Below are 57,671 nucleotides of genomic sequence, written 5' to 3' on the forward strand. Positions count from 1 at the left end.
ATCGCGCCGGAACCGGAGTTCGGGGCAGCCCGGGCCGAATCCATCGTGGCCGCGCATCTGCAGACCCGTGGCCAAGGACCGGGTGATGCCTGGTTGCGCAAGGTGGCCGGGTGGACCTGGCGGGTCAAGCTTTCGCTGTCGATGATGGTCGAACTGATGGCCGAACTGCGCAGTCGGGCACAGGACGAGGCAATTCAGGTCTTTTCACGCAACCTTAAGGACTTGCTGTATGCTGCTCCGGCGGGTGCCAAGGCCACTTTGGGCCTCGATCCCGGCATCCGCACCGGCGTAAAAGCGGCGGTGGTTGACGCAACGGGCAAGGTCGTGGCCACTGACACGCTGTATCCCTTCCAACCCAAAAACGATTTGCGCGGAGCGCAGGCTACCATCCTAAACCTGATCTCGGCCCACCAGATTGAACTCATCGCCATTGGAAACGGAACAGCGAGCCGAGAAACCGAACGGTTGGTTGCAGATTCTTTGGCTCTGCTCCCCAAGGCGGTAAAAGCACCGACCAAGGTAGTTGTGTCCGAAGCGGGGGCTTCGGTCTATTCCGCGTCGGAACTGGCAGCACGAGAGTTTCCCGATCTAGACGTTTCGCTGCGTGGGGCGGTGTCCATCGCCCGGCGATTGCAGGACCCTTTGGCAGAACTGGTCAAAATCGAACCGAAATCCATCGGCGTGGGGCAATATCAGCATGACGTTGACCAGCACCGCCTGTCGCAATCCCTGGATTCCGCGATCGAGGATGTCGTGAACGCGGTCGGGGTTGACCTGAACACGGCCTCTGCACCTTTGCTTGCGCGTGTGTCGGGGCTGGGCCCCGCGCAAGCCGAAGCCGTCGTCGCCCATCGCGATCTGAACGGGCCGTTCCAATCGCGCAAGGACCTGTTGTCCGTTGCCGGGCTGGGTCCGCGTGCCTTTGAGCAATGCGCCGGATTTCTTCGCATAAGGGACGGCGCCGAACCGCTTGATGCGTCGTCGGTGCATCCCGAAGCCTATGACGTCGCCCGCCGCGTCGTATCGGCCTGCGGGCGGGATATCAGGCACATCATGGGCCATGAGGGGGCCTTGAAAGGGTTGCGGGCACAACAATTCGTAACCGAAGATTTCGGCCTGCCCACGGTTCTGGATATCTTTGCCGAGCTTGAGAAACCCGGACGAGACCCCCGGCCCAGCTTTGTCACGGCCACTTTCGCGGATGGCATCGAAGAGATAACCGATCTGAAGCCCGGAATGGTTCTTGAGGGCACCGTGACAAACGTGGCAGCCTTTGGGGCATTCGTGGATGTGGGCGTTCATCAGGACGGTCTGGTTCACGTCAGCCAGTTGGCCGACCGCTTCGTCAAGGACCCGCATGAGGTCGTCAAGGCCGGGCAAGTCGTGAAAGTGCGCGTTGTCGAGGTGGATGTACCCAGAAAACGGATCGGGCTTTCGATGCGCAAACAGGGCGGCGGTGGAAATCGGCGCGCCTGATCTGCAATCCGCACATTATCCGGGCTTAACGACATAAAGGCGTTACCCGCCGGAAATAGCGTGCAGACCGATACGGGCAGCCGGCATGCGTTGTTTTCATTGCGCGCTGAACTGGGTATCAGCAAGAGAGCTCTCAGTGTCGCCAAACGGATCGAAATGGAAACGACAGTTCATGCAGTACCACAACACGCCTTACGACAAGCTTCAGGTCGGTGATACTGCCGAGTTGGCCCGCACGTGCTCGGTTGATGATTTCTATGTGTTCGCCAACAATTCCGGCAATCACAATCCGCTTCATCTATCCAGCGAAGACGGCGACGGCGACCACATCAACGAAGCGGTTGCCCCTGCCATGTTCGTGGGGGCCCTGATCTCGGCCGTTTTAGGGAACGTTCTGCCGGGGGCAGGGACGCTCTATAAATCGCAGCGATTTGATTTTGTGGAAAGGGCGCATGCCGGTGATGAGCTGGTATCCAAAGTCACCCTTCTGGAAAAGCGACCACACCGGGAAGTTGTCTTTGAAACGGTCGTTACGCGCCCATCGGACGGTGCCGTGATCGTCAGCGGGCAGGCCGTCGTGATCGCGCCGGAGAAAGAGATGGTGTTCGCCGAGTTGGATCTGCCCGGGCTGGTGGTGAAACGTCATCGTCACTTTGATGCCATGCTGGAAAAGGTGCGCCCGTTGCCGCCCATGCCGACCGCCGTTGTAGCCCCGGAAGAGCCCAACGCCTTGGGTGGGGCGCTGCTGGCCGCGCATGAGACGATCATCACACCCATTCTGATCGGTAACCCGGACAAAATCTCTCACGCGGCCGCCGAAATCGGAGCGTCGTTGGCTGGGATTGAAATCATTGCGCAGAGCGATCACGTCGGTGCGGCCCATGCGGCGGTCGATCTGGTTGCAGAAGGTCGTGCGAAAGCGCTGATGAAAGGGCATCTGCATACGGATGAATTGCTGAAGGCTGCGCTCAGGCGTGAAAACGGCCTGCGCACCGGCCGCCGCTTTACCCATGTCTTTGTCATGGACGTGCCCGGCCAACCCAGACCTTTGTTGGTGACGGATGCGGCGGTCAATATCGAGCCGGACCTGGAAACCAAGATTGATATTGTCCAGAACGCAATCGACCTGGCCCTGTCGCTGGGGATCGAAAACCCCAGGGCGGGAGTTCTGTCTGCCATCGAAACCGTCAATCCGGCGATCCGATCCTCGGTTGATGCGGCTTTGCTGTCGAAAATGGCGGAACGCGGTCAGATCACGGGCGGGCTTGTTGACGGCCCCCTTGCCATGGACAATGCCGTCAGCCTTGCGGCTGCGCGTTCCAAAGGGATTGTGTCGGATGTCGCGGGCAAAACCGATATTCTGGTGGTGCCAAATCTGGATGCCGGGAACATGATGGCCAAGCAGCTGACCTATATCGCCAATGCAGAAGGGGCCGGTCTGGTCATGGGGGCCAAAGCTCCGATCATTTTGACCAGCCGCGCCGATGACGACAAAGCCCGGCTGGCATCCTGTGCCGTGGCGGCACTGCACGAAGCCTTTTCCTTACCGCGCACCGGAGCACCCGCATGACACATGTCGTGACACTGAACGCTGGATCGTCTTCCATGAAATTTGGTCTGTTCGAGCTGACCGATGACGATCCGATCATGGTGTGCACCGGCGCGGTCGAGCGGATTGGAGAACCAGAGCCGTTTGTCAAGGCGAAGTCTTCCGACGGAAGTGTCCTTGCCAGCGGCACCGCCGGAGAAATACGCGATCACGCCGCAGCGCTGGACTGGGTTTTGAACCTGCTTGCGCGCTCATTTCCAAACAGCGACGTGACTGCGGTCGGGCATCGTGTTGTCCACGGTGGACCTGACATCGACGCTCCGGTGCCATTGACCAAGGCGTCCATTCAGGAGTTGGACAAGCTGTCGCCGTTCGCGCCTTTGCATCAGCCGCACAATCTGGCCGGAGCCCGGGCCGCGATGGAACGTTTTCCGAATGCGGTTCAGATCGCCTGTTTCGACACCGCCTTTCACCGCAATCATCCGTGGGAGAATGACGTTTTTGCCTTGCCGCGCGAGTATTACGACAAAGGTGTTCGGCGTTATGGCTTTCACGGGCTCAGCTATGAATTCATTTCGGATCACATGGCAAAGACAGCGCCGCTTTTGCACGAAGGGCGCGTGGTCGTGGCCCATCTTGGCAATGGTGCATCGATGTGTGCGATGATCGGAGGGCGTTCCGTCGGATCGACCATGGGCTTTTCGGCACTGGACGGGCTGCCGATGGGGTCACGCTGTGGTCAACTTGATCCTGGCGTGGTCCTGTATCTGATGGACCAGGAAGGGCTGAGCGCTGACGAAATCTCAGACCTGTTGTTCCGGAAATCTGGGCTGTTGGGCCTGTCCGGGCTGTCCAACGATATGCGTACCCTGGAAAAGGCGGACACACGCGAAAGCCGACAGGCGATCAGCTATTTCACCTTCCGTATCCGGCGCGAGCTTGGCGCGATGGCGGCCATTCTCGGCGGTATCGACGCCTTGGTGTTTACCGGTGGGATCGGAGAAAACTCACGCCTCGTGCGTGACCGGGTGTGCTCTGGGATGGGATGGCTGGGCATCGAGCTCAATCCTGATGCAAATGCGGACAATGACCGGATCATTTCAACCGATCTGTCCCGCGTCGTGGTCATGGCAATCCCGACCAATGAAGAACTGGTCATTGCCCGTGCGGCGGCTGACCTGTTGGCCAAACGCCCACGGCTCAGAACTGCCTAGCGATCTAAGTTTCGACATAGGTCCAGCGATAGGCAGGCGGGGTCGGTCCCTTGTTCCGGCCGCCTTGCTGCATCTGTTCCCACGCATGGGCCAGAATGCCAACCGATCTGGATAGGCAAAACAGACCGCGTGCCAGTGGGGGCGCAAAGCCCAACTCGGCATAGATCACCGCGGTGGCGCCATCTATGTTCATAGGAACAGGCTTTCCTTTGCGGTGCGCCAACTCTGCCTCGATCGCCTGTCCGATCTGTAGGAACTGACCATCACAAGCCCCGTCCGTCACAGCATCACGGACCAACGCCATCAGACGTGGTGCGCGCGGATCCGTCGGCGTGTGGAAACGATGGCCAAAACCCGGCAATATCTTTCCTTCACGCTCGATCCACTCGTCCAGCGTTTGATCCAACCGGCCAGGATGTTGCGCCACGAAATGGTACAGCATAACCGCTTGCTCACCAGCCCCGCCGTGAATATCCCCCAACATGTTCACAGCGCTCGCCATCGCGTTGTTCAGCGGCAGCCCGCAGGTCACGGCCATGCGCGCCGTTGCGATGGAAGGGGCCTGAGGTCCGTGGTCCACGGCGGCGACCAGCGCGGCCTCGAACAACCGGACCTGCGCCCCAGATGGTCGGTCGCCACGAACCATGAACCAGATCATCTCGCTGAAACTGAGATGTCCGATCAGATTCTGGATCGGCTCTCCGCGCAGGTCGATCCGGCCCGGTTCCATATCGATGATGGAAGTCGTCCACCAATTGGACACATCGCTCATATGATGCCTTCCTTGCTCAAAGCGTCCATTTCCGCGCCGGTCAACCCAACTTCAGACCAGATCGCTTTATTGTCTGCTCCAAGTTCAGGCGGCGCGGTTTGGGGCATTTGCCGTTCGCCGTCCATGACAATGGGGCTGCCTGCAAGTTTCATGTCTTCGCCCTGCACTCGAAAAGATCCGATCAGGCCACGACCGGCAAGCTGTTCGTCATCAAGCGCCTCGGGCACGGTCAATACCTGCCCGGCCGGCACTCCGATTGCGTTGAGTTCGCTGACCCAGTCCGATGCCGCTTTGGTCCGCAAGGTCTCCTCCAGCGCCGCGCGCAGGGCGTGGCGATTGCGCTTGCGGTCTTCGCGCGTTTCATAATCCGGGTGGGCCAGCAGGTCTTGCCGGCCCAGATGCCTGGCCAGTGCCTGCCACTGTTCGTCGCGGTTGGCGGCAATGTTGATGGGCGCGTCAGAGGCTGCAAATGTTCCCGACGGTGCTGACGTCGTGTTTTCGTTGCCATGGGCCCCGGGAATGGCACCGGCGATCAGATAGTTCGACACGACCCAACCCATTGTCGAGATCACGGCTTCGGACATCGCCACATCCAGATAGGCCCCGCGAGAATCCGCGTTCAGGGCGGCGGACACTGCAAAAGCAGCCGTCATCCCACCGATCGTGTCCGCCAAAGGATAGCCAACGCGATAGGGTGCGGTGTCTGGACCGCCGGTGACAGACATCACGCCACTGATACCCTGCACGATCTGGTCATAGGCGGGATCGCCTCGGCGTGGACCGTCCTGACCGAATCCGCTTATGGCACAGTAAATCAGGCTGGGGTTCACATCGCGCAAGACGCCATACCCAAGTCCAAGCCGATCCATCACACCGGGGCGAAAGTTCTCTACCAACACGTCGGCTGTCTGGACAAGGCGTTTCAGGAGCGCCTTGCCCCGTTCTGATTTCATGTTGAGCGTGATGGACTTTTTTTCAGCATTCTGCGCCAGAAAGCTGACGCCCATACCGGCCTTGTTTCTGGCGGGATCAGCACCCAGGACGCGGGCAAGGTCGCCACCGTCAGGGCGTTCGACCTTGATCACTTCGGCACCCATGAGCGCCAGTTGATAGCAGCAATACGGACCCGCGAGGACATTCGTCAGATCGAGAACCCGTATTCCTGCCAGTGGCTCAGTCACCGTCGGCAACCCCTGCGGCCCGGGCACGCGCGCGGCGTGCGCGATAGCTGGGCAACAGCACCAGCAGCACCGCGACAACAAGCAGACCCAGCGTCATCGGACGTTCCCAGATGAAAGCAATACCGTCATAGAGCTGCATCGAGCGGGCAAAGTTGTCCTCCATCATCCCCCCGAGGATGAAACCGATCAGCAGCGGCGCAAGCGGGTAGTCGGCAAATTTCAACGCCGTGGCGCAAACACCGAAGCCAACAAGTATCAAAAGCTCGGTCGCATTGTTCTGCCCGATATAGGCCCCCATCAGAGTGAAGAACAAAATGAAGGGGATCAGGTAATTGCGCGGTACCGAGAGAACCTTTGCGATATATGGGATCAGCGGCAGGTTCAGGATTAGCAGAACGAGGTTGCCAATGAACATTGACATGATGACGGCCCAGAATATCTGCGGCTCGTCCAGCATCAGCCGTGGGCCGGGTGTCACGTTCAGGGCAATTAGTGCGCCAAGCAGGATCGCGGTTGTGCCGGACCCGGGAATGCCCAGTGTCAGCAGCGGCACGAAAGAACCGGTGCATGCCGCGTTGTTCGCCGTTTCGGGCGCGGCCAGACCTTTTATTGACCCTTTGCCGAATTCGTCCTGCTCCTCTTTCGGGGCAATGTTGCGCTCGACCGCGTAGCCGAGGAAGCTGGCAATCGTTGCCCCCGCACCGGGCAGAACCCCGATGAAGAAGCCCTGTACAGATTGGCGGCCGATCACCGGCGCGATGGCCTTGGCTTCACTGCCTGTGATGCGCAGGTCCTTGATCTCGCCGTCATCCCCCTGAAGGTTCTTTGGTTTGAGCACCAGAAACAGCGCTTCGGGCAGGGCAAACATGGCCATGGCAAGCGTGATGAAGCCAAAGCCCGATTGCAGATCCATGATACCCATTGTGAAACGCGGCAGGTTGAACAATGCACCTTCACCGACCGTTGCCATGATCAACCCAAGTAGCGTCATGATGACGGCTTTGGCCACTTGACCGGTGCCTGCGAAGGCTGCGATTGCCGACAGGCCCACGACCATAAGCGCGAAATACTCGGCTGAGTGGAACAGCAGTGCCACCGAAGACAGAGCAGGGGCAAAGACCATCAACAAAATGGCCCCGATCGTACCGCCGGCAAAACTTGCAATAGCTGCAACAGTCAACGCTTTGCCTGCTTTGCCTTGGCGGGCCATCGGATAGCCGTCGAAACTGGACGCAACAGTGCCCGCGACCCCCGGCGCGTTGAGAAGGATTGAAGATGTCGAACCGCCAAAGATGGCGCCGTAATACACTCCGGCCAGCAGGATCAGCGCTGCGGACGGGTCGCCCATGGAAATCGCCACCGGGATCATGATGGCGATGATCGACATCGGCCCAAGACCCGGAAGCATGCCGATGAACGTGCCGATCAGGCACCCTGCGACCACCATCAGCAGGTTTTGAATTGAGAATGCCGTTTGCAGACCGATCAGAAGTCCTTCGAGCATGTCAGCCTCCGAAAATGCCCGGCAATGGGCGCATGTAGATGCCAAGAACTTCCTGAACCAGATACCAGACCGCGCCTGTGGCGATCAGCGCGACGGGTAGCATGACGTGCCATTTGCGCTCACCCAGAATGAAAGACCCGAGGATCAGAAAGGCCGAGGTCGAGATCAGAAACCCAACAGGGCGCAGGCAAAGCGCGTAAATCACCATCAAGGCCAGCAACATAAGCGCTTGATCAAGATGGTATTCCCCCAGTCGCCGGTAATCGATATCGGCTTCCTTTGGTTCCGCCTTTTCAAAGCCCAGCAAAATAATCGTGGTGGTGACGACACCCAGAACCGACAGCACTTTGGGGAAGGTGCTGGGCCAGATCGGATTTCGCTGCATGAAAGGGGGCAGGCTGCCGTCCATCGTGAACCAAGCGGCGTAGCCATATGTCAAACACACACCCAGAAGAATGAGCGCGATCCAGCGATCCAGCGCCATGAGAGCCCCTCCCTGTTCCTTTTCGTGGGAAGGCAGAGCGGCGGATCCGCTCTGCCGAAAATGGACTTAGAGGAAGCCCAGCTTTTTCATAAGATCGCCGATCTGCTGTTCCTGCTGCTCCAGGAACGTCTGGAAATCTGCGCCCGAGTTGTGGATGTTGACCCAACCATTGCGTGCACGAACCTCTTCCCATTCCGGGGTGTCGTACATCTTGGCAATCGCTTCCTGGTAGGCGGCCAGCTTTTCTTCGGGCAGGCCGGGGGCCGCGAAGAAGCCGCGCCAGTTCACGAAGGTGGTATCAATGCCCTGTTCCTTCATCGTCATCGCGTCAGGAGCCGCATCAACGCGCTCTTCGGATGTCACGCCGATAATCTTGACTTCACCCGCATTCGCCAGATCGACCGCTTCCGAAAAACCGGTGGACAAGGCGGCGATTTCACCCGACAGCAGGGCCGCCATGGCTTTGCCGCCCGCGTCATAGGGGATGTATTTCACGCCAAGCGCATCCTTGCCCGCTGCTTCCATCACCATCGCGGCGACCAGATGGTCCATGCCGCCGGGAACCGAGCCGCCACCGATCGCTGTGCCGCCTGGGTCCGCATCAAACGCGGCAAGCAGATCCGCCATCGAGTTGATCGGGCTGTCTTTGCCAACAACGATCGCGGCATAGTCGCCGATAGTACCCGAAACCAGCGTCAGATCGCGGAAGTTGTGAGGAAATACACCGGTCAATGAGCGGATCACGATCGGCGTCGAATTCACCATCAGAGTGCCATGATTGCTGTCGGCATTTTCAATCAGATATCCGATGGCTTTGCCACCACCGCCGCCCGACATGTTTTCGTATGACGCCGTGCCGACAAGGCCAGCTTTTGTCAGCGCTTCGCCCGTGCCGCGCGCGGTTCCGTCCCAGCCGCCACCGGCGCCACCGGGGATCAGAAAGTGAATGCTGTCCACGACCTGATCTTCAGCCATGGACGGCCCGGCCAGACCAAAGGCAGCCACAGCTGCAATCAGGGCGCGACGGCCCAGTGTGAATGTCGTCATGATGTCCTCCCATTTGACAACCAGCCGCATGGCGGCTCAGATTGGGTGGAACAAAAACACATCAACCTGACATCAACCTGTCACGCAGAAAAAATAGCAAAAATCCCATGAAATTCCTCCTTGTGGAAGACAATCTTGATCTGGCGAACGCCATCTGTTCGCGCATGAGGTTAGACGGCCATGTGGTTGATCATGCGTCTAAATTGGACGAGGCGACTGCCTTTACCGAAACTCAGGAATACGACCTTATTCTGTTGGATATCATGTTGCCGGATGGGGACGGGCGCGACTTTCTCAAACGGCATCGCGCAGGTCATCTGGACACCCCCGTGATCGTTTTGACCGCACGCAGCCAGGTTTCGGATCGAATCGGTTCGCTGGATCTGGGGGCCGACGACTATGTTACCAAACCGTTCGACCACGCCGAACTCGAGGCCCGCTGCCGGGCCGTTCTGCGTCGCAAATCCGGGAATTCACGGACAACGATTGAAGTGGGCGGAATAGTCTTTGATCCATTGGCAGGCCATCTGACCGTAGGGGATGAGACTGTTTCGTTGCGCAACCGGGAGCTGCGCCTTCTGGAACTGTTCATCAGCGCGCCTGGTCAGGTTTTTTCGAAACAGAAACTGACCGACCGGCTTTTTTCATATGATGACGATGTCTCGGACAATGCAATCGAGGTTTACGTTGGCCGCCTTCGTAAACATCTTGAAGCGTCGGACCTGAAGATCACCACGCTTCGCGGTCTTGGATACAGGCTGGATCATGCCTCCTGATCCTTATGTGTCAGGATCGCTTCGGAACAGGCTGGTCCTGACTTTGATCGGCGGTGCCGCTATATTGGCGTTTCTTCTGTTTATCGCGGTTCGCAACTATGCCGCACAGGTCGCGCAACAAGGGCAAGACAACATCCTGGGGGCGTCGGTCACCTCAATTCTGGACGCAGCCGCCTTGCGCGACGGTCAGTTGGAGGTTGATATTCCCTATGCAGCTTTCGCCATGCTCAGCACACCGTCCGACGACCGGGTTTTTTACGCGATTTTTCAGGATGGCGCGTTTTTGTCAGGTTATGAAGATCTGCCGCCGGCCACAGGGCAATTCGACGGCAAGTGGAGCTTTCAAACCAGTCGGATACGGGGTGAAACCATACGTCAGGTCAGTGCTCGGCGAACGCTGGTGGGCCTGAACAAACAAACCGTCATCGAGGTCGCGTTGGGCCAAACGCAGGACGCGCTTGCGGAAACTCTGGACCAGATTTCACGCAACGCGGCGATTTTGGGCATCGGGTTCTTTGCTCTTGCCGCTGCGCTGTCATTCTGGGCCACCTCGTCCACGATTGGCCAATTGAACAGGCTTACGACCTCTGTCACCCGGCGCGGTCCGCAGGACCTGAGCCCATTCAAAAAGCCCGTACCCCGCGAAATGGCGCCTTTGGTGGCGTCGTTGAACTCTTTGATGGGGCGACTGGATCAGTCACTGAGCCAATCGGAAGATTTCATCGCCGAAGCGGCCCACCGGGTGCGCACCCCTTTGGCAACCGTTCGATCTTATGCCGATGCCACGTTGCAGAGGGTTGAAAAGGAAGAAAATCGCGAAGCATTGCGCTCGATGGTGCGGGCCATTGATGAAAGCTCGCGCGCGGCGGGGCAATTGCTGGATCATGCGATGATCACGTTCCGCGCCGATCATCTGGAACGCGAAGACATTGATCTCAATGCTTTGGTCCGTGATCTGGTGCAGCGTCTCACGCCAATCGCCGAGATGAAGGACTTGTCGCTTTCCCTGAGTGGCGATCCAAAGGTTTCCTACTCGGGTGATCCGATTCTTATTCAAAACGCTGTGCGCAACATGATCGACAACGCTCTGAAATATGCCCCTGCCGACAGTGTCGTACGCATCGAGGTCGTTTTGGAGCCACGCATTCAGATAATTGTCAAAGACCGTGGGCCGGGGTTTCCTCCTGACGAGATCGGCACTTTGACGCGCCGTTTCGAGCGCGGGAAGAACGCAAGCGGAACCATCGGATCCGGATTGGGCCTTACAATCGTTCAGGACGTTGCATCTGCACATGGTGGCACACTGGAATTGACCAATCGACAGGGGGGCGGCGCGTGCGTTATCTTATCGCTTTGATTATCTTCAGTCTTCCTGTCGTTGCTGCCGCCCAAACCTGGGAGGACAGGCAGGTTTTCAACGCCTCGGCGGATGAGGCGCATCTACGCGTGATCTCAAGCACGGACACCTTTCTGTTCGAACCCTTGATTGCGGGTTTCATCGAAGAAAACCCCGGTATCTCTGTCGAATACCTGGTGACCGGCACCGCAGATATTGACCGAATAGTCCGCGCCGCGCCGGAAGACTTCGATGTCGTCATATCCAGCGCGATGGACCTGCAACTGAAGCTGGCAAACGACGGTTTTGGGCGTATCATCGACGACATACCGCTGCCATCCTGGGCGCAATGGCATCAAAGTCTTTTCGCGTTTACATCGGAACCGGCGACAATCGTAATTAACCGCGCGGCCTTTGCTGGCGGCCCCATCCCCGAGACCCGGCAACAACTGATTGAAATCCTTCGTTTGCGTCCCGATGATTTCAGGGGCCGTGTGGGCACCTATGACATCCGTCAATCCGGTCTGGGATATTTGTTCGCAACGCAGGATGCCCGCGCGTCCGAGACGTATTGGCGGCTTATGGAGGTGATGGGTGGATTGGACGTGCGCCTTTACTGTTGTTCGGCGGATATGATCGATGACCTCGTCAAAGGTGAGATTGCAGTGGCTTACAACGTTCTGGGCAGCTATGCCGAAGCCCGTGCTGGAAGCAAGGACGCGGTGGAAATCATTCTGCCGTCGGATTTCCAGACGACCATGATGCGCACGGCCATGGTTCTAAATGGCACGCCGCAACCGGATGCGGCCACGTCTTTTCTCAAACACCTGATTTCCAACCAAACCAAACGGGTAGGCGACCCCGTTACCTTGCCGCCCTTAGCCCCACACGAAACTGGCACCGATCGGGAAACGATTGGGCTGGACCCAGGGCTCATGACATTTCTGGACAGGCTGAAACGCCGCCGTTTTTTGGCTGAATGGGAAAACGCGGTCATCCAGCGATAACCGCGTCCGCATCATTCGCGAAACGCGCGGTTGAAGTAGTCTGCCATCGGTTTCACAAGATAGGACAACGGCGTGCGTTCGTCGGTCTTGATCAATGTCTCAACCGGCATACCCGGCAAAAGTTCCTGGCCATTGAGCCGGTCTATCTCACCGTCATTCAGCACCACTTCGGCGCGGTAAAAGGTGAAACCGGACTGTTCATCCGTGAACGTGTCCGCCGAGACGTTGTTGACCTGTCCTTCAAGTTCGGGCGTTTCGCGTTGATTGAACGCAGGAAAGCGCAGGGCAACGGATTGCCCGACATGCAACTGATCCACATGGATCGCATCCACCCGCGCTGCGACCAACAGCGGCGTGTCCTGCGGAACCACATACATCATGGGTTCACCCGGCTGAATGACCGATTGCAGGGCGAAGACCTGACTGCCGTAAACCGTTCCGCTGACAGGTGCGCGAATTTCAAGCCTGGCCAGACGTTCCGCCAGGGACAAACGTCGTTCCCACAGCTCTGCCACCTGCGCCTGAACGTCCCGCAAAGTGGTGATCGCTTCTTCCCGCCGGGTCGCGGTCAGTTCGACAATCTTGATCTCGGTTGATGCAATCTGTCCTTTAAGGCGCGCAACGGAGGCTTCCAGTTTGCCGATTTCGCCTGTCAGACTGGCTTCTTCGCGTTGCAGCGCCAGCACGCGACTGTTTTGTGTCAGACCCCTGCTCAACAGGCTTTGCTGATCCTTCAACTCCGCCTCGATCAACTCTGTCTGGCGGCGCAACGAGACCAACTGAGCCTGCGTGCCTGCGATCTCGCTTTCTATCTGAACCAACTGTTTGCGCAGTTGTTCGTCCTGCTTGGACAGCGTTTCCAACCGGGCATCGAACAGGTTCTGTTGCCCTGCAATCAGGTCCGGATCGATATCGTATTCTTTTTGAACCTCAGCCAGGCGCGCCGCCAATTCTTCGGATGTCAGGCCATCCCGCTCGGCCTCCAGCCGGGCCCGGCGGGCCAAAAGATCAAAGAGTTGAGATTCTACAATCGTCTGTTCCGAAGACAGAAATGTGTCATCCAACCGCAAAAGCAAATCGCCCGAGGCAACCGTATCACCGTCGCGCACGAAAATCTCGCCAACCACGCCGCCGTCAGGATGTTCAACGACCTGACGGTTGCTTTGAACTTCGATGACACCCGAAGATACAATCGCCCCGGCCAGCCGCGTTTTCACGGCCCAAAGGCCCAACCCGCCGACCAGAATGCCAAGGGCAAGAAATCCCACCAACGCAGGTATTTTGATGCCCCAGACGGGGACGGGTATCTTGGTTGATTTTTTCGCCATTATTCACCTACGGGGCTAAGCTTGCGCTTAATCGCGCCCGCATTCTGGACCATTGCGTTCAAAACCTCATCGCGACTGCCAAACCTCACCACCTGGCCTTTTTCCACAACAGCAAGATCGTCACATTCCGAAATAGCCTGCGGGCGGTGCGTCATGATGATGGCAGCCTTTCCCGCTTCCTTGAGGCCGCGCACGGCAGCATTCAAAGCTTCGGTGCCATCTGCGTCGAGGGCCGAGTTCGGCTCGTCCAAAATGAGAAGGACCGGGTCGCCATACAGCGCTCGGGCCAACGCAATACGCTGTTTCTGGCCGCCCGACAACTGACTGTCATTGCCTTCAAGAAAGGTGCCGTAACCCTTTTCCAATGACAGAATCAGTTCGTGTGCCTTGGCCTTCTTGGCCGCCGCCACCACCGCTTCTGAATCCGGGTTTTCCGACATCCGTGCAATATTCTCAGCAACGGTTCCGTTGAACAGGGTCACCTGCTGCGGCAAGTATCCTATGTGGCTGCCCAGATCGTTGGGATCATATTGGTCCAACGTGGCGCCGCCCAACCGGATCTCGCCAGCTGCCGGTCTCCAAAGCCCAAGCAGAGCCTTGGCCAGGGTCGTTTTGCCCGACCCACTTTTGCCGATCACACCAAGCGCCTTTCCCGGCTCCAGTTTCAGGTTCACATTTCGCAAGGTTGGCGCAGAAGCACCCGGAGGGATTACCGTCAGGGATTTGGCTTCCAACTGGGATTTTGGGATCGGCAAACGAATCCGCTGTTCCTCTGGCGGTGTCTGGTCCAGAAACCGGTTCAGCGAATTCCAGGCCGTGCGGGCCCGTTCGACCAAACTCCATTGGCCGACAGCCTGTTCCACCGGGGCCAAAGCCCGTCCCAGGAGAATCGAGCCCGCAATCATCGCCCCGGGCGTCATTTCGTTTTGCAATACCAACCACGCGCCCAAAGCCAGCATGGCAGATTGCAGAAAAAGCCGAAGCGATTTCGTCAGCGACGTGAAGCTACCAGTCCAGTCACTAGCGGAAATGCTTTGACGTAAAGCTTCGGAACGCTGGTTCAACCACCGCCGGGTCACGTCCGCCTGCATTCCCTGAGAGCGCACAACCTCTGCTGCTTGCCTTGCGTGTTCGGAAAAGGCATTCGCCCGCGCCGCCGCGGATTGTGCTTCGGCCACCTTGCGACTGGTCAGGGCCTGGTTGAGCAATGCGATCAGCACAAGCAACACGCCACTTGCAACGGCCAACCAGCCAAGCAGAGGATGAAAAATGAAAATCGCCCCCAGGAAGACAGGCGTCCACGGGATATCCATAATTGCAAGCAGCACGGGCGAAGAGCACAAGGTGCGAATGGTCTCGAGATCCCGCAATGCAGTCGCCGGAGCCGATCGCACCTGGGGCACCAGAGACCGGCGCATCGTGGCTTCGAAAACGCGCTCATCCAGCTGCGACTGGAACCGTGCACCAAAGCGGGCAACGATGCGACCGCGCGCATAATCCAGCATGGCCATCAGCGCATAAAGCAAAGCGACAAGCAAAAACAGTGCGGTCAGAGTTTCAACTGCCCGAGAACCAAGAACCCGATCATATACTTGCAGCATGAACAGCGGACCTGTCAGCATGAGCAGGTTGACGAAGATGCTGAACAAAAACGCCAAGGCCAGAAAGGCAATGCCCTGATTGCGCACGTTGCGCAATTCATGGCGAGGGGCCGCTGATAGGCGGTGTTTAGGTTTCACAGTTTACATTCCACATCATTCGGACAGGCATCGCCGCATTTAGAAAGTTAGTTCAGCATTGCCAAGTTTGCACATGTTTTTTTGAGCAAGAAACCGCAGACAGCGGGATGGAAGAAGCACTTTTTGGCCAATGCCACAAAGAGTGTTTCAACCTTTGAACGCGGTGCTTCCGGCGCGCGGAAACTATGCGGTCGCGGCCCAAAACACCTGGCTAATTCCGAGGTCTGGAGCAGCGCAAGATCAGGTTAGCGGCGACGGGCGCGCCGATGATGACCAGCACGATCCGCGTTAGGTGATGGCTGATTACAAAGCCCAGATCAGCGCCCGAGACGATGGCCAGAACCGTCATTTCGGCCTGCCCCCCCGGTGCGAAAGCCAGAAAGGCTTCGACGGGCCGCCCCAAACCAAGAGACGTGACAATGGCAGTGAAACCTGCTGCCAGAACTGCAAGTACGAAAACATATGCAACGCCCGCAGCAACAACCCGGCGCAGCTCCCCCCAGGTTACGCCAACAAATTTTTCTCCAATCGCGCAACCGATGAAAAACTGCGCGACCAGCACGGCTTCGCGCGGCGGGCGCGAATGAATGAAATCCCCCAACGACAAAGCCGCCGTTAGGATCATCGGCCCAAGGATGGATGCGCCGAAAAGCCCTATTCTCTCTCCGCCTTTCCAGCCGATGAAAGCCGCCAGAACCATCAGCAGCAGTTCATGAACGGGAAGCTCACGCGCCGGCTGTCCTATGGGATTGGTGAGTTCCGCATCGTAGAAAAGCGTCAGGAACAACGGCGCCAAAGTGACGATGATCAACACGCGCGTACCGTGGATCAGGGAAAGGGTTCTTGGGTCGGCTCCGGCTTCGGCGCCGAAAATGATCATGTCCTGCAAACCGCCCGGCATCGCTGCGTAAAATGCGGTTTTTTCGTCAAATCCCCAGATTTTTCGAAAAAACGGCACACCAACAAAAGCAATCAGGATTATGAAGACGGGAACCAGCATGATCGATGTGGCCATCTTGGGCAGTTCGACGAAAAGTGCCGGCGTGATCGAGGCACCGACTGCTACGCCCAGAATCGTTCTGGCGGCAACGGAAATCTGCCCAAACCCTTGCATTGGCGCCTGGGCAAGCGCGGCGATCAGGCAAGCTGCCATGGGGCCGAACAAGAACGGCAGCGGCAGGTCCAACACCCAAAAGACCGCTGTGCCAAGCACTGCAATTCCAAACGTCACCCACCTTTTCACAAGGGGGGAGGGGTGGTTCTTCAAGATGAGCAAAACCTGAATTCCATTGCCATTGACCCGTAATGTGTTCAACTGTATTCTTTTGGATACAAACTGCAAGCAAGAACATGATGACCTTTCAGGACGACTCAATTCAGCCAGGCCCCCAAGGCAATTCCGTGTATCAACGGTTGCTGGACGAGATTCGCGAAGGGGCGCTTTTGCCCGGCGATCGCTTGAGAGAGATTGACCAGTCCAATCGGTTGGGCGTCAGCCGAACTCCTGTGCGCGAAGCGATCCGACAGCTCGAGACGGATGGGCTTGTCACGCATGTGCCAAGGCAGGGCGCAACGGTCCGAAGCCTGAGTTATGCCGAGGTAATGGAGCTTTATGAGATGCGTGCCGTGCTTGAAGGCACTGCGGCCCGTCTGGCGGCCCGAGCCGCGTCAGATATCGAATTGGACGAACTTGAGGTTCTGAACGACCAACTTGCCCAGGCAGGTACGGGGCCAGAGGCCGCCCGGATCAACAGGGTATTTCACGCCACCCTGTTGGATGTGGCCAAAAACCGGTTTCTGGCGAAATCCATGCTTTCATTGCAAAAAGCGCTGCTGATACTCGGACCGTCGCAACTGTTGGACAATGAACGGGCGGATGCCGCAGTCGCGGAACACAGGCGCATTATGGCAGCCCTCAAGTCGCGTGATAGTGCTGCCGCCGAGATGGAAATGCGAGCACATATTCAAGCCGGCCAGAGGATGCGCATTCGCGCCCTTCAGGAGCGCGACCGCACAGCCGATCAGGACCAATAGGACCAACGGATTATTCCTCCTAGAAACGTTGCCTAGAATATCACCGTGATCGATGGCGGCAGTTCGCGCGGCACCCTATGGGTTTTGGACGTTGCCAGACCCGCCTAGAAACTCCGGTGCTGCCTTGCTGGCGGCAGGGTGTGTTGCCGCGGCTCCGCTCTGGCAAAAGCCCGACCCAAATCCTGGCGATCCGTCCGCTTGGGCTGGCGTTTTTTGCTTTCGTCCAGCTGTTAGGTTCGACAGAGCTGACAACGCGGGCCCGGAAGCCCGGGGCACTGATCGAAATCGCAAGCCTAAGCAGCGAACTACGCCAGAAACTGCACCGTCAGTTTGACAGAACGGGCCGCCTCCAGCGCCAATGCACATCTATATCCAAAAGCTGTCTTCTTCCAAAAGGGGCATCAGTGCCGGGCTGATCTCGTCACCCTCGACGTCCACATTGCCACTCGGAACGGCGGCCAATGCGTCTTCGGAAACGGAAAGCGCTGTGTCCTGAGCCTGATGCAAGCTCACCAGCGTGTAGACGTCTTCTGCGTCTTCGGGCGCCTCAAGATCAGGGGCGAACTTCAGATAATCGACCGTTTCATCCCAATCGGTCTCTCCCAATACTTCTTTCTGATCGCCTTCCGAAAGCCGAGCGAGCTTGGGCAATTGGTACCCCACAGTTCCACTGCCATCGATATCAAAACCATAGAAGGATTCGACCGCCACCACGTCAGCGACGGTGTTGGAACTGACATATACACCATTGGAATCCGTGACCCATTCACCGTAGGACCCATCCGCATTCTTCCACAGCACCCGGTAGCCGCCACCTGAAGCCTCGGCGTGAATGGCCTGCCAGCCGGAGAAGCTGTTCGGTCCGACGGTGGCGTTGTTGAATGTCAACTTGGTGGTGCCGCCAATCAGATATTCACCTTGGGTTGTCGCCCCCAGCGTCGTCGCGCCGCTGGATTCAATGCTGATTGTTCCATGCCCCGTCAGCCCGTCATTGTTCAGGTCAACGCCATAAAAGACCTCTACATCCGCAACATTGCTGATTGTTGTGCTGCTCTGGAATTCACCGGCCGCATTCGTCGTCCATTCACCGTAGGACCCGTCCGAGTTCTTCCACAACACCCGATAGCCGCCACCGGATGCCTCGGCCTGAATGGCCTGCCAGCCCGCGAAGCTGCCAGGACCGGCATTAACCTGGTTGAGCGTCAAGTCGATGCTGCCGCCGATTACATATGCGCCATTGGTTGACGACCCCAGCGTCGTTGAACCGTTGGATTCGATGCTGGTCGTGATATGGCCGATTTGCCCATCATTGTTCAGATTTGCGCCATAGAAGACCTCGACATCCCTAACGTCGTCTATGATGCGGCTGCTGACAAAACGACCACTGGCATCCGTCACCCATTCCCCGTACGTCCCATCCACGTTTTTCCACAGCACTTTGTAACCGCCGCCCGAAGCCTCGGCGTGAATGGCCTGCCAGCCGGGAATACTGCCCGGGCCGGCTTTGGCACCGTTGAGGGTCAGTTCAATGGTGCCGTTAATCAAATACGAACCCAGGCTTGACGAAACGAGCGTCGTGGAGCCGTTGGTTTCAACCGTGACCGTACCATGCCCCGTCAGCCCGTCATTGTTCAAATCAGCGCCATAGAAGGTCTCAACATCAGCCACGTTGCTGATGCTGCTGCTGCTGAGGAACTGCCCATTGGCATTTACGGTCCATTCCCCGTACGTCCCATCCACGTTTTTCCACAGCACTTTGTAACCGCCGCCCGAAGCCTCGGCGTGAATGGCCTGCCAGCCGGCGATCGTGTTTTGACCAACAGCCTGACCATTAAATACCAGCGTCACGTTCGAGCTGCCTGCATCCAGAACGTAAATGCCCTGACTTGCATGTTTCAGTGTGGTGCCGGTCGTCTCGATATCCGAAAGCTGCATGGCAGCTTCGATATTCGAACGAGTATACGCCTGTGATCCATTCAGGAACTGAATGGCCTCGACGTCATCTTCCAGCGTGAAGGTGATACGTGAAACGGCATCGATAAATTCGTATTTCGTGCCGTTTTTAATGAACAGATAGCTGCTGATGGCGCTGACAAATCGGACTGTGTCAGTACCGCTTCCTCCGGAAAACGAGCCGGCATTGTTGGTCACAATGGCCCAATCGTCGCCCTGGCCGCCGAAAACCTGGTCTGCACCGGAACCGTTCGCCAGATAAATGGTGTCGTTCCCCAAACCGCCATAAACGGTGTTGTTGTTGGTTCCGTCGGACACTGAATAGATTTTGTCGTGACCATGGTTGCCATTCAGAACGTTCTGAGCGGTATTCCCGACGATCACGTCGTCACCGGTCCCACCGATCGCGTTTTCAATCACAACGCCATGCGCGATTGTAAAGCCGCCCTTTATACCCTCTGCGTAAGACACTACGCCGCCGCCGGTCTCGGAATAATCCAGTGTTGCGGCCCGCAAGTCGATCCGCGCCTTCGAACTGCCGACATGCTGGATGGTATCGTTTCCACCAGTATCCCAAATAGACTGATAGCCGGTACCCGCGACGTTTGCCCAAGGAAGCGTGTAGGTATTGTTGGCAGAGTTGTGGTTGGTATTGGCGCCATACATCGCCTGCAGCGCAGCAATGTCCAAAGCGCCAAGACCCGTTGAACCACCATAAGTCGCGTTAACAGAGAGAATTCCGTTCTTTTCGGTCCAGCCATCATTATACGACATCACCGTGTAGACACCCTGATTCAGGCTGCCGGCCCCGAAAGAGTCAAATGGCGATGTGACGCCATTCATCACGGTTGTACCCAAACCGGTGTCGTGGGGGTGACCCAACCCAAGCGCGTGACCCAACTCATGAAGCAACGTAGTAAAGAAAAACCCGCCCGGATCGCCGTTTCCATTTGTTCCGGCAGTCCAGTAAGCGGTGTTGAAAGCGCCTGCGGAGGGACCACTTGATGGCGTATAGTGGTAGCCAAGCGTTCTGGGATTTGAAAAAAAACTTGTGGGCGCAATAACTTCCACCAAGTCGGCGGAAGCGCTGCCGGATTCGACAAAAGTCACATTTGCGACGGCCTCGATGGCAGAAAGAGCCGCTCGGAATTCCGCCTTGTATTCCGCAGTCCACGCTTGTGTGCCCGCGTATTGTTCGAAGTGATAAGAAATTGTGGTGGTCGAAGGATTGCCGTCAACGTAGGCAACATAACCTTGTATTGGACTGAGCGGCGAAGAAGCGGAAGGTCTTGGTATTATAGTCGTAGTTGCCATTGCTCAGCCCTGTACCTCGGAAGATTAGATTGCACTCGGATGCACGCTCAAATTGTTCTTTTTATGACAAACTACTATGCACCGATCTTTTTGAAACAGCAGGTGCACCATGTTTCAAATGACACTTTCTTTCAACGGCAGAACCGTCTCATAAGTGCAACAGAAACCCGTGTTCCTTGGCTGAACCGGGCATCTGCGGCCGTTTAGGGTTTAGGCATTCTGCCAAATATTTTTTAATTTTTTTGGACCCGTTCTCGAAGCTTTTGATCCGGTGGCAAGCTTTCGCTTATTCCATGGACTCTGTAGTGGGGATTTGCCCAAGGCGGTGAACCGGTCAGAACCGCCGAGGGTAACATCCATGCCATTTTCGGCAGATTGCAGGCCCTATTTGCGCCAACGTCAGACAAAGCTCCAAGGGCCAGATACCGGACCGCATAGGCACCGAGCGAACTGAGCCTCGTGAATGATCTGTTACGTTAACCGTTCGCGACATACTCAGCAATGGCGGCCCGGCTGCCACGCTGCCATATCAGGGTCAGCCAGCGGGCAAAGGCGTTGGAAAACTGTGTACTGATCCCAAAGTCACCGCTGTAGAACCCCTGTTCCAGCCAAAGCTCAGGATCAGTTTTGGACGCTTTTGCGGTGCTGTTCAGGCCTTCCCACTGGGGATCATTGGGAGTGATCTCGGAGCCATCCTCACGAATACCCGCACACATCCGGCACCAGAACGCTTCGGCAAGGGCGAGCCCGTTTGCAGAAGACCCTGATGCAAGTGCATCGCGCAGCGACGGCAGCAAAAATCCGGGATGTCTCGCCGATCCGTCAAATGCAACCCTGCGTGTGGTGTCGTGAATCGCCGTGTTTGCAAATCGGCTCTCGATCAACTCAAGGTACTCATTTGCAGTGGTCTCGGGAACCGCTTCGACATGCGGAAGGATTTCTTCGACCTGCACTTTTCGAAAAAACGCCACGATGTCCGGGTCCTTCATGCAGTCGGCAATCGTCGAAACATTCATTATTTCTCCGACATTTGCCAACAGTTGATGACCTCCGTTCAAAATGCGCAACTTCATGGTCTCGTAACCATGGACGTTGTTGGTCAGTATTGCTCCGACGTTTTCGAGGGGCGGACGCCCGGCGCAGAAGGCATCCTCGATGACCCATTGGCGAAAGTTCTCATGCGAGACGGGCGCTCTGTCATCGACGCCAAGGGCGCGGCATTGCGATACCAATTGGTCGGTGGTCGCTGGTACGATGCAATCCACCATCGAGTTGGGAAACGCGCCATGCCTGTCGATCCAGTCGGCCAGTTCCGAGTCGGACATGCGCGCCAATCCCACAACACAGTTTCGCAAAATCGTTCCGTTGCCCTGAAGATTGTCGCAGCTGAGCGCCGTGAACGGGGTCGACCCCTTGGCGCGCCGTTGTCTGAGTGCCGCAACCATCGCGCCGAAGGCCGTACGGGGCTGATTGAGGTTTTCGGCGTCATGACGGATATCTGCGTGATCGAAATCGAATGCGCCGCTGTTGGCATCCAGAAAATACCCCCCCTCGGTAACAGTCAGCGAAACGATCCGGGTGGCCGGATCTGCCATCGCGTGGATGAGGGCAGCGTTGTTTTCTTCGATCGGCAGGTAGTCGATCATCGGGCCAACCACCTCGGCGGACATTCCGTTTGGCCCTAACTCGATCAGCGTTGTGAGGCAATCCTGCGCCAGCAATCGTTCTCGCATGACAGCGTCATAGCTTCGCACACCCGCTCCGACGATTGCCCAGTCATGGGCCAGCCCCTGCTGCATGAGCTTGTGAACATACCAGGCCTGATGCGCGCGATGGAAATTACCCAATCCAATATGAACGATGCCCGGCGTCAGATCCGAACGTTCGTACATCGGGGTCTTCACGGTGGTTGGCAGCTTGGACAGACTCTCTTGCCGCAGCCGTGCAGGGGTTTTTGCGTTCGCCACAGGGTCCATCAGCTCATCCAATTTCCGCCGTCGACGTTGTAAGTCTGCGCGACGATGTACCTGGCCTCATCAGAGGCCAGAAAAACCGCCATGCCTGTCAGGTCTTCCGCGCGCCCCATGCGGCCATATGGAACAGCTGCCGCCACTTCACGCTTCTTCTGGCCAAGGGGCTTGCCTTCGTGTTTTGCAAAAAAGGCGTCCACACCATCCCAGTGTTCGCCATCGACGACACCAGGGGCAATCGCATTTACGTTGATCCCATGAGAAATCAGGTCCAGCCCCGCCGATTGGGTCAGGGATATGATCGCCGCCTTGCTGGCGCAGTAGACAGCGACCAAAGGTTCACCCCTTCGCCCGGCCTGCGAGGCCATATTGATAATTTGGCCTTTGGTTCCGTGCTCGATCATATGTTTGGCGACGGCCTGCATCGTAAACAGCGCGCCCGCGACGTTGATGTCAAAAACGCGATTGTAGTCGGCGCGCTCGATCTCGACGATTGGTGCGGCGGTGAAGATGGCCGCGTTGTTGATCAGAATGTCGATTGGGCCGAATTGCGTCGCGGTTTTGGCTATGGCCCTATCGATGCTTTGCTGGTCGGTCACGTCCATTTCGACAGCGAAAGCCGCCGCGCCAATTTCAGCGACCGCGTCCTGTGCCCGCTGGATGTCGATGTCGGCAACTGCGACCCGCGCGCCCTCTGCCACATAGGCCTTGGCAAATGCCAATCCAATGCCCCGCGCAGCCCCTGTGATCAGGGCGGTTTTGCCCGTCAGACGTTTCATTCGATCCGCAGACCGTCTGCGTCAAATCTGTGGATCACATCGGCGCGTGGGGTCAGATGAATGCGATCCCCATGGCGGAAACCAACCTCGCCATCGGCACGAACAGTGATTGTCTCGGCCAATCCGGTGTCGTGGACGTGGAAAAATGTGTCCGAACCAAGATGTTCAGAGACGCTGACGCGCCCGGACCATTCTCCTTCGGAGTCCGACACCGCGATGTGTTCCGGTCGAATGCCGATCGTTTGTGCGCCATGCTTTGCCGCTTCGGGCCCTTCGATAAAATTCATCTTGGGCGAGCCAATGAACCCCGCAACAAACAGGTTGCGTGGCGTTCGGTACAGTTCCAGCGGGCTGCCAACCTGTTCGATCACGCCAGCCTGGAGCACAACGATCTTGTCCGCCATGGTCATGGCTTCGACCTGATCGTGGGTGACGTAGATCATCGTTGTCGCGAGGCGTTCATGCAGCTCGCTGATCTCCAACCGCATGCCCACCCGCAACGCTGCGTCGAGGTTTGAAAGGGGTTCATCGAACAGGAACGCGGCCGGCTCACGAACGATAGCCCTACCAATGGCGACGCGCTGGCGTTGACCACCGGACAACTGGCCCGGGCGGCGATCCAGGTAATCGGTCAGGTTCAGGACACTGGCCGCGCCCTCAACCCGCTTGTCGATTTCAGCCTGATCCAGTTTCGCCATGCGCAGCGGAAATGCGATGTTCTTGCGAACGGTCATATGCGGGTAAAGCGCATAGGACTGGAACACCATTGCCAGCCCCCGCTTGGCGGGTGGCACGTCTGTTGCGTCTGCTCCATCGATTTCTATGTGGCCACTGGTGATGTCTTCCAGCCCGGCGATCAGGCGCAGCAGCGTGGATTTGCCACAGCCCGAAGGGCCGACGAAAACGGTGAACTCGCCATCTTCGATGGTCAGGTCCAGCGGAGGGATGACCTGAACGTCGCCGAAGCTTTTGGTCACGGACTTGAGTTGTATGCGTCCCATGAGGAATGCTCCTTATTTCACAGCGCCGAAGGTCAGGCCGCGGACAAGTTGTTTCTGGCTGAACCAGCCAAGGATCAGGATGGGTGCAATTGCCATGGTCGAGGCCGCGCTGAGCTTCGCAAAGAACAGGCCCTCGGGGCTGGAATAGCTGGCGATGAAGGCCGTGAGCGGTGCCGCGTCAACAGCGGTCAGATTGAGGGTCCAGAATGCCTCGTTCCACGCAAGGATAAAGTTCAGCAGGACGGTCGAAGCGATGCCGGGAATGGCCATGGGGGTTAGGACATAGAGGATTTCCTCTTTCAGCGTCGCCCCATCCATCCGTGCGGCTTCCAGAATTTCACCCGGAATTTCGCGGAAATAGGTGTAAAGCATCCAGACGATGATCGGCAGGTTGATCAGCATCAGCACCACGACCAACCCTCCGCGCGTATCCAGAAGGCCCAGTTGGATGAACAGCAAATAGATCGGGTACAGCACACCTACGGCCGGCAACATCTTGGTGGACAGCATCCACAACAGGATGTCCTTGGTTCGTTTGGACGGAACAAACGCCATCGCCCAGGCGGCGGGCACGGCGATGATCACGCCCAGCATGGTCGACCCACCGGCGATGATCACCGAATTCCACAGAAACCGCATATAGTCCGAGCGTTCCTGCACGATGGCGTAGTTTTCCAGCGTCCAGTCAAAGTTTAGGAACAACGGAGGGCTGGCAATGGCCTGCGCTTCGGTTTTGAAGCTGGTCAGGATCGTCCAGAGGATCGGGAAGAAAATCAGCAGTCCCACGGCCCAGGCAAGGGCGGTGTTCAGCGATTTGCGTCGGGATGTGACAGCGCGGGCCATGGGTTTTCCTCCTCACGCGTCCAGGTTCTTGCCGACGATGCGCATCAGGAAGATCGCAACGATATTGGCGAGGATGATTGCGTAGACACCTCCGGCTGATCCGAGACCAACATTCTGGCTCTCCAGCACACGCTGGAAGATCAGGTAGGTGAGTGTACGGGTACCGAATGCGCCGCCGGTGGTCACGAAGATCTCGGCGAAGATCGACAACAGGAATATTGTCTGGATTAGGATTACGATGGTGATCGCGCGGCTCAGATGCGGCAGAATGATGTGGTAGAAGCGCTTCAGAACCGGTGCGCCATCCATTTCGGCTGCTTCCAGTTGCTCGCTGTCCAGCGACTGAATTGCGGTCAAAAGGATCAGCGTTGCAAAGGGCAGCCATTGCCACGAAACGATCATGATGATCGAGGTCATCGACGCCTCGGACAACCACGAGATCGGCTCGGCCCCGAAAAAACGCCACAGATGGGCCAGCAAACCATTGACCGGGTCCATGAACATATTCTTCCACACCAGCGCAGACACGGTGGGCATCACGAAGAACGGCGCGATGACAAGGATACGGACAATGCCTTGCCCCCACATCGGCTGATCCAGCAGCATGGCGAGCAGAATTCCGAGAATGACGGTTATGATCAGAACACCGCCAACAATGACCAGTGTTGCCTGCACCGCGGGCCAGAATGTACTGGACGAGACAAAGCGGACGTAGTTGTCGAACCCGACCCAGCCCAGATCACCCCCGCGCAGAGGCAGATATTTTTTGAAAGAAAAGTACAGCGTCATCGTCAATGGCACGAGCATCCAGCCAAGCAGCAGGACCACTGCGGGTGCCATCATCAGGCGAGCAACGGATCGGGAGTGTTGAGTAGCCATTACGCAAACCCTCTCTGTTCAGGCGTAACTCAGCCTGCGAGAAAAACGCGAGTTGTGGAAGTGGAGAGAGCAGGGGACAGATCACCTGTCCCCTACTGGGAGGGATGCCTCAGTACCCTGCGGCTTCCATTTCTTCAGCCGTAAAGGCCTGCGCCTTTTCAAGCGCTTCATCTACAGTCTGTTGTCCGGCATAAACCGCCGAGAATTCCTGACTGACCTGTGTGGCAATGCCCGCGAATTCCGGGATCGCAACGAACTGGATGCCAGTATAGGGTGTTGGCTTGGCACAGCAGTTCTGCGGGTCGGCCAACAGGATCGACTCGAGCGTCATCTTGGCGAACGGAATGTCCTTGTAGTTCGCGTTCTCATAAAGCGAGGTGCGCGCACCCGGAGGGACATTGGCCCAACCTTCGTTTTCCGCCACCAGTTCGATGTAATCCTTTGAGGTCGCCCATTCGATGAACTGCTTGGCTGCATCCTCTTTCTGGGTTCCCGCCGGAATGGCCAGTGCCCAGGCCCACAGCCAGTTGGCGCGCTTGTCGACGCCTTCCGAATTTGGTGCCAGAGCAAACCCGACCTTGTCCGCGACAGTTGAATCATCCGGATTTGTCACAAAGGAAGCCGCAACAGTGGCGTCGATCCACATTCCGCACTTGCCCTGCTGGAACAGCGAAAGGTTTTCGTTGAAGCCGTTGGTCGCGTAACCGGCAGGGCCGGATTCATTCATCATGTCGACAAAAAAGGTCAGCGCCTCTTTCCATTCGGGCTGATCAAACTGAGGTGTCCAATCTTCATCAAACCATCGTGCACCAAAGGAATTCGCGGTTACAGTGATAAAGGCACCGCCTTCACCCCAGCCCGCCTTGCCGCGCAGGCAGATGCCGTTGATGTCGTTGTCACGGTCCGTCATCGCAGCCGCCGCCTCGCGGATGAACTGCCATGTTGGCGCCTCAGGCATCTCCATCCCGGCCTTTTCCATCAGGTCGGTGCGATACATGATCATCGAGCTTTCGCCATAGAACGGTGCTGCATACAGCGTGCCGTCATGGCTCAGGCCACCCGCCATCGCAGGAAGCAGGTCGCCGACATCATATTCCTCAGACAGCCCATCCAAAGGAACCAACCAGCCATTTGCGCCCCAGATCGGCGTTTCGTACATGCCGATGGTCATGATATCGAACTGACCGCCCTTGGTGGTGATGTCGGTGGTAACACGCTGACGCAGGACGTTTTCCTCCAGCGTCACCCATTCCACGTCGATACCAGTCGCCTCGGTGAAGTTGTCGGTATAGCCCTGCATCCGGATCATGTCGCCATTATTGACGGTTGCGATCGTGATCGTTTCTGCATGGGCCGCGGCCGTTGCGACAAAGGTCAATGCCGTCGCCGCACGAAGTGCATTCTTCAAATACATCCTTGTCCTCCCTGAGCTTGGATGCCGTACTCGGAAAGTAGTGCGTAATTTGTCGCGGCGTCAATAAAAACTTTACGCGCGTTAAAAAATGAAGCTACGCAGAATCCCTCAAAACCAGTCGTGCGGGGAATAGCGTTTCCGATCGCGCCTGAAGTTCCCCTCCACTTTCAATGAGTTGGAACAGGGTTTCAACACTGCGCGCCGCTACATTATCATAGTCATGCGCTGCCGTTGTCAGGGATGGACATGTAAATTTTGCGAACGGGTGCCCATCATTCGAAGCTACACGCAACGTACAATCCTCTTTCCGACCGACCCGAATCCCCTGTTCGTAGCAAGCGGCAAGAAAGCCGATGGCAAGCCGGTCATTGCTACACAGAACCGAGTTCGTCCTCAATTGACCTTCCTCCAAGATCTTCATCGTGCCTCTGTGTCCAATTTCTTCAAACGCCCAACCTTTGCCATCAACCTTGAGAATATGCGGCTCATGTCCGAGGCGCTCCATGATTTCGACATACGCCTTGCGCCGTTTGTTGGCATTGGGGTTCGCGGGTGTTCGCATTTCGAAGAAGGACGGGGGTTCACCAGTGCGGGTCATGTATTCGACGGTTTGCGACACAAAGCTAAAGTTATCCGATCCGACAAAGGCTGCTCCCAGACCATCAAGATTGCTGTCGAACAGAACGGTCGGCACATTGGCACAGAATTTCTCGATCGCAGATCTGTCCGAAATTCGGCCCAAAGGGGCCAAAAGAACACCGGCGGGTTTCATCGATTGCAAACCGTCCAGAATTTCGTTCTCCAGCTTCTGCTCGCCATGAGAGCTGAACAGGGACGGCCGATAACCTGCCGCAATGCAACTTTGTTCCAGATAGCGTGCAATCTCGACAAAGAACGGGTCCGCCAGATAGGGCACGACGATTCCGATATTCTTGGTTAGCTTTCGGTTCTGGTTCACCGCGTAAATGTTGGGGCGATAGTCGAACCGTTCCAGCGCCTCTTCGATTCGGGCCCGCGTCGTGGGGCGAACGCTGTCGGGATCGTGAAAGTACTTGGAAACCGTAGGGCGCGAGATGCCGCTGAGCGCTGCAAACTCTTCCATGTTCTTTATCTTGGTCATGCCAGTCTGCCTGCTGGTATTGTTCGTCGTGAACTTATCATAGATTTACATATTCTTTGCGCGCGCTAATAAATCAATAGCCAGAGCGGCCTCGTGCTACCAGCGTGCGACAAGGCGTTCAAAGGGTTTCGAGAGCGACGCCGCCCTTTTGGCAAGATTCATTCAAATTGATGACAAGGCTGGCGAAACGTATCCAGGAAGGTCTGTGTGTAGCTTGGCCGGCGCTTACGGCCGAGAACTGTGGACTGAACAGCAGGCTTGGACGGGGTAAGAAAAAGGCTAGAATATTATGATCGAACACTAAACCCAAATTCTTGACGATCTTATCTAAGCGATTGGTTTTAAACTATGGATGCTATTGCCCAACTGACCAATTGGATGATTGCCGAGGGGCGTCGTTCGGATGACCCGGAAAAAGTTGTGTCATATTTCTGTTCGTCTCTGATCGAGGCGGGTGTGCCGCTCTGGCGGGTCAATATCGGTCAGCGTTTCGCCAATCCGCTGCTCATCGCATGGGGGATCGTCTGGACACCGGATGGCACCGAAAGCTATGACGTGACACATGAGACCATGCTGACGGATGGGTATGTCGGCAGTTCATTCGAATACATTCTTGAACACCGTAAGCCACTTCACAAAAGTCTGCGGCAATTGGATCCCAAGACCGAGCACTTATCATATCTTGAATTCGCTGAGCTGGGTGGCACCGATTACTATGCTACGCTGCTTTATTACGGAGACGGATCGCTGCACGGCTGCACTTTTGTCACCCGGTCGCCAGAAGGCTTCTCGCCCCGGCATCTGAAAATGATTGAGGGTGCATTGCCCGCTCTGTCCTCTGCTCTTGAACCTGTCACCATGCGCAAGTCGTCCAAAGGTCTTCTGAGAACCTATCTTGGCGATGGGCCCTCTGATGCTGTGTGGAACGGGCGGATCAAGCGAGGGGAACGCACAACCCTTGACGCAGTTGTCATGTTCTCTGACCTGCGCGGTTTCACCGCTCTTTCAGACAGGGCATCCGAAGAAGACGTTTTCGACATGTTGAGTGGATATTTTGATCTGGTCGTGCAGTCTGTCGAAGAGAATGGCGGCGACATTCTCAAGTTCATGGGCGACGGCATTCTGTCGATATTCACTGTCGAGACACAGGAAGGTTTGAACGCCCAATGCAAAAGGGCAGCACAGGCCGCTCAAAGTGTTTTGACCGGTTTGGCCGCACTCAACCATCGCCGCGATGAGGCTCAGAAGCCGCCGTTGGACATAGGCATCGGGATCAATGTCGGGCAGGTCAGCTATGGCAACATCGGCAGTCCCGGCAGGCTGGATTTCACTGTTCTGGGCAGAGCGGTCAACCTCGCAAGCCGTATTGAGGGGTTGACGAAATCCCTGGGCCACAGAGTTCTGGCGACGTCAGCCGTTGCCGCTGCTTCGCCTGAACTGTTCTCAGCTTGTGGGTTTCACGAAGTTCGAGGGCTTGCCGAATCCATCGAGTTGTACTCTCTCGTCGAAAAGGAGCCTCAAGCCAGCCCCATGCCGGATCGCCACATGGATCCGGACAACATGGATTGAGAATCGCAAGCTTCTACATTGTCCGCAATGCCGAATTCGATTTGGGCTGCGGGCGACGAGGCCGCGCACTGCGCTGATTAAGGTCCCGTCGCAGGACCCTTGGACGAAGTGTATTCGCGCTCAAGGACCTGGGCGCATCCGAAGCTGATGCTGCGGACACACCTGGCCTTTTCGCGTCACAAAGCAATCCGGGCCGAGGTCATGGCTTTTCCGTAACCACCCGCCATGAGGCCCGTGATTGCGCCATTCTCGATATCCAGATCGACCTTTATCAGGCTCGGGCTTGCCGGGTTCATAAACACCCCCTGTTCGATTTCAAATGATCGCTGAGACGTGCCGCCGAAATCGTGCAACACGCATGCAAGTGGCCCGGCCGCCATCCCAGTGGCGGCTTCTTCATCTATCGCGTATCTGGGTGCGAACATACGGGTTGTGGCGTCCCGGCTGGTGATTGAAGGGTCATTCGTGAATACGTAATAGCCAATCAGATCCAGTTTCTCGCTGATTTGCTTGATTTTGGCCAAATCTGGTCTGATTTTGGCAAAGCCCGCCGCATCCGAAAGACCAACGACGATGAAGCTGTTGCCGGTGTTGACCAGAACCGGAGCAAACCTCTGATCCAGGTCAGTTTTGTCGACCCCGAGAGAGCTCAGCACATCGTCGAGTTTCACGCCATTTTCGATCCATTCCTGAGCACCCGAGTAGCGTGGGGCCAATTGTTCCATATAGGCGGCGCCGTCTTTCATGAGTATGCGCCTGGGGCCATCAACTGTTTCCTTTGAAGTATCGGGCTTGGGGATCCGACCCAACGCATCAAGGTGAGAGAAGGCGGCGATTGTTGCATGACCGCAATGAGCGATGCGCCGGTTCGGTGTGAAGAAATCCAGCTTGAAGCCTTCCGTCTTGGACCGCGAGACAAACGCCGTCTCGGACACTCCAACTCTTGCCGCCACGGTTTGCATATCTTGCGCGCTCAGATCATCAGCGTCCAGAACGACGCCTGCGGGATTTCCTCCGGTGCCACCGTCGACAAACCCGTGCACGATTTCAACCGTGACATCCCTGGCAGTGTTTGTTTGCGTTTTCATTGATCGTCTCCAAACATGAGGCCGCGCCCTTGATCGAGGCGCGGCCAGTTGCGCATCAGTTGCCGGCGGCGGTGATGCGGTTCAGGAATACAGTCATCTGTTCCGCAATTTCAGACCCATATTCTTCCAGCGCGAAGTGTCCGGTATCAAGCAGATGAAACTCAAGATCCTTCAGGTCGCGTTGATAGGGCAGGGCGCCTTCGGCCGGAAAGATGTGATCATTCTTACCCCACATCAGCAGCGCAGGTGGTTGATGCTCACGAAACAACGCCTGCCATTTCGGGTACTCGGCAACGTTGGTGCCGTAGTCCAGGAAAAGTTCAAGTTGCACCTCCTGATTACCTTCGCGATCAAGCAGGTATTGGACGTGCCAATAGTTATCCGGGCTGATCAGTTCCGGCCTCTGTACACCGTGGGTGAACTGCCACTTGGTCGCATCCAGAGTAAGAAACCCACGAAGCTGGTCGCCATTCTCTTTCGATGGGTCGGCCCAATAGGCTTTGATCGGGTCCCAGAATTCGCGCAGCCCTTCCTCATACGCATTGCCGTTCTGAATGACGAAGCCAGTGACCCGTTCGGGTTGTTCGGCAAACATCCGGAATCCAACCGGGGCACCATAGTCCATCAGATAGACCGCGTATTGATCGACACCCTTCCGATCCAGCAGAGACGTCATGATTTCGGCGATATTCGCAAAGGAATACTCGAAGTCTTCGGCTTGCGGCATGTCCGAGGCCCCAAATCCGGGGAAATCGGGCGCGATCACGTGATAGTTCTTGGCCAGTTCGGGGATAAGGTTGCGGAACATATGTGACGAGGTCGGAAACCCATGAAGCAAAAGAACGGTTGGCCTGCTCGGGTCTCCGGCCTCACGATAGGCGATATTGACCTCGCCGATTTTTTCTGCGCGGAAATTTACCGCTTGGGTGGCTTCAATGCCGGTCTCACTTGCGATTGCAGGGGCCGGAGTTAATGGCACCGCGATGGTAAGCGCGAGAAGACTTGCGCTCAGGATGGATTTCACATTGCGCGACATGGGTATTTCCTTTCTTGGGGTTTTGGGGGCGCGTCTGAACGCGCGGGGTTCAGCATCGGTCAGCGTTTCTGGCCGGGCTTTTCTTTGTGCTCTGTGTTTTGAGCTTTCAGTTCCGCCAGTTCATCGCGAAGCGGTGCCATATGCTCTTCAAACTCTTCCAGGGTCAGGCGTTGGGGGATGTGCTGCGGGCAGTTCCAGTCCATCGCTTCAAGCTTGATCACAATGGCCCGCTCCGGGTGGCCCCTGTAATTCGGGTCACTCAAACGTTGCGTCAGGGCCGGATCATCCGCGCCATCAACAAGTTTCGCCCGGCCCCAGATCTTGAGGCGTCTCCGGTTGGGATAGTCCATCAGGATCAGAGAAATGCGGTCGTTGTTCAGCAGGTTACCTGCGCTCAGATATTGCCGGTTGCCGCGAAAATCTGCGTAGGCCAGCGTCCGTTCATCCAGCACTTTCAGAAAGCCTGCCGGTCCGCCGCGGAATTGAACATAAGGCCAGCCGGTTTCAGAGACGGTCGCCTGATAGAAGCCGTCCCTTTGTGCGATGAAGCTGGCCTCGACCGGGCTGATGAGGTCTTCCTGAACAGCGCCGGCCAGAAACTTTGCATAACCTTCAGCCGATTTGTTCTTGGCCTGTGTTGCACGTACGGAAGGCGTAAAAGTGATTTCTGCAAAAGGACGTGACATCGAATTCTCCATCTCAGCCGGGCAGAGCCCTGGGGTTGAGGTGAAGCTAGTCCAAGCCTTGGTGTTGCAGAATATCCCTAATTGGCAATATATTATTCCAAAATATGGAATAGTTTTTTGGATAGATTTCAGGCTCTGAGCGTTTTTGTGAAGGTGGCCGAGTTGAAAGGCTTCGCGGCCGCAGCGCGCCACCTCAATATGTCGCCACCAACGGTAACCCGACTGGTCTCCATGCTGGAGGACAGCCTGGGGCTTCGTCTTTTTGTGCGCACCACGCGATCAGTCATGCTGACGGACAGCGGGCGAAGGTTCTTTGAAGATGCCAGACGCATTCTGATGGATCTCGAGGAGGCAGAGCGTGCCGCCGTCGGATCCTATGCCGAACCGACCGGGGAACTCAGCGTGACCGCATCGGTGTTGTTCGGCCGCATGTTCGTCACTCCGATTCTGGGTGAATTTCTGGAACTGCATCCAAAGCTCTCTGCGCGCACTCTCTATGTGGACCGCGTGGTCAATCTGGTGGATGAAGGCCTCGGCGTCGGGATCAGGATTGGAAACCTTGCAGATTCAAGCCTGATGGCGGTGAGATGTGGCGCGGTGAGGCAGGTCGTGTTTGCCGCTCCGGCATATCTTGATGCGCGCGGCGAACCAGACACACCCGACGACCTGGCCAATCACGCGATCATAAACTCAACCGCCCTGCACGCCTCGGCCCAATGGCATTTTCAAAAAAGCGAAACGGTCGTGACAAAGCGCGTGAACCCGCGCATCAGCATGAACACCAATGACGCGGTGATCGAGCTGGCGCTTCAAGGGCGTGGCATCGGGCGGCTTTTATCCTATCAGGTTGCACCCTACGTTGCGGACGGGCGGCTCAGGACCGTTCTGAATTCGTATGAACCACCCGAGGTCCCCATCCATCTTGTGCATCAAGAGGGCCGCACCGTGTCTGCAAAAGTGCGCGCCTTTGTCGATTTTGCGGCCAAGCGTCTCAAATCCGACCCCTATTTGTATGGATTCCGGCACAGGCCTGAGAGTTAGGCCAAAAGATCCGCCGAACCACGCCATCCGGTCGCGGCCAGGGTCGCCAGGGCCCTGACCGACAGATCACTTTGGGCATGCGCTTTGAGGTGGTACAGCGCAAGGGCGAACATGTGCAACAAAGCTTGCCACCAACTGGATTTGCCGGCACGAAACTGAAATCTCAGATCCCGGGTGCACACGCTTTTCGAAGCGATAGGGCCAGCATTGAGCATGCAATCACGTTTGACCCATGGTTTAGTCGGTCTTGCCCCAGGCATCGTGCGCGATCAGCGCGGCCTCGACCCGGTTTCGGGCGTGGAGCTTGGAGAGGATTGCCGTCATGTAGTGCTTTACGGTTTTTTCCTGAAGATCCAGTTGATCTGCGATCTCCCGATTGCTCATCCCCTTCGCCACACGTCGAAGTATTTCTTCCTCGCGATGTGTGAGATCATCCAGAACATCACTGTCTTTGGAAGCTTCTGCCTCTCTGTTGATCTGAAGCAGCACGCGCGAGGCCAACCCGGGTGACACGAATCCTTCACCTGCGGCGATGCTGCGCAGTGAGGCCGTCAGTTCGCTAGCCGTCACACCTTTGACGATGTAGCCGATTGCCCCTGCTTCCAAAGCATCCGCAACGTCACTGTTGTTTTCCGAGACCGTCAATATCGCGATAAATGGCGGGTTTGCCATGGCCGCGATTTTTCGCGTCGCATTTATGCCGCCCCCGGGCATCGAAAGATCGAGGATGGCGATGTCAGGTTGATGAATGCTGACAAGTGAAATTGCCTCATCCGCGCTCGAGCCGGCAGCGAGAACTTCGAACCCATCGGCTTCGTCCAATGTCCGGTGCAAACCGTCCCTGAAAATCGGGTGATCATCCGCTATTACGACAGATGTTGTCATGACGTACTCATCTTTCTGGGAAATAGTATCATTGTGACAGAGGTACCTTTGCCAGGGCTTGACCTGACTTCGAACCTGCCGCCGATACTCTCAACCCGATCTCGCAAACCCAAGAGCCCCTGGCCTCCATCGTCACGCAGTACTTTTCCGTCCGAGGGGTCAAATCCGGGCCCGTCATCGTTGACATGAATGACGACCCGATCGTTATGCGCCTCGCAAATGACCGTGCATCGAGAATTCGGAGCATACCTGGCGGCGTTGGAAAGCGTTTCCTGAAGGAACCGGAAAACACACAGCTTGTCGGACACGGACAACTCGATCGTCTGGCTTCCCTGAAGTGAAACATCCGGCCGTAACGGGCTGTGTTCCGAGTGATCTTCTATCGCTCTTTTCACCACATCAATCAGCGCCAGATTGTCGATGTCCGGAGCGGACAACCCCCGCGACAACGCGCGAATTTCGGCCAGGGACTTCTGCAAAGACTGTTGAATCTCCTCGGCCTCAGCAGGCTTTTCAGGCCTGTCCGAGAACGCCGCCTCCAACCTGAGGGCCGCGAGGGACAGATATTGAGCGGGACCGTCGTGAAGCTCGGAACCAAGCTTCTTCAGAAACCGGTCTGTTTGCGTGGCATATCGTTCCGACGCTTCGACCACGCGCGACCGCAGCCTGGCGTTCTGCTCTGCCATCTGCTCACTCTCTTTCAGACGCCGCTCCAACAGGCGCCCCTGACGTCGAATGGTGTTGTCACCGATTGCCACGATGGAAAACAGCACGATTGTGCTTGCTGCAAATGCTGACCCGACGACCAGCCAGCTTGTCCGGCGGGCTTTGGCCATATCAACTTCCAGCTGTTCGGCTTTCTCGTAAAACTCTGCAACTGCAATGATATCGCCCGACCAGAGTTCGCGGATCGGGCTGTACACTTCAAGCAGCGGGATCCCAAGTGCTGCTTCTGCGGCGCTTTCGGCATGGTCGAGATCTTCGAAAGAACCCGAAATCTCTCCGCTCCAGGCTCGGCTCAGATCATCAGTCGGATCGAAACGGCTGCCAATGATGGTTGGATCCGACGCGTGCGCGATCACGCCTCCTTGTTTCCAAAACTTGAAAGACACAATGCGGTCCCGCATCGGCTGGGTCATGAATATTTCGTCCAGTGCCCGCCTTGCTTGATCGGAAAGACGATCCCCGTATGCAAGTTCCTGGCTGAGAGGGGATACGATGCTCTCCATATACAGCGCTGCGGAATTGGCAGAATTTTGGACAACTGCATTCTCGATCCGATTTGACACCCATGCGCCAACTATCGCGGTGGCCGTTCCCATCACGACAATGCAAGCCGCAAGAAAAACGCGCGACAATGACCAATTGCGAACTGACAGATCAGAAATCTCGGGTCTCATTTCGTGATCAACTATGAACGACAATCCCTGACCGCACCACCGACCTTGGTCTGAACTCACCAGCGTTCGGATTCGGAACTCGGATCATGTCAGAACCCTCGGTCGCGCAATCGCGCAGGCGGCAGACAGAAAGCACGCGTGGCCTTGCAGGAAGTACACGGAGCTCGCTCAAAACTCCGTCCAGACGATCAGCGCATCGGCCCAAAGCCGTCCTTGGAGGAGCCATACCTACGGGCGAGATTTTTGATTTGTCACCCCGGCAGAGCAATGGAAAGGCGTTCAACCAAAGCTCTTTGCACGATGGCAAATCTCGGAGTGCGCGCTATCTCGTCCAGAGCCGCCACCCACAGCGGGACATCTATTCTGGGATCAATTTCTGACGACCGATGAAGCCTAGGATCCGCGTTCCCAATAAACGAGGGCAGGATCGTTTTGCCCACCCCGGATGCTGCCATCTGTTGAAGCACCAAAAAGCTGTCTGCCCCGTTGGTCATTTCATCGGCGCTGACATGTTCGGCCAGCCATTTGGCGGGAAGCGAGCGGCTCAACGCTCCATCAAGCCTCATCCATTTTCGGTTTGGGGAACCGTCGTCAAAAACGCCGAATGACAATGTTCCCGCACGTTCGCTGACAAGCCCTTCTTCAAGTTTGATCGAGGGTCGCACTGCGATGTCCGCGGTCAACCTTGACAGATCATGATGGCTGTTGCCGCTTAACAAAGTCAGCTCCAAATCGGGATAAAGCCGCGATATCTCAGTCAGAATTTGGGGCAATACAAACTGACAAAGGCTGTCCGTAGACGCAATGCGGACCTGACCCGCAGGGGACCGGTTTGCCCCTACAATTGCCCGCTCTACGGAAAGTACGGCCTCTTCAACGCTTTCCATCGCCGAAAGAATAGCTCTGGCCTCGGGTAGGGCAGTGTACCCTGACGGGTGTTTTTGAAAGATCACGCATCCAAAACGGTCTTCAAGCGCGGCGACTCTGCGCAGCACCGTTGCATGAGTGACACCAAGCGCCCCGGCAGCCGCATTCAATGATCCGTGTTTCCTTACGGCCAGCGCGTATCGAAGGTCATCCCAGTTTTGGTTGTGCATAAATTAACAAGGAACAACAAATAACAAACAATTACAAGAAAAAATGTTCAGGCTAGTATTCGACGCATTGAACAGGGAGACGCACAATGATCAAGAAAATCCCGGCCGTTGCGGCAGGTTTGTTGTCGGTAGCCGTTATTGGATCAGCCATCGCCCATGAAAGCGAAAATCCTGCGGTGAAGGCTCGGACCTCAATCATGCAGCTCTATGCCTTCAATCTTGGCACGTTGGGCGGCATGGCCAAGGGAGAGATTGAATATGATGCCGAGGCAGCGACACGGGCCGCAAATAACCTGGTTGTTCTGACGCAGATCGATCAATCTGCGATGTGGCCTGCCGGATCCGACAATGCGTCCGACCCGTCCACCCGGGCCTTGCCAGCCATCTGGGAGAACTTTCCGGATGTAAGCGCAAAAGGTCAGGCCATGGCGGAAGCCGCCGTTGCGATGCAGGCGGCGGCAGGCCAGGATGTCGATGCCCTTAAGGCGGCGATGGGTGATCTGGGCGGATCATGCTCGGCATGTCATAAGGCTTACAGGGCACCGAAAGACTAAAGGAGCGCTGGCCATGCGGCGTGTGTTCATTTTCGCCGCAGGTATCGCTGTACTGGTCGGGCTGGTCGGTTTGGTGCTGACCCGTCCGAAAACAGTTGACCAGACACAACTGAACGGGATTGTCCCTGATCTCAGTCGAGGTGAGGCAGTGTTTTACGCGGCTGGATGCGCGTCCTGTCATTCTGCTCCGAACGCAACGGGTGAGGAAAAGCTGGTACTCGCTGGCGGTCGTCGGTTTGCGTCGGATTTCGGCACGTTCATAGCCCCGAACATATCCAGTGATCCGGTTGCCGGCATCGGATCGTGGTCCGCATCGGATCTGGCCAATGCCCTGCTCCACGGGACCGGGCCCGAAGGACAGCACTATTTCCCCGCATTTCCCTATACGTCCTACGCCAACATGTCAGCCGAGGACGTTGTTTCACTGCATGCCTTCCTCGGCACTCTGCCGGCGGTTCCAAGCCAAAGCGCAGCGCACGAGGTTGGCTTTCCTTTCAATATTCGACGCGGGCTGGGCGGGTGGAAGCTGTTGTATCTGAAACCGGGCTGGGTTGTGGAAGGCGATCTGACTGACCAGCAAATTCAAGGTCGATACCTGGTAGAGGCGTTGGGACATTGCGCAGAATGTCACACGCCGCGTAACGGGCTAGGGGGCCTGAAGCGCGATCTCTGGCTGACAGGTGCACCAAACCCCAGCGGAAAGGGACGCATCCCCGGGCTGACTTCTGCCCAACTGGATTGGTCCGAGGCTGATATTGCCGAGTATCTGAAATCCGGTTTCACGCCGGATTATGATAGCGCGGGTGGTGAGATGGTCGAAGTCATCGAAAACACATCCCGCCTTACGGATGACGACCGTCTGGCGATTGCGGCATATCTCAAGGCCGTGCCCGCGTCACCGACAGACTCGCCGTCAGAGTAACCCTCTTTGGCGCCATGCGGCCGATGCCAGATGTCCTTGCCAGCCGTCAGCACGAAGCCGCAAGGCCTATTCCCTTTTCGCCAAACTCCTGTTTTACGTTCTGGGCACCGGAACGCAGCACACGCCCGCGTTTCTGTTCAGGATTGATTGAGGGTCGTGGCCAAATGACACAAAAAATCGCGCTTTGGTCCATTCCGATATCCCTGGCGGTACTGGCCCTGAAGCTGCTGGCCTGGTGGCTGACAGGTTCGGTGGCGTTGTTGTCGGACGCGATGGAATCCACCGTCAATGTCGCAGCGGCCCTGCTGGCTTATTTTGCGGTTCGGGTCGCAAACAAGCCCCCTGATGAAAACCACCCCTTTGGCCACAAGAAAGCCGAGTATCTTTCCGCTGTCGTCGAGGGCGCATTGATTGTGTTGGCGGCGTTCTTGATCATCAGAGAGGCCGTGCTGGCACTTCCAAGTCCGCATCTTGAAGATGCGCCTTTTCTTGGAATCGCCGTCAATGTCATTGCAACGGGCGTGAATGGCGCATGGGCCTACCTGTTGCTTAAAGTCGGCAGGCGCGAAGGTTCACCTGCATTGGAGGCAAGCTCGCGGCACATTTTTACAGATGTCATGACGTCAGTTGGTGTCATCGCGGGGCTCACACTTGCACTTGTCACCGGCTGGCTTGTCCTTGACCCGATCCTTGCAATTCTGGTCGCGCTGAACATCCTGTGGGAAGGTTGGAAAGTCATTCGTGCGTCCGTTGACGGCCTGATGGATGTGAGCCTTTCTGAACATGACTTGCAGGTTGTTTCCAGCACCATTGAAAACAATCTGGGCGCTGCGCTGGAATATCACGACCTCAAGGGGCGCAGATCCGCGAATGTCATCTTCGTCGAGTTTCACCTTGTTGTGGACGGCGCAATGCCGGTCAGCGCAGCCCATGACATCTGCAATGAAATCGAACACGCATTGGAACGTCTTTATCCGGGTTCTGTTTTTGTCATTCATCTCGAACCCGATGACGAGCTGAAGGGTAACGGAGCACAACCGAACCAGGTTTCTTAAACCACTTGGTGCAATCGACTACGACCGAAGTCGTGGTTTTGGCGGGGACGTTCGGCCCGCAATCCATCAGACCTAAGCCCGATGTTGGGACGCAAAGCCCCGGATAACCTGTCACCGACACCATGAGTTGGGTCGAACAGAACCGGAGGCGAAAAAATGAAACTTCAAGGAAAACTGGGCCAGCTTCTCAGCACAGCAGCACTGGCTTCGTTGATTGCCGCGACGCCTTACGTGCCGAAGTTTGACGCGGAAGGTCGCCTGCACCTTGAACCAGCCTATGCCTTTGCCAAAAGTGGCAGCGGAAAAGACGGGGATGGAGGCGATGACGACCGAGGGGATGATCGTGGCGGCGAACGGGACGACAACTCGGGGTCGGGCAACAGTGGTCGCGGTGGTGATCGCGACGACGACAGGGACGATGACCGCGACGATGATAGGGACGACAATTCCGGGTCCGGCAAAGGTGGTCGCGACGACGATGACGATGACGACGATGATGACGATGATGACTCGAAGCGTTCAAATCGAGGCAGCGGCAAAAAGGATCTATCCCGGTCAGGCGGCGGGTCATCGCGCTCTGCCGGCATAACGAAGGTTGAGACGAACGCCAACGGCATCGAAGTGCGCTATGCCGATGGAACCAAGGAAGAAATCGAAAACGGTCGGTATGAAAGGAAGAATGCTCAGAACCGCACTGTGGAAGAACGGCTGGCGACAGGCGCCGATGTCTCAAGGCTCCGGTCATTGGCAGATGGTATCTCCATCGACAACGTGCGCTCGTCCGGCCAAGGAGGTACTACGGGAATCCGCCCGACGAAAGTTGAACGTCAGGGCAACAATATCGAAGTGAACTATGCCAATGGCTGGAAAGAAGAGATCGAGTTTGGCCGTTATGAGTTGAAAGACCCATACAACCGGACTGTCGTTGAGAGAAATGCAACCGCCGCTGACCGTCGGAGATTGCAGTCGGCAGGCAACTAGGCAACTACGTCAGAACGAAAGACAAAAGGCGGCTTCTCATCGTCATTGCCAGCGGTTATTGGCGTACTGCATTGCGATCAATGGCTTCTTGCCCAAGGTGTTGACGCAACATTCCGCCCAACACGAAAGGCACGGGCACCAATGTCGCAACCCGCCATAAGCGACGTCTCATGTATGTCCTGCCCCTTTCGCGCTTGCAACGACCAGTCATCCACTGGTTGTGAACCCTGATCCTAACGTTCACCGCGCCGATAGGGTGCCATCAGCGCGGCAGGCACCTCGGCCCTGCGGGCCACAAGAACGAGCGCGACGATGGAAAGCACATAGGGCGCCATCAGGAAGAGTTGATATGGCACGCCTTCAATCGCCGTTTGCAGCCGCAACTGGTATGCATCGAAAAAAGCAAACAGCACGGCACCGATCAACGCCTTGCCAGGCCGCCAACTTGCGAACACAACCAGTGCGATGCAGATCCACCCGCGTCCTTGAACCATGCCCGGGAAAAAACTGTTGAACGCCGTTGTCGTCAGGAACGCGCCACCCACTGCCATCAACGCTGATCCGACAACCACTGCACCAATGCGAATGCGAATGGGGTTCAGCCCCTGCGCCTCAACCGCGTGCGGGTTTTCACCGGTCATGCGAATGGCCAGCCCCAGCGGTGTCCGGGCAAGGGCGTAGGCCATCACAGCCACCGCAAACAGAGCGAGGTAGGTCGGCAGAGCCTGGGAAAACAGGATCGGACCCAAAATGGGGATATCGGAAACACCCGGAACATCGAGTGGCTGGAAAGGTTCTATCGTCGGGGGCAGATCGCCCACTTCGACAAGCAACCGGTAAAGGTAGTAGGCCAGCGCGGATGCAAACAGCGTGATGCCAAGCCCCGAGACATGTTGCGACAATCCAAGCGGGACCGTTAGCATGGCGTGCAGCAATCCTAACATTGCGCCGCAAAGTGCCGCTATCATCAGGCCAACCAGCAAAGGCGCGCCCATGTAGACGGCAAGCCAACCGCTCATCGCGCCCATGGTCATGATCCCCTCGATCCCTAGATTGAGAACACCCGAACGTTCACAGAGCAACGCGCCGAGGACTCCGAAAATAAGCGGCGTTGCAATGCGCAGCACGGACGCCCAGAGGCTGGTATTCAGCAGCAGGTCAATTGCATCACTCATCGGCGCACCCGGTAAGTTGTGAAAAGAAGGGCCACGATCATGGTGAGCAGGCAGAGCGCCACGATCACGTCGGCAATGAAGCTGGGAACGCCGGTTGCGCGGCTCATGGCATCGGCCCCGACAAAAACGGTGGCGACGAAAACCGCGGCGGCGACCACACCCGCCGGATGCAAAGCGGCCAGCATTGCGACGACGATGCCGGCATAGCCGAATCCGGGGCTCATGGTTGTCGTGACCCCGGCTGTAACACCCATGACTTCGACGGAACCTGCCAGCCCTGCCAAAGCGCCTGACAGCAGGGCCACACCCATGATCGTTTTTGGAAGGGAAATTCCGGCAAAGGCGGCGGCACTGGCGTTCAAGCCTGCGGCGCGTGTTTCAGCACCAAAAACCGTGCGGGCCAGGATCAGCCAAACAACACCTGCTGCCGCGATGGCAAAAAGCAACCCGATATGAAGGCGCGTGCGGGGAATAAGATCCGGCAGGCGGTACTCTCCGCTCACGGGCACTGAGGAAGGCCAGCCAAAGGCCATCGGATCGCGCATCGGACCCTCGATCATGAGGCCGACGAAAAGGATCACAATGAAGTTGAGCAGTAGGGTCGTCACCACCTCATCCACCCCGAAACGCAGGCGCAAATAAGCGGGGCCCGCCAACAGGGCCGCACCCGCCGCCATGCCCGCCAGCATCAAAATCGGAATCCCGATCCATCCGGAAACCCCGAGAGAATGCCCGATCCACGCGGTAATCAGCGCGCCGACGAAGAACTGCCCCTCGCCGCCGATGTTCCAAAGACGCGCCCGAAAGGCGACGGCCGCGGCAAGCCCGGTAAATATCAGCGGCGTGGCGCGGGTCAGCATCTCGGTGATCGAAAGGCGCGAACCAAGCGCGCCGGTCAGCATTTCACCATAGGCAGTCAGCGGGTTCACACCTGCCGCTGCGATTAGACCCGCAGCCAATAACAACGCGGTAAAGATCGCGGCCAGCGGCGCAATGACCACAAGGTACAGCGGTACATATGTGCGTCGTTCAAGCCGCATCATCATCTTCCTTCCAGACACCTGCCATCATCAGGCCAAGGCGTTGCGGGTCAGCCTCATCAGCGGATATCGGTTTCGACAATCGACCCTTTACGATGGCCTGTATCCGGTCTGAAAGAGCTACGGCTTCTTCCAGTTCCTCCGAAATTAGCAGGATCGCAGCACCCTCGGCCCGTGCGGCCAGAAGCTCGGCATGAACTGCGGCAATTGCCCCTTCATCAAGGCCCCGCGTCGGCTGGTTGGCGAGCACGAAACGCGGTCCGTTGGTCAGGACTCGCCCCAGGATCAGCTTTTGCATGTTGCCGCCAGACAGCAGCCGTGTGCGCGTGTCGGGACTGGCCCCTCGGATATCAAATCGTTCGATAAGCCCTGCGGTGTATTCTCGGGCAGCGCGTTGTCGGACAAAGCCTCGGCGCGAAAACTCTAGTGTGCGCAGACGTTCAAGAACTGCATTTTCCCACAGGCTCAATTCACCCACGACACCTTCTGTATGGCGGTCTTCCGGTACCCTGCCTGCGCCAGCCTGGATCATGCCGCGCGGGCCCAGATGGCCGATATCCTTGTTCAGCAGTGTCAACTTCCCGGCGCCAGGGTGGATCAGTCCAGACAACAGCCCGCCAAGCGAGGCCTGACCATTGCCTGATACGCCGACGATACCAAGGATCTCGCCAGCGTGGACAGTGAAAGACACGTCATCCAGCCGCAATTCACCGTCTTTTTCCACGCGCACATCGTTTGCGACCAGAACCGGCGCGCCAATCTCGTGGTCTTGACGAACGGGCCGTTCCACTTTGCGGCCAACCATCAATTCCGCCAACTCTCCGGGGGTGGTTTCAGAGGTCCTGCGTTCCGCGACCAACCTACCGCCACGAAGAACGGCCACACGGTCAGAGGCCGCCATGACCTCATGCAGTTTGTGACTGATGAAAATAAGCGACAGACCCTCTTTCGTCATGTCGCGCAGCGTCTCGAACAGGCGCATTGCTTCGGGCCGGGCCAGAACGGCCGTGGGTTCATCCAGGATCAGTATGCGCGCGTCTCGGTACAGCGCTTTCAGAATTTCGACGCGTTGACGTTCACCCACGGAAAGAGACTTGATCCTATCGTCGGGGTTCACGGGCAGACCAAACCGATCCGCGATCTGCAACAACTTTGCGCGCGCCTCGCCACGTGCGGACCGTGCGCGTGTCAGGGGTTCTGAACCAAGCATGACGTTTTCAAGAACCGTGAGGTTGCCCGCAAGCGTAAAGTGCTGGTGTACCATGCCCACACCCACCTCGATCGCTGCGCGGGGCAGACCCGGAGGCAACGCTTTGCCAAACACCGTGACAGAGCCTTCGTCGGCTGCGTAATGGCCGAACAGGATGTTCATCAGCGTCGTCTTACCCGCGCCATTTTCACCCAACAATGCAAGGATTTCACCCTGGGCCAATGACAGGGTCACATCATCATTGGCGGTAAGCGTTCCAAAACGCTTTGTTATGCCGTGAAGTTCCAGAACCTTGTTCATGTGGGCAGGCCTGCGATTGGAGACGGAAAGGTAAGTTCGGGCGCACGCGCCTCGATCAGAGCGCCAAGTTTCAGCAACGCAAGATCCGAGCCGGGTGGTCCCATCAGTTGCAAACCGATTGGCAGGCCATTTGCCATGCCAAAGGGCAATGCCAAAGCCGGCAAGCCCGCGACATTGGCAAGTGCTGCGTTTGGGGCAAAGGCCTCCAACCGCGCCATGTGTTCATCCGCGGAGGCGCCAGAAAGGTCCAAAGTGCCGATAACAGGCGGCGCAAGCGATAGGACCGGCATCAGGACAGCATCCACAGAACTGAAAATCTTGCGAGCACGATATGTCAGGCGCGCAAGCTGTCTTGAGGTCGCAAAAAGCGCGGTGGCGGATGTGGCACGGCCCTCGGCAGCCATGGCAGCGGCAAGCGGTGGAACCTGGTCATCAGAGATCCTGAGTGCAATGAGCCACTCGGCCAGCGAAACAGCCAGTATCGTTCGGGCAATTGCATGAGCCTCGGCCCCCATCTCGTCCGGGGTACAAATGTCATGCACCTCGCAGCTTGCATCGCGCAGAGCGTCAGCCGCATCCTTGGCGGCTTTGCACTGGTCAGTTCCGCAACGCTCGGGCAGTGCCAATGCAATGCGGGGGTGGTCCGCCGGATGTACCGGGGCCATGGGCTGGGCTACGGCTTGAAAGGCGGTTTCTACATCGCGTAGGGACCGCGCCAGAACCAGTTCTGACGCTATCCCCATCAGGTGATTGGCGAAATCAGGGCCCCCGGGCACCGCACCACGAGACGGCTTGAGCCCGGTCAAGCCGCAGCACGCGGCTGGGACTCTGATAGATCCGGCCGCATCCGTGGCATGAGCAATGGCGACGATGCCGCCTGCAACCGCAGCCGCGGCGCCGCCAGATGAGCCACCGGGCGTCAACGCGGGATTCCACGGATTGCGGGCCGCAGCCATGCCATCTGGTTCACATGTCAGGGAAAGGCCGAATGGCGGTGTTGCCGACACGCCAAAAGGGATCAGGCCGGTCTGGCGCAATTCATGCAGCAGGCAGCTGTCAGTTTCGGATTTTCGCCCTTGCGCGCGGATTGCCGCAGACCCGGCAGCAGCGGGCAGCCCTTTGGCGGAACCGCCGAGGTCTTTGACCAGGAACGGAACCCCGTGAAAGGGCCCGCGCTGGTCCAATGGCGCTGCATCTGCTGCCCTCGCGCCGGCGCGGGCCATGTCTTCGTCCAGAAACACCACGGCGCCCAGATCCGCCTGCGCGTGGCAGGCGGAAAGGCTTGCTTCCATCGCGTCGGCGGCAGTGATCTGCCCTGCCGAAACGGCAGCTGCAAGAGCCGTGGCATCGGTCACGTCAAAACCCCCGGGATCAGGAGGGCTCGCTTTCGTCGATCGGAACGTCCCATTCGCCGGATTGGATCGCGGCCTGTTTGGCCTCCATCGCAGGGATGGCGTCGGCAGGCACTTCGTCAGCGACATAGATCAGCTCATTGCCGCCATGGGCCATGAAGGAATATTCAGTATAGTTGCGCCCGGTGGGTTTGCCGGCCTGAACATCCGCCACGATGGCTACGATGGTTGGCCCATAGTTCCAAATCGCGTTGGCAAAGACCGTACCGGGATAGCGGGGTGTATAATCTATCAGTGAACCGATGGCCTTCACGCCGCGCGCCTGAGCGGCGTCAGCGGTGCCAATGCGTTCACCAAACAGGATGTCCGCGCCCGCGTCGATCTGGGCAATCGCGGCTTCCTGCGCGCGAGCCGGATCAAACCATGCTCCGATGAAACCGTTAAGGAAAGTGGCGTCAGGGTTCACTTCACTGACGCCCATCCGGAAAGCATTGATCAGGAGGTTCACCTCGGGGATCGGATAACCGCCGACGGAACCAAAAACATTGCTTTCCGACATTTGGCCGGCAAGCATTCCGGCCAGATAGGCCGCCTCGTGGTTGCGGGTGCCGAAGACGCCAAAATTGTCGCCCTCCGGTCCGCCGGAGGACCCCATCAAAAACGCGGTATCGGGGTAATCACCCGCCACTTCGCGTGCTTCGCGTTCCACCGCGTAAGACTCGCCCCAAATGATTTGCGCGCCGCCTTCGGCGTATTCGCGCATCGCACGGGGATAGTCGGTCGGAGCCACACCCTCTGAAAACTCATATTCGATCAGGCCAGCCTCGGCGGCTTCCTGCATCGCCACGTGGATCCGGCTGTTCCATGCATTTTCGACCGGAGACATATGCACGCCAGCGACGCGGGTTGCAGATTGTGCATTGGCGCGGCGGATATAAGCCGGCAGGGCCAGCATGGCCGCGGCGCCGACCATCAGTTGACGACGTGTAGTGGTGAGTTTCATCGGAGTATCCTCTTCTGTTGGTGGCAACTATTCTTGTTCTTGTTCTTGTTCTTGTTCTTGGGCTTCCTAAATATTGGGCCTGGGCGCGTAATCCGCGGGATCCAGGGTCGAGGGGCGGCTGGGCAAGGAAAGCGCGGCCAGTCTTGGTTCGGTACGCGCCAGCACCTTGCCGTTTTTGATGACGGCAAGACGTGTGGCTTTCATACGAACAGCTTCAATCGGGTCACGCGCTTGCAGCACAACCATGTTGGCTGGGCCGCCTTTGCGAATTGTCGGGTCAGGCAGACCCATGGTCTTGGCACCGTTCTCGGTAACGGATGTGAAAGCCCATTCCATCGCTTCGCGGGATGTCATCGGCACCGCATGCACGCCCATATGGGCCACTTCCAGCATGTCGGCGGACCCAAGAGAATACCATGGATCCATGGTGCAATCCTGCCCGAAGGAAACGTTCACACCTGCTGCACGCAATTCTGGTACGCGGGTCAGGCCACGGCGGCGCGGATAAGTGTCCGAGCGGCCTTGCAGCGTGATATTGATAAGCGGGTTCGGTACGACGTTCATGCCGCTTTCCGCGATCAGCGGAACAAGCTTCGAGGCATAGTAATTGTCGTATGAATGCATCGCCGTGACGTGGCTTGCAGTCACACGACCCCCGAGCCCAAGGCGTGTGGTCTCATAGGCGAGGGTTTCCACATGGCGCGACATCGGATCGTCACTTTCATCACAGTGCAGGTCCAGCATCAGGTCGCGATCCGCGGCAATCTCGGCCAGCCTCGTGACCGATCGAGCGCCTTCCGACATCGTGCGTTCAAAATGCGGGATACCGCCCACCACATCGACCCCCATATCGAGCGCCCGGATCAGGTTCTTTTCGGCATGTTCTGATCGATAGAGGCCATCTTGCGGGAATGCCACCAATTGCAGGTCAATATAGGGGGCAACAAGCTTGCGCACTTCCAGCAAAGCTTCGACACCCACCAACGGAGTTGACGAAACATCCACATGCGAACGGATGGCCAGCAATCCCTGCGACACGGCCAGATCGCAATATCGCATGGCCCGCTCGATCACCGCTTCGGGCGTCAGAAGGGGCTTTAGTTCTCCCCAAAGCGCGATGCCCTCCAAAAGCGTGCCCGAAACATTCATACGTGGCGACCCGAGGCTAAGGGTGGCGTCCATATGGAAGTGCGGGTCGACGAACGGAGGAGAAACCAGGCGGCCCGTTGCATCAATTTCTTCGCGCGCCTCACCCATGATGTCAGCGGCAATTTCTGCAACACGGTCGCCGTTGATCGCAATATCCACCGGTTCGCGGCCATCCGGCAAGCTGGCCTTTCTGATGATGATGTCAAACATTCATCTGCCCTCTAATTTGACCACATGGTAAAAGTATTCAAAAAAATTGCTATTTATTTTTGCGATGTTTTGGAATTGGTGCCTGTGACGGCTTCTCAGCTGCTCATTATCAAAGCCCGACTGATTAAACTTTGGCCGTCTAAAGCCCGGGATTTGGGGCAATGAACGCACCGAGCCAAAAGAGCGCCCAATACATCCGCAAGATTGCTTGCCGATGCAAACAAAAGCTCTGCCCGCCACCGCACAGCAGTATTCGATGACCGGTGCGGCGAACAGGGGCGACAGCCCACTGAAATAAGCTCAACCGGAGCGTTGATTGGTGAAGACATTGCCAATCCGCAACCTACATTCGCCGTGTTTCATCTCGACCGGAATTGGTGATACCTCCTTGCACGTCATGACCAATGTCGCGCCAACGATCCTTTCCACGGTTTCCAGCCAGTTTATCGATGACTGGCTGACGGCATTGCGTACGCTATGTCCCGAGGTTCAGATGGCATCGCTTCTCGCCCGGTCGGGTTTGGTCGCGGATACGCGTCACCCTCATGGTCGCGTCACGCTGGATCAAATCGTGTGTCTCTATCAACTTGCCGCAGTTGAGACCGGTGATGAGATGATGGGGCTTTGGAGCCGCCCAATCCGGCCGAGAGCCCTGCAACATCTTTTGACGACAGTCCGGGAAGCCACGTCTCTTTCATCGGCACTTTATCGCTTTTCGACCTTCTGGAACTTGTTGCTGGATGACTACCAGTTTGATCTGGATGACGCCGATAACATGTTGGTGCTTACGCTGAAGCCACGGGGCGCGGCTCAAGTTCAGCGGTTCGGGCACATGCTGATACTCAAACTTGCCCACGGGCTCATGTCTTGGCTGGCGGGGCACGAAGTTCCGGTCAAGGCTGTCGATTTCGTGTTTGAGCGCCCCGACTTTGATCAGGATTACGCGGTCATCTTTCCGGCACCGCTACGGTTCGGCCAAGGTGCCGCCGCGATTTCGTTCGATCCGAATGCGTTGGGTCCGGTGCAGGCGCGCAGCACAAATGACCTTGACAGATTTTTGCAAAACGCGCCCCGAGACTGGATCTTCACCAGTTCGCGAGAGCACACCCAATCGCTGCGGGTGCGCACCTATCTGGTCCAATCGGGATGGGACGCGGCAACCCTGACCCAGACGGCATCCGCGATGCACATGACCCCCCGCACCCTGATCCGCAGGCTGCATGCGGATGGTACATCGTTTCAGGCCATCAAGGATGCCCTGCGGCGTGATATCGCTATCCGTGATCTTCAGGCGGGGCGCAAAAGCGTTGAAGCCATCGCACATGATGTCGGATTTTCGTCGGCGGCCAATTTCCACCGGGCCTTTCAGCGCTGGACCGGAAGCACGCCAAGCTCATACCGCAGGGTGCAAATGTAGGGCGCCCGATTTGTCACTTTTGGACAATGATCTGTCATTGCACGAGATGGTCCCCAGCGGGCAGGATCGCTAGATCTTGCTGTAGAAAACCTTCTTTTCGGAAGTTTTGCCCTCAAAAACTCATCATTCCGCTCATCCATGGCTTCCCGGTTGTGGCGCCATCTGAGAATGACCGTCGTGAAAGGATCCGCCAATGTCAGACAAACTCGACACCATACTCCAAGCCGCACGCGACCACGCCGTGCAGGTGATCCTGCCCAATGTGGATGCCTGGAACGCCGCGAAGAAGTGGCCGCGCGATGCTTCGGACAAGGCCGGGGCCGCTGGCCTGACGGGCCTCTACGCCCCCGAAGAGTTTGGCGGTCAGGGCTTGCCGCTGGCGCAAGGCATTCAGGTCTATGAACAACTGGGACGGGGCGATGGTGCCTATGCCTTTGCCCTGTCGATGCATAACATCTGCACCTTCGCGGGCTGCGGTTATGGCACAGATGCCTTCAAGGAAAAGTGGGCGCGGGACCTGACATCTGGTCGCAAGCTGGCGAACTTTGCACTGACCGAACCACAATCCGGATCGGACGCAACAAACATGTATTCACGCGCCGTGGTCAATGACGACGGCACATGGACGATCAGCGGCGCGAAGGCATGGGTCAGCCTCGCGACCGAGGCGGACATCTATTTCACTGTGGTCAAGACCAGCGACACACCCGGCCACAAGGACATGGCGATGATCGCCATTCCCGCCGACGCACCGGGCCTCAGCTTTGGGCCGCTTTACGATACCCCGTCCTACAACTTCCTGCCCCTGGCCGAAATGTACATGGACAAGGTCGTGGTCGATGAAACCAACATCATCCTACCCATTGGTCAGGGTCTTCAAGGCGCGCTCATGGCCATCGACATTGCCCGTGTTTCGATTGCCTCAGGATGCTGTGGATTGATGCAATCTGCGTTGGATACGGCGTTGTCCTATTCCAAGAACCGCAAGATGTTTGGCGGCAGGAACCTTGATCTGGACGGGATCCAGTGGATGCTGGGCGAGGTTGCAACCGACCTTGAAGCCTCAAAGCTTCTCTACCGAAAGGCGGCAGACTCCCTTGGCACGCCCGAAGGCCCCTTGATGGCCGCTCATGCCAAACGGTTTGTGCCAGATGCCGCAGTAAAGGCTGCGAACACCTGTACGCAGGTCCTGGGTGGTGCAGGGCTGTTGCAACCCTACGGCCTGGATCGCTTGTCCCGCCTCGCGCAAATGCTGCGGATCGTGGACGGGACGACAGAAATCAGCCGTGTGGTCATCGGGCGGGCCTTGCAAAAACGCGCGGCAACTCTGCCTGATCTGCCGGTACCGAAAGGTTTTGGCGAGACCGACTGAATGTCCCGCACCGGTTCGATGGGCGCAAATCTGAGATTCTGCGCAGACATCAGCAAGATCAAAAGGTACCGCATTATTGCGGCCGGTTGCCTGAATGGTTGACCGTGGTGCTAACTCGCCATGAACAAGGTCGCGCAAAGCGTATGAAGTTTTGCTTTCTGACGACACTGACATGTGGGACGGTGAAAGGTGGGGGCAGGGGAGGCGGGCGCATCAATAATCCCGACCTCTCCATCCAGCCCGAAACATGCCAATCGCGACTACGGAACATTGCAATCTGACGAACCGGAAGCCTTTCAAGGCAGACATGCTCCGTTAAGCCGACGACGGCCTTGCGCATAAAGCGGGCTTTGCACAGGTCGGAATGCGGCCCAAGCCGGACATGAGCTCAGAGCTCAGTTGTTGAGGATGGTTTTCCAAAGCCGCCGTTCACACGCGGCGCTTCATGCACTTCGGCGGCATGTTCGCAACGCAGATTCACCGGATGTTCGAGTTAACAGGAAAACGTATCTAAGCGGAACGCCCTGACATCAAGGCCGGTTTAAAACAAAGTTCGGTGCTATCCCTGCCTTCATGATCGCTGCTTCAACATCATGCCCTGCGAAGAAACCGTATCCCGAGATGAGTGCGGAAGCTATGCCTGCTTCTCGTGCGCCCAGTATGTCGGTGTGAAGGCTGTCGCCAACCATCAGAACCCGGGACTTGTCGATGTGTCCGAGACGTTGGAAAGCAATATCATAGATATTGGCGAAAGGCTTTCCAAAGAACTGAGGGGCGACGCCTGTCCGGTCTGCCAGCCGGTGCGCGTAAAGACCGGGTTCCTTGGAAAAACCGTACTCGCGCGGAGCGACAATGTCAGGGTTGCCGACCAATACCGGGCGGGGACGCTCTTGCAAAGTGGCCTCCAACATGGCTTGTCGCGCTTCAGTCCAAACCGCTGACCCGATCAACAAGAACCCGTCGACGGTTTCGTAGGGCTTCGGGTCATCCTCCAGGTAGGACAGTTTCAGCCCCTCCAGATCGCGAAGGCCGGCACTGGGGGCCGCCATCAATCCCCAATGCAAATCACTTTGGCCGTTCAGTTCAGACAACAACGTGGCCCGGCTGGTGATCACGTCTTGTGGTGCAAAATCGTAACCAAGCCTGTTGTACTTCTTAATAAGAGTTGCGTGGGGAAACCCGGCGGCATTCGACACGACCAGAACACGTTTGCCGGCGGCTGTCAGCGACCTGACCCGATCTGGCGTATCCGGGATCGCCGTATCACCAATATTGAGAACCCCGAAAGCATCGAGGAGGAACACGTCAAACTCATGAGCTATGTCCTCCAGCGTGTCCGCCTGGCGATAGCTCAATTCGGCAGATCTGGTTTGCGGCAGGCGATGTCGCACAGCCTCGTAGGCGTCAAAAGCTTCTTGCACAGAGAAACCGGTCAAATGATGGCCCCTCGTACTTTCGCCGAAACCCATTCACTGATCATAACCGCGACGAGAATGACAATCAGGATCAGGCTGACTTGTGGCCAAGCCAGAACGTTGAGCGAAGCCGACAATTGCAACCCGATACCTCCGGCTCCAACCAGCCCGAGCACCGTGGATTCGCGGATGTTGATATCCCAACGGAAAACAGCAATGCCTGCAAACGCGGGCAGGATTTGCGGTACGATCCCATAGGCCATGACCTGCCAGCGTGAAGCACCGGTTGCCGTGATTGCTTCGACCTGCGTGTGATCAATCTCCTCAATCGCTTCGTAAAGAAGCTTTGCGCAAAACCCGATTGAACGAATGGCGATTGCTATGACACCGGCGAAAACTCCGGGACCAATAATTGCGATCAGAAGAAGCGCCCAGATCAACGAGTTGATAGAGCGAGTCGAGACAATGACCAACAGGGCAATCGGCCGGATGAACAAGGCCGATGGCGTTGTGTTACGGGCCGCCAAAAAGGCGACGGGCACTGCCATGCACAGGGCAATGATTGTTCCCAATGTGGCGATATTTAGCGTGTCCCAAATCGGGCGGCCCAGTTGGGTGATGTACTCCCATTTAGGGGGCGTTGCCCGTGTCCAGATATCATTGGCGATGCGGGGCGCGTCCCAGACGAAAAACCAAGTGGTCGATTCCGAGATCAGCTGCCAGCAGTAAACAAAGATCGCCACGCCCAACAGCCAGCCGAACCAACGAACCAAGCTCTGACCGGTTGTCCGGCGACGCCAGATTTGCGCATCGTCGCGTTCAAGTATCGGCATTATTGAACCCTCGCTCGAATAATTCCCGAAAGGTATTCCAGAGCCATCACGATGCCGATAATCAGAATGAGAATGGCCGCCGCGGTGTCGTATTCATAGCGGTCGAATGCGGTGTTCAAAGTCGCACCAATTCCACCAGCCCCCACAAGCCCGAGGATCGCGCTTTCCCGGAAGTTGATGTCGATCCGATACATGGAAAGGCCCACAAGTCGCGGCATCACTTGCGGCTGAACTCCATAGTTGATCCATTGTGGCCAACGCGCTCCAGAGGCCTTGATCGCCTCGGCCTGAACCTTGTCCATGGCTTCGATATCTTCGGCCAGAAGTTTCGAAAGAAACCCTATGGTGGCGAAGGAAAGCGTCAGAAATCCGGCCAACGGGCCAAAGCCGAAGATCGCCACAAGCAATATGGCAACGATGATCTCTTGCAATGCCCGGCTTATCGCAACAATACCTCGGCAAATCATATAGATTGGCAATGGCGCGATGTTGCGGGCAGCCCCCAGCCCGATCGGGATCGATATCAGGATACCCACGACCGACGCGGCCACTGTCATCACGATACTTTCCAGAAGGCCGCTCCAAATATCTGACCACCGTGAAATGAAGTCTGGGCTGGTGAATGCAAGCACAAACGCCCAACCGCGATCCAGCCCTTCATAGACACGACCCCAATCGACTTCGATGGTCATAAAGGCTGCGATCAGGTAGGCGAGAAATCCAAGGAGCAATGCCCAGCGGAGCACTGGGTTCTTGACAAAGGCAGGCTTACGCCAGCCTTTTCCCAGCATGTCGTCCAGTTCTCGATGGCTCATTCTGCGGCCTCGACATCTTCATCTTCGTCCACTTTTTCGATGGTTGCCTCCCAGTCCTCTTCCCCATAGATCTCGGTCAGCTTCTCAGGGGTAAGGCCGGTGGGAAGCCCATCATACACAATTTCGCCAAAGCGGAGTCCCACAACGCGGGGAACAAACATCTGAGCGAGCGCCACATCATGGATATTGATGATGGCCGCCAATCCGCGTTCCTGACATAACTCGGTGATCAGCCGCATGATTTGACGGCTGGTCTTTGGGTCCAGCGACGCGGTTGGCTCATCAACCAGCAACAGTTTCGGGTTTTGAATCAATGCTCGACAAATGCCCACCCTTTGGCGTTGACCACCAGATAGCTCATCTGCCCGCTTGTCAGCCATGTGTAACAACCCGACCCGATCGAGCAAGCGGAAGGCTTCGTCCACATCCGACTGCGGATACCGCCGCAGGAAACTGCGCCAGAATCCCACGTATCCCAGCCTGCCGGACAATACGTTTTCCATCACCGTGAGGCGTTCGACCAACGCATATTCCTGAAAGATCATACCCATTTCGCGGCGTGCTTTCCGAAGCGCGCCCGATCCGAGCTTGGTCAGGTCAACCTCATCCAGAAGGACACCGCCGCTTGAAGGTTCAACCAAGCGGTTGATGCAACGGATCATGGTCGATTTGCCCGCGCCCGAGGGCCCGATCAACGCCAGAACCTGTCCTTTTGGAACCTCAAGATCGATGGCCTTCAGCGCCTGATCTCCGGTCTTGTATGTTTTCGTCAGCTTTTGAAGACGCAGCATGAAATGCCCCAGATTAGGGTGAACAGCGGGCCCTTTCAGGCCCGCCGGATGAGCCAAAAATTACTGGCAGGCATAAGAGACGCCATTTGCCGCGTCAATTTTACGAATGACGTCCCAGAATTCCTGATAGGTCATCTCAAGGAATTGGCCTTCGTTCGATTTTGAGAACTCCGCCTCCAGTGTCGTGCCTTCCCATTCGAAACTAAAAAACGCATTGCGGATTTTTTCCTGCAACTCGGGCGTCAGGTTGTAAACGGTGCCAAACCCTGTGGTCGGGAAGGTCTGCGACTTGTAGATCGTAACGACATCATCTTCCTTGATCACATCGCGCGAGATCATCCGGGATTTTACCGAATTCGCGATGGATGCCGCCAGGTAATCCTTGTTGGCGACACCCAGGATCGAGTTGTCGTGCTTGCCCGAGTAGACAGGTTCGAAATCGCGTTCGGGCAGAAGATCAAAATCGCTTTTCAGGATCGCCGAGGGCGCTTTGAATCCCGAGTTGGATGTAGGCGATGTGAAAGCCAGTTGTTTCCCCTTGATGTCTTCGACCTTTTCGATGCCCGAACCTGGATAGGTGATGATCTCCATCTCGTAACCAAAATTTCCGTCCTTCGAAGCCATGATCGTGAAGGGGCGGAACCCGGCGCAGTTTACCGCCAGTGGGTTGGAACCGGTGTTGAAGCCTGCAATGTGCAAACGCCCCGAACGCATCGCCTCGATCTGGGCCGCGTTGTTTTGAACAGGGAAAAAGACGACGTCCTTGCCAGTTTCTGCTTTCAAATGGTCAAGAAAATCTGACCACGCGGTTTTGTATACGGCGGGATCTTCAACCGGCGTATAGGCAAAAATCAAAGTGTCGGGATCTATCTGCTCGGAAGGATCTGTGGGGATATCCGCGATCAAATCCCCGTCGGCATCACAAAAACGCTCGTCCAAGTCACCGCGTGGACAATCCTGCGCCGACGCCGTTCCACTTATCGACATGAGCGCGATTGCAGATGCCCCAAGCAATAGTTTGATATCGATCTTCATGTTTTCCTCCCAGTCAAGTGCGGTGCTTTTTATCCGCTGTTAATCAGTCATTTCATATCTACCCGGCGACGAGAACGTCGACCCGGGCGCTTTCAATGGCGTTACGCAATTCTCCTATTGGTTTTTTGTCGGTGATTATTGAATCCAGGTCGTCAAGGTCCCCTACTTGAGACAGGCCTTTCCGGCCGAATTTCCCGGAATCGACAAGAAGGTGCCGTTTCTCGGCTCGCGACATCATTGCCCTCTTTATTGCCGCAAAGCCGCGCACTGTTTCTGAAGGTCCATCGGTCGAAAACCCAGAGGAACCGATCATGCACCTGTCGACGTTGAAACGGGACAGAAACTCCAGCGTTTCGGTTCCGATCGTTGCAGACTCGGTTGCCAAGTATTCCCCCGGGCATAACAGCACTTGTGCAGCCCCATGGCCAAGGGTCATGGCTACGGGAATGGAATTGGTGATTACGGTGCAAGGTGTCCCAATATAAGCCAGTGCACGTGCCATTTCGATTGTGGTCGAGCCGGAATCGATCATGACCGTTTCACCGCTCTGGATCACTTCTGCCGCTGTGGCGCCAATTCGTTCACGCTCCTCAACCTGAGCGTTTGTTCGCTCATCCAAACCCGGATAGTGCCCTTGCGCGGCGGCCGATGCCCCCCCGTGTGCCCGCGCTATCAAGCCATCATTCGACAGAGCATCGAAGTCTCTGCGTACCGTCTCGGTGGAGACGTTGAACCGCTGCGCCAGTTCGTTGATGCGAACGTGCGGGCGCAGCTTCAGTTCCAGCAATATCTGCTGGCGCCGGTCGGATTTCTTTACCCGGCTGTGGTTCTTTTCAGACATTTTGCCGCGCGTTTTAGTTTTGGACATCCGACGACCCGACTAGGTTTCGAAATCCACTTTTGTGGGCTTTCGGTCATAATGCAATATTTTTTGTTGCATAACCCTCGGAAGGTTGTGAGAATTCGGCCGAACACAAGTATTTCGAAGCGCAAAGCAAAGATGCACAGGCTGATCAAATTCAGAATACGAGCCAAGGCAAAGCGTTGACCGGCCAACTTGCCAATGAGACTGCTTCCTTTTGGTTCTTGATCATGTGGCATTGAGAGGCGGCATGAGCGACAGCGAAACGGCAGATCAGATTGCGGCGCTTCCGATGCGCTGGGACAAGGCTGGCAAGTTGCGCGTTCTTATGGTCACTTCGCGGGATACCGGCCGGTGGGTTATCCCGAAAGGATGGCTGATGGACGGCAAAAAACCATGGCAAGCCGCTGAAATCGAAGCGCAAGAAGAAGCAGGCGCCGTCGGCACCATATCGAAACGGCCAATCGGTCATTTTTTCTATGATAAACGATACGAGGGGCAAAGCAGCGTTCGCTGCCGCGTCACCCTTTATCCGATGGTCGTCGAAAAGCTGAAGCGACGCTGGAAGGAAAAAGGTGAACGTACGCGTCACTGGTTTTCACCGGCAAAGGCCGCAAAGTTGGTTCAAGAAAGCGACCTGTCAGATTTGCTGAACAAT

General features: G+C 56.9%; 50 protein-coding genes (2 of these 50 cut by a window edge). 16 read left to right on the forward strand and 34 right to left on the reverse strand.

What is annotated here, in order from left to right; genetic code table 11:
- From GS611_RS12160 to GS611_RS12170, 3 genes are all read left to right on the forward strand, one after another.
- Positions 1-1,476: the 3' portion of a Tex family protein gene (locus GS611_RS12160; protein WP_171635987.1), read on the forward strand. It extends 702 nt beyond the left edge of the window; the window shows 1,476 of its 2,178 coding nt (coding positions 703-2,178); the start codon falls outside the window, past its left edge; its stop codon occupies positions 1,474-1,476.
- A 172-nt stretch (positions 1,477-1,648) separates the two neighbouring features.
- On the forward strand, positions 1,649-3,046 hold the full coding sequence (locus GS611_RS12165) for a bifunctional enoyl-CoA hydratase/phosphate acetyltransferase (protein ID WP_171635989.1): 1,398 nt from the start codon (positions 1,649-1,651) through the stop codon (positions 3,044-3,046).
- Positions 3,043-4,239, forward strand: a complete 1,197-nt coding sequence (locus GS611_RS12170; RefSeq protein ID WP_171635991.1) for an acetate/propionate family kinase — start codon at positions 3,043-3,045, stop codon at positions 4,237-4,239. The genes GS611_RS12165 and GS611_RS12170 overlap by 4 nt, the downstream gene beginning before the upstream one ends.
- Before the next feature lie 4 nt (positions 4,240-4,243).
- On the opposite strand, the gene GS611_RS12175 is transcribed toward GS611_RS12170, so the two are convergent.
- The 5 genes from GS611_RS12175 to GS611_RS12195 all read right to left on the reverse strand — a co-directional run bounded on the left by GS611_RS12175 (position 4,244) and on the right by GS611_RS12195 (position 9,227).
- Positions 4,244-5,011: a citryl-CoA lyase gene (locus GS611_RS12175; protein ID WP_171635993.1), complete on the reverse strand. Its 768-nt coding sequence runs from the start codon at positions 5,009-5,011 to the stop codon at positions 4,244-4,246.
- On the reverse strand, positions 5,008-6,192 hold the full coding sequence (locus GS611_RS12180) for a CoA transferase (protein ID WP_171635995.1): 1,185 nt from the start codon (positions 6,190-6,192) through the stop codon (positions 5,008-5,010). Before GS611_RS12180 ends, GS611_RS12175 begins: the two co-directional genes overlap by 4 nt.
- Positions 6,185-7,696 (reverse strand): tripartite tricarboxylate transporter permease, encoded by a 1,512-nt coding sequence (locus GS611_RS12185; protein ID WP_171635998.1) that lies wholly within the window; start codon positions 7,694-7,696, stop codon positions 6,185-6,187. Before GS611_RS12185 ends, GS611_RS12180 begins: the two co-directional genes overlap by 8 nt.
- 1 nt (position 7,697) lies before the next feature.
- Positions 7,698-8,180 carry a tripartite tricarboxylate transporter TctB family protein gene (locus GS611_RS12190; RefSeq protein WP_152460311.1) on the reverse strand — a complete coding sequence of 161 codons (483 nt, stop codon included), beginning with the start codon at positions 8,178-8,180 and terminating at the stop codon, positions 7,698-7,700.
- 66 nt (positions 8,181-8,246) lie between these two features.
- Complete coding sequence (locus GS611_RS12195) at positions 8,247-9,227, reverse strand: tripartite tricarboxylate transporter substrate binding protein (RefSeq protein ID WP_171636000.1); 981 nt, start codon at positions 9,225-9,227, stop codon at positions 8,247-8,249.
- Positions 9,228-9,334: 107 nt separating this feature from the next.
- Between GS611_RS12195 and GS611_RS12200 the strand changes: the two genes are divergently transcribed.
- The 3 genes from GS611_RS12200 to GS611_RS12210 are packed head-to-tail and all read left to right on the forward strand — an operon-like array spanning position 9,335 to position 12,346.
- Complete coding sequence (locus GS611_RS12200) at positions 9,335-10,003, forward strand: response regulator transcription factor (RefSeq protein ID WP_171636003.1); 669 nt, start codon at positions 9,335-9,337, stop codon at positions 10,001-10,003.
- Positions 9,993-11,360, forward strand: a complete 1,368-nt coding sequence (locus tag GS611_RS12205; protein ID WP_171636005.1) for a sensor histidine kinase — start codon at positions 9,993-9,995, stop codon at positions 11,358-11,360. Before GS611_RS12200 ends, GS611_RS12205 begins: the two co-directional genes overlap by 11 nt.
- Complete coding sequence (locus GS611_RS12210; RefSeq protein WP_171636007.1) at positions 11,339-12,346, forward strand: extracellular solute-binding protein; 1,008 nt, start codon at positions 11,339-11,341, stop codon at positions 12,344-12,346. Before GS611_RS12205 ends, GS611_RS12210 begins: the two co-directional genes overlap by 22 nt.
- An 11-nt stretch (positions 12,347-12,357) precedes the next feature.
- On the opposite strand, the gene GS611_RS12215 is transcribed toward GS611_RS12210, so the two are convergent.
- From GS611_RS12215 to GS611_RS12225, 3 genes are all read right to left on the reverse strand, one after another.
- Positions 12,358-13,674 carry an HlyD family type I secretion periplasmic adaptor subunit gene (locus GS611_RS12215; RefSeq protein WP_171636009.1) on the reverse strand — a complete coding sequence of 439 codons (1,317 nt, stop codon included), beginning with the start codon at positions 13,672-13,674 and terminating at the stop codon, positions 12,358-12,360.
- Positions 13,674-15,413 (reverse strand): type I secretion system permease/ATPase, encoded by a 1,740-nt coding sequence (locus GS611_RS12220; protein ID WP_371732256.1) that lies wholly within the window; start codon positions 15,411-15,413, stop codon positions 13,674-13,676. Before GS611_RS12220 ends, GS611_RS12215 begins: the two co-directional genes overlap by 1 nt.
- 211 nt (positions 15,414-15,624) lie before the next feature.
- Complete coding sequence (locus GS611_RS12225) at positions 15,625-16,644, reverse strand: AbrB family transcriptional regulator (protein ID WP_371732257.1); 1,020 nt, start codon at positions 16,642-16,644, stop codon at positions 15,625-15,627.
- Positions 16,645-16,814: 170 nt separating this feature from the next.
- Between GS611_RS12225 and GS611_RS12230 the strand changes: the two genes are divergently transcribed.
- The gene (locus GS611_RS12230) at positions 16,815-17,447 is read left to right on the forward strand and encodes a GntR family transcriptional regulator (protein ID WP_348539517.1); all 633 of its coding nucleotides are present in this window, start codon (positions 16,815-16,817) and stop codon (positions 17,445-17,447) included.
- 366 nt (positions 17,448-17,813) lie between these two features.
- Here the strand turns inward: GS611_RS12230 and GS611_RS12235 are convergent, their stop codons facing one another.
- From GS611_RS12235 to GS611_RS12270, 8 genes are all read right to left on the reverse strand, one after another.
- Positions 17,814-20,714, reverse strand: a complete 2,901-nt coding sequence (locus GS611_RS12235) for a M10 family metallopeptidase C-terminal domain-containing protein (RefSeq protein ID WP_171636011.1) — start codon at positions 20,712-20,714, stop codon at positions 17,814-17,816.
- A gap of 476 nt (positions 20,715-21,190) precedes the next feature.
- A complete protein-coding gene (locus GS611_RS12240; RefSeq protein ID WP_171636013.1) occupies positions 21,191-22,690 on the reverse strand; it encodes a mannitol dehydrogenase family protein in 1,500 nt (499 codons plus the stop codon).
- Positions 22,690-23,463, reverse strand: coding sequence for an L-iditol 2-dehydrogenase (locus tag GS611_RS12245; RefSeq protein ID WP_171636015.1), 774 nt, complete (start codon positions 23,461-23,463; stop codon positions 22,690-22,692). Before GS611_RS12245 ends, GS611_RS12240 begins: the two co-directional genes overlap by 1 nt.
- A complete protein-coding gene (locus GS611_RS12250; protein WP_152460302.1) occupies positions 23,460-24,464 on the reverse strand; it encodes an ABC transporter ATP-binding protein in 1,005 nt (334 codons plus the stop codon). The genes GS611_RS12245 and GS611_RS12250 overlap by 4 nt, the downstream gene beginning before the upstream one ends.
- A 12-nt stretch (positions 24,465-24,476) precedes the next feature.
- Positions 24,477-25,307 (reverse strand): carbohydrate ABC transporter permease, encoded by an 831-nt coding sequence (locus GS611_RS12255; RefSeq protein WP_152460301.1) that lies wholly within the window; start codon positions 25,305-25,307, stop codon positions 24,477-24,479.
- Positions 25,308-25,319: 12 nt separating this feature from the next.
- Positions 25,320-26,186 carry a carbohydrate ABC transporter permease gene (locus GS611_RS12260; RefSeq protein ID WP_171636017.1) on the reverse strand — a complete coding sequence of 289 codons (867 nt, stop codon included), beginning with the start codon at positions 26,184-26,186 and terminating at the stop codon, positions 25,320-25,322.
- 109 nt (positions 26,187-26,295) lie between these two features.
- Complete coding sequence (locus tag GS611_RS12265; protein ID WP_171636019.1) at positions 26,296-27,600, reverse strand: sugar ABC transporter substrate-binding protein; 1,305 nt, start codon at positions 27,598-27,600, stop codon at positions 26,296-26,298.
- 94 nt (positions 27,601-27,694) lie between these two features.
- A complete protein-coding gene (locus tag GS611_RS12270) occupies positions 27,695-28,720 on the reverse strand; it encodes a LacI family DNA-binding transcriptional regulator (protein ID WP_171636022.1) in 1,026 nt (341 codons plus the stop codon).
- Between the two features lie 348 nt (positions 28,721-29,068).
- Between GS611_RS12270 and GS611_RS12275 the strand changes: the two genes are divergently transcribed.
- Entirely contained in the window at positions 29,069-30,289 is a 1,221-nt protein-coding gene (locus GS611_RS12275) for an adenylate/guanylate cyclase domain-containing protein (RefSeq protein ID WP_171636024.1), read from the forward strand.
- A gap of 176 nt (positions 30,290-30,465) precedes the next feature.
- On the opposite strand, the gene GS611_RS12280 is transcribed toward GS611_RS12275, so the two are convergent.
- Genes GS611_RS12280 through GS611_RS12290 form a run of 3 tightly spaced genes read right to left on the reverse strand, consistent with a single transcriptional unit; the run spans position 30,466 to position 33,099 of the window.
- Positions 30,466-31,377: a PhzF family phenazine biosynthesis protein gene (locus GS611_RS12280; RefSeq protein ID WP_171636026.1), complete on the reverse strand. Its 912-nt coding sequence runs from the start codon at positions 31,375-31,377 to the stop codon at positions 30,466-30,468.
- Positions 31,378-31,432: 55 nt separating this feature from the next.
- Positions 31,433-32,413, reverse strand: a complete 981-nt coding sequence (locus tag GS611_RS12285) for an alpha/beta fold hydrolase (protein WP_171636028.1) — start codon at positions 32,411-32,413, stop codon at positions 31,433-31,435.
- Between the two features lie 59 nt (positions 32,414-32,472).
- The gene (locus tag GS611_RS12290; protein ID WP_171636030.1) at positions 32,473-33,099 is read right to left on the reverse strand and encodes a pyridoxamine 5'-phosphate oxidase family protein; all 627 of its coding nucleotides are present in this window, start codon (positions 33,097-33,099) and stop codon (positions 32,473-32,475) included.
- 117 nt (positions 33,100-33,216) lie between these two features.
- Between GS611_RS12290 and GS611_RS12295 the strand changes: the two genes are divergently transcribed.
- Entirely contained in the window at positions 33,217-34,140 is a 924-nt protein-coding gene (locus GS611_RS12295) for a LysR family transcriptional regulator (protein WP_171636031.1), read from the forward strand.
- A 237-nt stretch (positions 34,141-34,377) separates the two neighbouring features.
- Here GS611_RS12295 and GS611_RS12300 read toward each other — a convergent pair whose 3' ends face one another.
- The 3 genes from GS611_RS12300 to GS611_RS12310 form a co-directional block, all read right to left on the reverse strand.
- Positions 34,378-35,025 carry a response regulator transcription factor gene (locus tag GS611_RS12300; RefSeq protein WP_171636032.1) on the reverse strand — a complete coding sequence of 216 codons (648 nt, stop codon included), beginning with the start codon at positions 35,023-35,025 and terminating at the stop codon, positions 34,378-34,380.
- Positions 35,022-36,164 (reverse strand): sensor histidine kinase, encoded by a 1,143-nt coding sequence (locus tag GS611_RS12305; protein WP_171636033.1) that lies wholly within the window; start codon positions 36,162-36,164, stop codon positions 35,022-35,024. The genes GS611_RS12300 and GS611_RS12305 overlap by 4 nt, the downstream gene beginning before the upstream one ends.
- Before the next feature lie 512 nt (positions 36,165-36,676).
- Complete coding sequence (locus tag GS611_RS12310; protein ID WP_171636034.1) at positions 36,677-37,522, reverse strand: LysR family transcriptional regulator; 846 nt, start codon at positions 37,520-37,522, stop codon at positions 36,677-36,679.
- Positions 37,523-37,608: 86 nt separating this feature from the next.
- Between GS611_RS12310 and GS611_RS12315 the strand changes: the two genes are divergently transcribed.
- From GS611_RS12315 to GS611_RS21020, 4 genes are all read left to right on the forward strand, one after another.
- Complete coding sequence (locus GS611_RS12315) at positions 37,609-38,076, forward strand: cytochrome c (RefSeq protein ID WP_171636035.1); 468 nt, start codon at positions 37,609-37,611, stop codon at positions 38,074-38,076.
- 13 nt (positions 38,077-38,089) lie between these two features.
- Positions 38,090-38,998 carry a cytochrome c gene (locus tag GS611_RS12320; RefSeq protein WP_171636036.1) on the forward strand — a complete coding sequence of 303 codons (909 nt, stop codon included), beginning with the start codon at positions 38,090-38,092 and terminating at the stop codon, positions 38,996-38,998.
- 164 nt (positions 38,999-39,162) lie between these two features.
- Positions 39,163-40,053 carry a cation diffusion facilitator family transporter gene (locus GS611_RS12325; RefSeq protein WP_216598267.1) on the forward strand — a complete coding sequence of 297 codons (891 nt, stop codon included), beginning with the start codon at positions 39,163-39,165 and terminating at the stop codon, positions 40,051-40,053.
- Positions 40,054-40,209: 156 nt separating this feature from the next.
- Positions 40,210-41,034 carry a hypothetical protein gene (locus GS611_RS21020; RefSeq protein ID WP_216598268.1) on the forward strand — a complete coding sequence of 275 codons (825 nt, stop codon included), beginning with the start codon at positions 40,210-40,212 and terminating at the stop codon, positions 41,032-41,034.
- 233 nt (positions 41,035-41,267) lie between these two features.
- Here GS611_RS21020 and GS611_RS12340 read toward each other — a convergent pair whose 3' ends face one another.
- From GS611_RS12340 to GS611_RS12365, 6 genes are all read right to left on the reverse strand, one after another.
- Positions 41,268-42,209, reverse strand: coding sequence for an ABC transporter permease (locus GS611_RS12340; RefSeq protein WP_171636037.1), 942 nt, complete (start codon positions 42,207-42,209; stop codon positions 41,268-41,270).
- Complete coding sequence (locus GS611_RS12345; RefSeq protein ID WP_171636039.1) at positions 42,206-43,249, reverse strand: ABC transporter permease; 1,044 nt, start codon at positions 43,247-43,249, stop codon at positions 42,206-42,208. The genes GS611_RS12340 and GS611_RS12345 overlap by 4 nt, the downstream gene beginning before the upstream one ends.
- Entirely contained in the window at positions 43,239-44,759 is a 1,521-nt protein-coding gene (locus GS611_RS12350) for an ABC transporter ATP-binding protein (RefSeq protein WP_171636041.1), read from the reverse strand. The genes GS611_RS12345 and GS611_RS12350 overlap by 11 nt, the downstream gene beginning before the upstream one ends.
- Positions 44,756-46,114, reverse strand: a complete 1,359-nt coding sequence (locus GS611_RS12355) for an amidase (RefSeq protein WP_171636043.1) — start codon at positions 46,112-46,114, stop codon at positions 44,756-44,758. Before GS611_RS12355 ends, GS611_RS12350 begins: the two co-directional genes overlap by 4 nt.
- Positions 46,115-46,130: 16 nt before the next feature.
- Positions 46,131-47,114: a BMP family protein gene (locus tag GS611_RS12360; RefSeq protein ID WP_171636045.1), complete on the reverse strand. Its 984-nt coding sequence runs from the start codon at positions 47,112-47,114 to the stop codon at positions 46,131-46,133.
- Between the two features lie 66 nt (positions 47,115-47,180).
- Positions 47,181-48,473: an amidohydrolase family protein gene (locus GS611_RS12365; protein WP_171636047.1), complete on the reverse strand. Its 1,293-nt coding sequence runs from the start codon at positions 48,471-48,473 to the stop codon at positions 47,181-47,183.
- A gap of 397 nt (positions 48,474-48,870) precedes the next feature.
- Between GS611_RS12365 and GS611_RS12370 the strand changes: the two genes are divergently transcribed.
- Together GS611_RS12370 and GS611_RS12375 are read left to right on the forward strand one after the other, a co-directional pair.
- Positions 48,871-49,890, forward strand: coding sequence for an AraC family transcriptional regulator (locus GS611_RS12370; RefSeq protein WP_171636263.1), 1,020 nt, complete (start codon positions 48,871-48,873; stop codon positions 49,888-49,890).
- Positions 49,891-50,083: 193 nt separating this feature from the next.
- On the forward strand, positions 50,084-51,262 hold the full coding sequence (locus tag GS611_RS12375) for an acyl-CoA dehydrogenase family protein (protein WP_171636049.1): 1,179 nt from the start codon (positions 50,084-50,086) through the stop codon (positions 51,260-51,262).
- A 530-nt stretch (positions 51,263-51,792) separates the two neighbouring features.
- Here GS611_RS12375 and GS611_RS12380 read toward each other — a convergent pair.
- The 6 genes from GS611_RS12380 to GS611_RS12405 are packed head-to-tail and all read right to left on the reverse strand — an operon-like array spanning position 51,793 to position 57,019.
- The gene (locus tag GS611_RS12380; RefSeq protein ID WP_171636051.1) at positions 51,793-52,731 is read right to left on the reverse strand and encodes an HAD-IA family hydrolase; all 939 of its coding nucleotides are present in this window, start codon (positions 52,729-52,731) and stop codon (positions 51,793-51,795) included.
- Complete coding sequence (gene phnE, locus GS611_RS12385; protein WP_171120783.1) at positions 52,695-53,510, reverse strand: phosphonate ABC transporter, permease protein PhnE; 816 nt, start codon at positions 53,508-53,510, stop codon at positions 52,695-52,697. Before phnE (GS611_RS12385) ends, GS611_RS12380 begins: the two co-directional genes overlap by 37 nt.
- A complete protein-coding gene (phnE, locus tag GS611_RS12390; RefSeq protein WP_171636053.1) occupies positions 53,510-54,325 on the reverse strand; it encodes a phosphonate ABC transporter, permease protein PhnE in 816 nt (271 codons plus the stop codon). The genes phnE (GS611_RS12385) and phnE (GS611_RS12390) overlap by 1 nt, the downstream gene beginning before the upstream one ends.
- Positions 54,322-55,116 (reverse strand): phosphonate ABC transporter ATP-binding protein, encoded by a 795-nt coding sequence (phnC, locus tag GS611_RS12395; RefSeq protein ID WP_170651922.1) that lies wholly within the window; start codon positions 55,114-55,116, stop codon positions 54,322-54,324. The genes phnE (GS611_RS12390) and phnC overlap by 4 nt, the downstream gene beginning before the upstream one ends.
- A gap of 60 nt (positions 55,117-55,176) precedes the next feature.
- Complete coding sequence (phnD, locus tag GS611_RS12400) at positions 55,177-56,151, reverse strand: phosphate/phosphite/phosphonate ABC transporter substrate-binding protein (protein ID WP_171636055.1); 975 nt, start codon at positions 56,149-56,151, stop codon at positions 55,177-55,179.
- Positions 56,152-56,209: 58 nt separating this feature from the next.
- Entirely contained in the window at positions 56,210-57,019 is an 810-nt protein-coding gene (locus tag GS611_RS12405; protein WP_171636057.1) for a DeoR/GlpR family DNA-binding transcription regulator, read from the reverse strand.
- A 286-nt stretch (positions 57,020-57,305) separates the two neighbouring features.
- Between GS611_RS12405 and GS611_RS12410 the strand changes: the two genes are divergently transcribed.
- Positions 57,306-57,671 carry the 5' portion of an NUDIX hydrolase gene (locus GS611_RS12410; protein WP_253285020.1) on the forward strand. Its footprint extends 57 nt past the window's final position, so 366 of the gene's 423 nt are visible here — the first part of the coding sequence; the start codon lies at positions 57,306-57,308; its stop codon lies off the right edge, out of view.

Source organism: Ruegeria sp. HKCCD6119, from assembly GCF_013110585.1.
GTDB lineage: Bacteria > Pseudomonadota > Alphaproteobacteria > Rhodobacterales > Rhodobacteraceae > Ruegeria.

Coding starts and splice junctions, on each gene's coding strand:
- GS611_RS12165 (WP_171635989.1), top strand. CDS start 1,649: ATGCAGTACCACAACACGCCTTACGACAAGCTTCAGGTCGGTGATACT.
- GS611_RS12170 (WP_171635991.1), top strand. CDS start 3,043: ATGACACATGTCGTGACACTGAACGCTGGATCGTCTTCCATGAAATTT.
- GS611_RS12175 (WP_171635993.1), bottom strand. CDS start 5,011: ATGAGCGATGTGTCCAATTGGTGGACGACTTCCATCATCGATATGGAA.
- GS611_RS12185 (WP_171635998.1), bottom strand. CDS start 7,696: ATGCTCGAAGGACTTCTGATCGGTCTGCAAACGGCATTCTCAATTCAA.
- GS611_RS12190 (WP_152460311.1), bottom strand. CDS start 8,180: ATGGCGCTGGATCGCTGGATCGCGCTCATTCTTCTGGGTGTGTGTTTG.
- GS611_RS12195 (WP_171636000.1), bottom strand. CDS start 9,227: ATGACGACATTCACACTGGGCCGTCGCGCCCTGATTGCAGCTGTGGCT.
- GS611_RS12200 (WP_171636003.1), top strand. CDS start 9,335: ATGAAATTCCTCCTTGTGGAAGACAATCTTGATCTGGCGAACGCCATC.
- GS611_RS12205 (WP_171636005.1), top strand. CDS start 9,993: ATGCCTCCTGATCCTTATGTGTCAGGATCGCTTCGGAACAGGCTGGTC.
- GS611_RS12215 (WP_171636009.1), bottom strand. CDS start 13,674: ATGGCGAAAAAATCAACCAAGATACCCGTCCCCGTCTGGGGCATCAAA.
- GS611_RS12235 (WP_171636011.1), bottom strand. CDS start 20,714: ATGGCAACTACGACTATAATACCAAGACCTTCCGCTTCTTCGCCGCTC.
- GS611_RS12240 (WP_171636013.1), bottom strand. CDS start 22,690: ATGGACCCTGTGGCGAACGCAAAAACCCCTGCACGGCTGCGGCAAGAG.
- GS611_RS12245 (WP_171636015.1), bottom strand. CDS start 23,463: ATGAAACGTCTGACGGGCAAAACCGCCCTGATCACAGGGGCTGCGCGG.
- GS611_RS12250 (WP_152460302.1), bottom strand. CDS start 24,464: ATGGGACGCATACAACTCAAGTCCGTGACCAAAAGCTTCGGCGACGTT.
- GS611_RS12255 (WP_152460301.1), bottom strand. CDS start 25,307: ATGGCCCGCGCTGTCACATCCCGACGCAAATCGCTGAACACCGCCCTT.
- GS611_RS12260 (WP_171636017.1), bottom strand. CDS start 26,186: ATGGCTACTCAACACTCCCGATCCGTTGCTCGCCTGATGATGGCACCC.
- GS611_RS12265 (WP_171636019.1), bottom strand. CDS start 27,600: ATGTATTTGAAGAATGCACTTCGTGCGGCGACGGCATTGACCTTTGTC.
- GS611_RS12270 (WP_171636022.1), bottom strand. CDS start 28,720: ATGACCAAGATAAAGAACATGGAAGAGTTTGCAGCGCTCAGCGGCATC.
- GS611_RS12275 (WP_171636024.1), top strand. CDS start 29,069: ATGGATGCTATTGCCCAACTGACCAATTGGATGATTGCCGAGGGGCGT.
- GS611_RS12280 (WP_171636026.1), bottom strand. CDS start 31,377: ATGAAAACGCAAACAAACACTGCCAGGGATGTCACGGTTGAAATCGTG.
- GS611_RS12285 (WP_171636028.1), bottom strand. CDS start 32,413: ATGTCGCGCAATGTGAAATCCATCCTGAGCGCAAGTCTTCTCGCGCTT.
- GS611_RS12290 (WP_171636030.1), bottom strand. CDS start 33,099: ATGTCACGTCCTTTTGCAGAAATCACTTTTACGCCTTCCGTACGTGCA.
- GS611_RS12300 (WP_171636032.1), bottom strand. CDS start 35,025: ATGACAACATCTGTCGTAATAGCGGATGATCACCCGATTTTCAGGGAC.
- GS611_RS12305 (WP_171636033.1), bottom strand. CDS start 36,164: ATGACCCAGCCGATGCGGGACCGCATTGTGTCTTTCAAGTTTTGGAAA.
- GS611_RS12310 (WP_171636034.1), bottom strand. CDS start 37,522: ATGCACAACCAAAACTGGGATGACCTTCGATACGCGCTGGCCGTAAGG.
- GS611_RS12315 (WP_171636035.1), top strand. CDS start 37,609: ATGATCAAGAAAATCCCGGCCGTTGCGGCAGGTTTGTTGTCGGTAGCC.
- GS611_RS12320 (WP_171636036.1), top strand. CDS start 38,090: ATGCGGCGTGTGTTCATTTTCGCCGCAGGTATCGCTGTACTGGTCGGG.
- GS611_RS12325 (WP_216598267.1), top strand. CDS start 39,163: ATGACACAAAAAATCGCGCTTTGGTCCATTCCGATATCCCTGGCGGTA.
- GS611_RS21020 (WP_216598268.1), top strand. CDS start 40,210: ATGAAACTTCAAGGAAAACTGGGCCAGCTTCTCAGCACAGCAGCACTG.
- GS611_RS12340 (WP_171636037.1), bottom strand. CDS start 42,209: ATGAGTGATGCAATTGACCTGCTGCTGAATACCAGCCTCTGGGCGTCC.
- GS611_RS12345 (WP_171636039.1), bottom strand. CDS start 43,249: ATGCGGCTTGAACGACGCACATATGTACCGCTGTACCTTGTGGTCATT.
- GS611_RS12350 (WP_171636041.1), bottom strand. CDS start 44,759: ATGAACAAGGTTCTGGAACTTCACGGCATAACAAAGCGTTTTGGAACG.
- GS611_RS12360 (WP_171636045.1), bottom strand. CDS start 47,114: ATGAAACTCACCACTACACGTCGTCAACTGATGGTCGGCGCCGCGGCC.
- GS611_RS12365 (WP_171636047.1), bottom strand. CDS start 48,473: ATGTTTGACATCATCATCAGAAAGGCCAGCTTGCCGGATGGCCGCGAA.
- GS611_RS12370 (WP_171636263.1), top strand. CDS start 48,871: ATGACCAATGTCGCGCCAACGATCCTTTCCACGGTTTCCAGCCAGTTT.
- GS611_RS12375 (WP_171636049.1), top strand. CDS start 50,084: ATGTCAGACAAACTCGACACCATACTCCAAGCCGCACGCGACCACGCC.
- GS611_RS12380 (WP_171636051.1), bottom strand. CDS start 52,731: ATGGGTTTCGGCGAAAGTACGAGGGGCCATCATTTGACCGGTTTCTCT.
- phnE (WP_171120783.1), bottom strand. CDS start 53,510: ATGCCGATACTTGAACGCGACGATGCGCAAATCTGGCGTCGCCGGACA.
- phnE (WP_171636053.1), bottom strand. CDS start 54,325: ATGAGCCATCGAGAACTGGACGACATGCTGGGAAAAGGCTGGCGTAAG.
- phnC (WP_170651922.1), bottom strand. CDS start 55,116: ATGCTGCGTCTTCAAAAGCTGACGAAAACATACAAGACCGGAGATCAG.
- phnD (WP_171636055.1), bottom strand. CDS start 56,151: ATGAAGATCGATATCAAACTATTGCTTGGGGCATCTGCAATCGCGCTC.
- GS611_RS12405 (WP_171636057.1), bottom strand. CDS start 57,019: ATGTCCAAAACTAAAACGCGCGGCAAAATGTCTGAAAAGAACCACAGC.